This is a genomic window from Streptomyces sp. NPDC047061 (genome assembly GCF_040643955.1).
In the GTDB taxonomy this organism is placed as follows: Bacteria; Actinomycetota; Actinomycetes; order Streptomycetales; family Streptomycetaceae; genus Streptomyces.
The window spans coordinates 170,776-228,213 of the sequence record NZ_JBEYVI010000001.1 but is presented as its reverse complement, the minus strand read 5'-3'; the positions used below and the strand labels follow the sequence as shown (position 1 = coordinate 228,213).

Sequence of the window (57,438 nt, the reverse complement as noted above, 5' to 3'; positions counted from 1 at the left end):
ACGACGAAGGCGTCGAAGAGCACGGCCGTCGCCAGACCGAAGCCGATCATCTTGATCATGGAGTCGCTCTCGCCGATGAAGCCGGCGAAGACAGCGACCATGATCAGTGCGGCAGCGACCACCACGCGGGCACTGTGCCGGAAACCTGAGACCACGGCTTCGCGCGCCGACTCCCCATGCACGTAGGACTCCCGCATCCGGGAGACAAGGAAGACCTCGTAGTCCATCGCGAGTCCGAAGACGATGCCCACCAGGAAGATCGGCATCATGCTCATGATCGGCCCGGTCTGCTCCACGCCGAGCAGGCTCGCCCCATGCCCCTCCTGGAAGACCGCCACCACGGCACCGAGGGCTGCCAGGACGGAGAGGAGGAAGCCGAAGGCCGCCTTAAGCGGGACGAGCAGGGAGCGGAAGACGACCAGCAGGAGGACGACCGCCAGGCCGACGATGGTGATCAGATACGGGATGAGCGCACCCTGCACCTTCGTCGCGATGTCGATGTTCAAGGCCGTGGTGCCGGTGACCTCGAAGGTCGCACCGTCCACAGCGGCTTCGGTCGCGGAGCGTTCGGCACGGATAGTCTTGACCAGCGTCATGGTCTTCGCGTCCGTGGGACTGGTGGACGGCGTCGCGCTGAAGACCGCGGTGTCACCTGCCTCGTTGAAGTGGGGCTGGGCGACGGAGACGACGCCCTTGGTGTCGGCGATCTTCTCGCTGATCGCGCTCACCGCGGCCTTCGCATCCGTGGCGCCCTTGGCATCCACGACGATGGTCAGCGGCCCGTTGAAGCCGGGGCCGAAGCCTTCCGCCAGCGCGTCGTAGGCTCGCCGCTCGGTGGTGGCGGTGGACTTGGCCTCGTCACCCGGCATGCCCAACTGCAGGCCCGTCGCCGGCAGCGCGAGAGCTCCGAGACCCAGGACGCCGAGGATCAGGACAGGGAGCGGGCGACGCAGTACAAAACGCGCCCAGCGGGTACCCAGGTTGTCCTTGGGTGCCTCTGCATCGGACAGGCCATTGCTGACCTTCGCACGGTGCTTGCCCGGTACCGCCTCGCCTGACAGGACTGTGCGGCCTGTCACCGTCTTCTTCCCCGCCACGACCCTCCTGACAAGCAGAGTCCGGGTACGCACCCCGGCCTTCCTGGCTCGCTTGACCCCTTTACGCGCGGTGCGAGGGAGCACTGCGTTCGGCCAGAAGCCGAGGAGTGCCGGGACGATCGTCAGAGCGATGAGCACGGCGACCATGACCGCGCCGGCGGCGGCCAGTCCCATCTTGGTCAGCATCGGAATGCCGACCACCGCAAGACCGGCCAGGGCAATGACCACAGTGAGCCCGGCGAAAACCACCGCCGAACCTGCCGTTCCGACGGCCAGCCCGGCCGCTTCCTGCGGGGAGTGGCCCTTGGCTCGCTCCTCGCGGTAGCGGGAGACGACGAACAGGGCGTAGTCGATACCGACCGCCAGCCCCAGCATCATCGCCAGGGTGCCGGTGCTCGTGGACAGACCCAGGGCACTACCCAGCAAAGTGATCGTGAACATGGTGATGGCGACACCGATGATGGCGGTCAGCAGGGGCAGTCCCGCGGCGGCCATCGAACCAAAGGTGATCAGCAGTACGACCGCTGCCACCGAGATACCGATGATCTCGGCGACCCCACCCGGACTACCACCGCTGTCCATCGCCGAGCCACCCGCCTCGACCGTCAGGCCCGCCTCACGCGCCTGATCCGCGGCCTCCTCCACCGCCGCACGACTGGCGTCGGTGACCTCCTCGGACTTCACCTTGTAGGTGACCGTCGCATACGCCGTCGAGCCGTCCTTGCTCACCGCCTGCGACTCGAACGGATCCGCCACACCGGCCACCTGCGACCCGGACGCCAGCGAATTCACCGCCTCCTCGACGGCCTCACGGTTGTCCGTCGCGGTCACCTTCTGGCCATCGGGAGCCACGAACACCACCCGAGCGGTAGCCCCGTCCGCAGCCGCCCCGGGAAAACGCTCTTCCATGAGATCGAATGCCTTCTGGGACTCGATCCCCGGCATCGAGAACTCCTGGTCAGTGGTGCCGGGGGCTTTGAGGGCACCCAACCCCACACAGGCCAGGACGCCGGCCCACACCAGGGCGACGTACCAGCGTCGTCGGAAGGCCAAGCGGCCCAGTCGGTAGAGGAAGGTAGCCACGGCAGACTCCATATCGGTCTCGGGTACCTGCTCAGGCTGCCTTTGCAGGTGCCACCGGGTCGTCGTGCCGCTGCTGGCAGTTTTGACTGCTGAAACGGCATGAGCGCCTACCGAAAACGCGGTACTTCTCCGTCCGTCCGCCTACTGCTGCGGCAGGCCCCGATGCTCCGCCGCAGATCAAGGGCCCTGCTCGTCCATCAGTGCTCGGGCCCACGTGCGCGTGGCGGGTGCAGTCGTCCTGCACCCGCCACGCCGAGGGACCCGGTCACGCCGCTGACACACTGACCTCGCGCGCGGTGGGACAGTCGCCTCCGAAACGGTCAGCTGTGGAGGACCGGGCTCCAGCCGTCCGTGCCCGCCAGGTACTTGTCGGCGGTGTAGTCGGCGGCCTCGGAGTCCGACAGCTGAGGCGCGTTCGCGCCGGTGCCCGCGCCGGCGCCCGTGTTCTTGTACTCCTTGAACCGGGCCTGCGTCCACGAATAGTCGGTGGTCATGTTGGTCCAGGGGTGCGCGGCGGTGACACCGGAGTTGATCGTGGTGTTGCGGACCACGGCCTGAGGCGAGGCGTCGACCGAGTTGTGCCAGGGGCGGCCGAGGTACATCGTGTTGGCTGGTACACCGTTGGTGTAGATCGTGCTCCCGGTGATCAGGATGCCGTACTTCTGGCTCTTGTCGGTGTTCGGCGCGAGCACCGTGCCGCCGACCCAGTTGCTCATGGCTATGTTGCACGCGTCGAAGACGGCGGTGGCGTTGCCGAAGATGAAGTCGATCGCGCCCTCGACGTAACAGCCGACGAAGTACTGCCGGTACTGCCCGGTCGCGACAGGTGCCTTGCACAGGACGGTGTCCTGCCGGGCGATGATCCGGCATTGAGTGAAGGTCTGCCGGTCCCCCTCTGCGGCCAGCGCGACGGCCTGCGTCGAGTACGCGTCGATCTCCGGGTGCTTGGCCGGGTCGAACGTGTTCTGGACGGTGACGTGCGACACCGTAACGCCGGGCGCCTTGACGGTCAGTACGGCAGTGCGCTCGGTGCCGTACGGCTGACCGGTCGCGGGATCGATCATTCCGTGGGCGCGGTCACCGGTGAGCACTACATCGGAAGCGTTGCCGGTAGCCCCCTTGATGAACAGGTTCCTCGTGCCCGACGGGACGGTGAGATGCTCGTTGTAGGTGCCGGCGGCGAGGAAGAGGGTGCGCTGGATCCCGTCCTTGGGTGCGGCGTCGAGCGCGGACTGAACAGTCGGGTAGTCGCCGAATTCGTCGGGCTGCACGTAAAGGATGTCGTCGATCTCGCCGGTGAGTTTCCTGCGCGAGAGGTCCACGTTCGAGTGGTGGGCCAGCATGATGTAGCGCGCGAGAATCGCCGTGGTCGCGAAGACGATGCCACCGACCTCTAGGGGAGCGGCGAAGACGGTGAGCCCTCCGGCCACCGCGACGAGCAGGGTACGGCTCATGATGGCCCAGTTGTTCTGCCGTTCCATGTGCCCGGTGGTGAGGGTGAAGGGCACGCCCCGCCCGAAGGCCGTCGCGGTTTCGGCGGCCTGATCCCGGGCCCGGATGCCTTCGGCGAGCGCCACGATCACCTGAAGGATCGCCGGCGCCGCGGTGGCGACCGACGCCGATTGGGCAGCTTGGAGAACCAGTACGGCGTTGTTGAGACTGGCGGGGCTGATCTGCATGCCGTTGCGACTGGCGCCCTGTCGGGCCAGGGCGTCGTATCCGGCGAGCGTGTTGAACCGGGAAACCACCTGGCTGCCCGGATCGGTCGCGCTCAGGGTTCCAGCGGGCCGGCCCTGCGGGATGCCTCCCTGGCCGTTCACCAGACCTGACTCCAGCGGGTAGAAGTCGCCGAGTTGAACGGTGCCGCCGATGTCGTTCTCGACACCCGGGAACCAGCCCATCACGTAGGCGTCCGACCGGCGCATGACCACCCGGATGAATTCGGACCTGTCCTCGGCATGCAGATCAACGGTGATGTAGGAGGTGGTGCCGGCGGAGTCGGTGACATCGACAAGTGGAGCAGGAGGAGTGGTTGCGTTGTCGTCGTCGGCCGGGCGAACCCTGCCGGCCCTGATCGCCGTCCGGACGGCGTTGAGGAGCGCGGCGTAGCGAGTCCTGGCGTCGGCCGGTTCGCTCGTGTTGCGCCAAGTGACGTTCGAGCCGGTGGCAGCGCTGGCGCTCGGGGCGGCTATGGTCACCAGTCCACCGGCGACCACGCCGGCGGCCACCATGGCGGCGATGAACGATCGTCTGGGGAGTCCGTCCCCCGTGGTGCTGTGCACGCGAGTTCCTTCGGTCATGAGTGATCCCTTGCTCACGCGCGCTGCCCGCTGCTCTTGTCGGCGCCGTTGCCTCCCCGCATGCGCGGCGGGACCGGGAAACGGCGCGCCATCGGTCGGGCGCGCTCCTGTCTCACAGTCCGGCAGTGCGTCGTACCGACAGGTTCCACGCAATGTGCGCTCCGGGACCATTGGTACTTCTACGAGGCCGACCCGTCCCGCGGCTAGGTATTTCTACGGGGTTGTCCTACGTGAGAGACGCCTGCTTCGCTGTCCACCAGGAGGCGATCCGGGCGCGGGAGCCGAAGCCGAGCTTGGCCAGGATGTTCTCGATGTGGGCGTCGATGGTCCGCGGGGACCTGCCCAGCGCCGTGGCGATCTGCCGGTTGGTCATGCCCTCGGCCACCAGCGCGGCCACCTCCCGTTCCCGCGGGGTCAGCGGATCGGTGGCGGGCGGCTCGGGTTCGAGGTGCAGGGCGTAGGCGATGGCTTCATCGGGACTGCGGTGAGCGGCGCCCTCCGCGAGGGCCTCCTCGTAGGCCGCCTTTCCCAGAGCGCGGACGACCTCTTCCTCGCACTGGACATGCTGCTCGACCGCGAGAGGACCGAACGTGAAGATGGTGGCACCGATGTCCTGCCGCAGGGCACGTGCGGTCCCGAGCAGTCGCGCGGCCTGCCGGTGGTGTCCGCCTGCGGCGCTGGCCCAGGCGAGTTGCTCCAACATCAATCCGATCGTGTCGTAGCCATTGAAACCCTGCGCGTTCTCCAGCGCGGACCGGGTCATGGCCACGGCTTCCGGGAGATCGCCGCGTCTCCAGGCGGCGTAGCCGAGCACCCATTGCGCTTGCGCACGGACCAGCCGCTCGTCGTGCTCCTCAGCTACGGCCGACAACTGCCGACAGGTCTGAGCGCCGCGCGGATCCCCCAGATGGGACTGGGCCGTCGCCAGGCGGGTCAGAGCGTAAATCGCGCTGGTCTCGTCGCCCGACTCCTCGTGAGCCGTCACCGCTTCCTCGAACAGTGGGACGGCTTCCTTCATTCGGCCCCCGAACAACGCCACCATCCCACGCAGACTCTGCACGTGCGCGCACACCGACGGATCGTCCAACTGCCCGCCCAGCTGAGCGGCCTCGTCCAACCATCGGTGCGCCGCAGCGTGATCACGCTGGAGGGTCGCGACCCAACTGGCCACCCACAGTGCCTTCGCCCGAGCCGGAGTGGGCTCGGGAGCGGCTTCCAGCGCCCGCTCCAGCCAGAGGCGGCCTTCTCCCAGGAAGCCGCCTTCGCACCAGTGCAGGCGCAGGGCGGCCGCCAGTGCCAGGGTTGCCTGAGGAGCGCGGCCGTGCTCCAACGCCATACGCAGATGGGCCCGTTCGGCACGCAGCCGGTTCAGGCTCTCTTCCTCGCCGAAACCGCACCAGGCGTTGGCGATGCGCTCGGCGAACGCAACGTAGAAAGCGTGGTGCCGATGCCTCACATCTTGCTCTTGACCGGACTCGACAAGCCGCTCCAGCCCGTACCCGCGGATGGTCTCAAGAACTCGGTAGCGGGGCTTGCCCTCGTGCACGGTCGGCACGACGACGGATTGGATCACCAGCCGGTCGAGGATATCGAGTACCTCGTCCCGCTCGATGCCGTCGCCCGAGCAGACGACCTCCGCCGCGTCCAGGCCGAAGTCGCCCGGGAAGCCCGAGAGCCGGTGCCACAGCAGCTGTTCGACCGGAGTGCACAGGTCGTGACTCCAGTCGATGAGACCGCGGAGCGTCCGCTGGTGCGGTCGGGCGACCCGGCTGCCTCCGGTCAGCAGACCGAAGCGGTCCGTCAGTCGGTCCAACACCTCGTCGACGGTGAGCGTCCGCAGCCGGGAAGCGGCCAACTCGATGGCCAACGGCAGTCCGTCCAGGTCGGTGCAGAGCCGAAGGACCTGGGCCCGGTTGCCGTCGGTGACCGCGAATTCGGAGCGGACTGCGGTGGCCCGGGCACGCAGCAGTTCGAGCGCATCGTCCGGTGCCAGTGGCGGAATCGCGAAGACGTGCTCGCCGTGGATTCCCAGCGCGTGTCGACTGGTCGTCAGCATGCGAAGTCCAGGTGCGGCCGACAGCAGCGTATGAACCAACTCGGCGCTGGCGTCGACCAGGTGCTCGCAGTTGTCCAGCACGATCAACGCGCTGCGACGAGCCAGGAAGGCAGCCAACTGCTCGGTGATCATTGCTGCGCCCAGGTCCGGCACTCGCAGCGCGGTTGCCGTGGCGTTCACCACCAACGCGGGGTCCCGCACCGACGCCAGATCTACGAGCCACACTCCGTCCTCGAAGTCCGACACCGACGCTGCGCCCACCTCCAGCGCCAGTCGCGTCTTACCCACGCCACCGGCACCCGTCAGCGTCAGCAGTCGGCTCTCTCCGAGATGGCGCCGCGCCTCTGCGAGGTCTCTCGCCCTGCCCACGAACGACGTCAGAGCCGCGGGCAGATTCCCCACCTGTGGTACATGGATGGGTTGGATCGTCACCTTGCTTCTCGTTTCTCCCACGGCCCATGCGTCCTGGGATGCCGAGAACGCCTGTCTTAGGTGGCACCACGCGGCGTTGCGGGCAGGTCAGTCCCGCCGACGTGGTCACAAAAGGATCACCGACGGGGGCTCCAGCGTCGGAGACGCGGAAATCGCCGCGGACACTGCGCTATCCACGCCGCTGGACAGTATGCGGTGAGGATTGGATCAGCAGACGGGGCTGTGACCGACTTCTCAGGAAAAAGGCCCATCGCATGGCACGCCCTATCCATGTTCGTCGCCGCTTGGGAACACCCGCCTACCAGCCCGGTCGTCGTACCGTCATCAGAAGCCTCGGAGGGAGCGCTGCCCCCTGAGTGCCGTCCCGCTGTCGTCCGCCTGTGGCCCCGGCCCGAACGGGTCTTGCGGCAGGCCCGGGCGCCTTTGGGATCACGTACGCCGGCGCACTTCACACAGAGCGGCTTCTGGCACCTGGTCGTGGTTGGCGAGGCGGCCATCGCGGTCGCGCTGTATCTGCCCTCGGGGCCGTGGAGAAGTTGCCTTTTTTCCCATTCTTCATGCAGGTATGGCCGCAAACGTCATCGATTCCCTGCCTAGGACGACCCTCCTGACGCCAAAGGCTGGTCAAGCTTAGGCCAACGGACGCTATTCGTTCGCCGCTTGACACATATCGTCCACTCATCGAATGTACGGGGATGGCAGCCGACTAAGGCTTGCCCCGGACGCGCTCACCGACCGTCATCGGCGAGTCGTCAGAATCCCCTTGGAAGGATTGCGTGTTGGCCACCGGCAGTGAGTCCCCCTTGGCAACCCCGGGCGCGCCGTCATCGAAGGGCTACGGCAGGTCGTTGGCGTCGCCGACGCCAGCCGCCTTCACGGTCACGACGCCACCCACGCTGCTTCGCGCCGTACCAACCGTGCACGTGACCAGGTTCGAGCCGGTGAAGTTCTCGCACCGGCTCGCCGTCGCTCGTCGCGCGGGGTCCGTCCGCGTCCTTCCGGAAGTCCGTCCATGCTCGATCCGCGCAGGAACTTGGAACTGTGATCTTCAACCGTAGAAGACCGAGCCCACATCTGGCCCCTGAACTCGACGACTCCGACCTCGGTAAGGCGTGCCGTCAGTTCGATGTCAGGAACAACCCGCGAGGACGTCCCCTGACAGAGCCGATCGTGAAGCGGCTGCTCCACGACGCCGGCCGGGACTGGGACCGGCGCGCTCACCGCCTCGCGGTCCTGGGCGCCACGATCAGCCCCGGCAGCCAGTACGCCCTCATCGAGCAGTCGCCCGGCACTCCCGACGTGCACAACCTGCTCGCGTGGGGTGCCATGGTCCGAGGCGCCCATTCCGCCCTGTCCTACAGCGAAGTCACGGACGCACTGCAGGCATGCAATGAAGCCGCTCGCCTGGATCCCTCCGATCCCAGCCCATGGGTGGCACGCCTCGGACTACTCAGACAGTGGCGACACCCCCGTGAGGAGGTCTTCGCCGTATGGAAAGAGATCTCCGCACGGGATCGCTGGCATCGCGAGGCCCATCTGCAGATGTACGGCTACCTCTCCCCCGACGAGTGCGGCTCCCACGCTCAGGCTCTGGAGTTCGTCGACCGGGTGCGAACGTCGACGCCGACCACAGCGCCCATCGTGGGGTTGCCTCTGTTCTCCCTGGTCGACCGATACCTGCGGACCATGGCCCACGGCGGCGTCAACGCTTTGATGGCGGACCATTTCTGGTCCGGTCAGGAGGCGGACACCGTGCTGAGGAATGCTGCTGCCCTGTGGCCGCAGACGGGCCGACTGGTCCATGCGGAGGCCCTGCGTGACCTCAACCTTCTCGCCTTCTCGCTGGTCGCGGCCAGGAGGGCGCCGCTTGCCGCACCCGTCTTCCACTCACTGGAGGGCGTGGTCACCGAGTTCCCTTGGAACCATGCCGGTCAGGATCCTGTCACTGCCTTCGACAACGCCCAGCGGAAAGCAGGTCCGGTGTGACGACACCGGCCGGGCGAAGGCACGTCGCGCTACGCCGGAGAACGCCTTGCTCCGGATGACGGTGTGACGGCGATATACGCGAGGGCCAGCGCAACGACGCTGCCCGGGTTGGCACAGGCCACTTCTACCGCAGCATCCGCAAGGAACGGCTTGCGCACCCTGTGCCTCCAGGCCACGCATGTCTCCAGCAAGGCGCTCGGTGAGCCGCTTTACGACGCCAACGAGTCGATCCGTGGCGGCGACTTCCCCTCGCAGCAGCGTCTCGAGGCGGTGGCCGAGCAGGATGGATCCTGGAGGGAAGACGCCGCCCCACAAATCAAATGACGACCGGTCAGTCGTCCGCCACGAGCCGGGAGGCATCCGAGAGTCCTCGGGTGACTAGCTTGAGTGCGCTCGCGAGCTGCTCTCGGTGGCGGTTCAGGACTTCCGGGCCGGCCCCCGATGAGGCCGCGTCGACGGCGAGGCGATCGGTCGCCACTTTGAACACGGCGCTCACGGCGGCGGCCTGCGCGCGGAGGACGCACGAGTCGGGCGCCAGACCGGTACGTTCGGCCAGCACCTCGGCGAACGTGTCCTTCGCGCTGCGCTCGGCAGAGTTTTGGTCGCCGTGTTGCCGTCACGATCGACGAGCGTGGCCTTGAGACCGACCGTGATGGGAGGGGCGGGGCTGGTGAGGGTGAGGTGCCTCTTGCCGTCCTTACCCGCGTGCACGGTGGCCAGCTTCCTGGTGCGGCCACCGTCGTACGACATCTTCACCACGAGGGACTTGACCGCGCCCCGCTTCGCCGCCGGGCCCCGCAGCCCGATCGGCACCGTGAGTTCACGACGCTGAGGGTGGTCCGGACGCTCTCGCCGTTGGCGCCCTGCGCGTTCGCTGTGATCGGTGGCGCCGTGGGCGCCGTCCTCGGCGCCGACGCGGCTGTCGGCGGTGGCCGTGCCTCCGGCCGGGAGGGTCACGCGGCTCGGCGACACGGTGAACATGCCGGCCGGTGCGTCGCCCGCCACAGACAGGTCCAGAGTGACCTGCTCGGTCCCGGTGTTGCGGTAGGTCAGGGTCTTGGTCACCGGTTGGTCGTCGTGGTGCGGCCACAGCTGCTGGCCGAAGAACATCGACGGCGCGTCGGCGATCACGGTCTGACGGGTGGCGCCCGCCGTCGACGCGGCCCGTGCCGCGCTCGTAAGGGGAGTCGGGGCCGATCAGCGCGATCGTGGAGGCCATCAACGCGGCCTTGATGCGCTGCCCCGTACAGTCCGGGTGCTCCTGGGCGAGGATCGCGGCGGCACCGGAGCTGTGCGGGAACGCCATCGACGTATGCGGACGTAGCCGGGGCAGCCTCTGTGAAGCCTGCGGGACCCCCGAAGCTCTCCCAGCGTCCTGCTTGAGGACCCCTGGGGACATCGCTGCGGCATTTCGGCAGGAGATGACGGGGGACAAGCCGCGTTCGAGCCCCCGTGCGTCCGCCCGCAGTGGGACAAACCCACCCGCGGCCTGGTTACTACTACAGGCCGATCTCGGCGCACGCCGACCTGTACTTGGCGGAGCAGATCTGGTCCAGGGTGTAGATGCGGTCGGCGATGACCGTGTCCTTGATGTTCGTGCGGGTCAGGGCGACCACGGTGACCAGGTGTGTCGGGATGTCCCTGTGGGTTGGGCTGTCGACCTTGTCGTTGGCCAGCGCGTCGAACTGGATGTTCTTGCCCTGGACTTTCATGACGGCCGCCTCGGCGGCGACCTCGGCCTCGCTCGGGTACGGCTTGTAGACCGTCATCAGCTGGTCGCCAGTGATCACGCGCTGCACGGCTGACAGCTCGGCGTCCTGGCCGGTGATGGGAGGCAACTTGGTGGCCCCTGCGGCCACGAAGCTCTTGATGATGCCGGCCACCATGGCGTCGTTGGCGGAGTAGACACCGGCGATGTTGTCCACGCCTACAGCGTTGATAGATTCGGCCGTCTCTGTCTGCGCGATGTCCGGGTTCCAGCCCTTGGTGTCGTAGGACTGCGCGATCGTCGCTCTGCCGGAGATCTCGGACAGCGCGCCGGTCTTGAACTCCTTGGCGCTCGGGTCTGTAGGCGATCCGTTCAACATGACGATCTTGTCTGAGGAGTCCGCGTCCGGGCCGAGGGCCTCGATGAGGGACCGGCCTTGTATTTGCCCGACGAGTTCGTTGTCGAAGGAGACGTACAGGTCGATCGGTCCCTCGGCCAGACGGTCGTAGGCGATGACCGAGATGCCCGCAGTTTTGGCCTTCCTCACCATGGGGGCGATGGTGTGCGCGTCGACCGCGGTGAGGATGATGACGTCGACTCTCTCGTCGATCATTTTCTGCATCTGGGACGCCTGCTCGTCCCCGTCCTGATCCGCGTTCCTGTAGACGGTTTTTCCCTGGCCGTCGGTGAGGGAGGCGACCCATTTTTTGATGCTGGGGTAGTCAAACTGGTCGTACCGTGTGTTGGTCTTCTCCGGTAGGAGCAAACCAACCGTCACGTCGTTGCCCTTGGCCGGGCTCGTGTCCGTGTTGTTTTTCGATGCGCTGGACAGTCCGCAGCCGGCAAGCGAGAGGGCCATCGTGGAAGCAGCTACGGACTGGGCGATTCGGCGCATTCGGCGACTCATTTCACGTGTGCTCCGGGCGCGGGAGCGGGCTGGGCTGGGCCAGGGGGGGACGCGAGGTTCTTGTGGTGTCAGCAGCTGCTCTTGTAGATCCAATCTGCTGATTCATCGACGCTGTCCTTGGTCAGGAGCTTCTGAGGGACTGTGGTCTTTGCGGAGGATGCGGGCACTGCACCGTCCTGGCCCTGGCGGAGATAGTTGACGACCTCTCTGACCTGCTGTTCCCCAATCTGCAGCGGAGACTGCGCAACCAGGGCTGTGATGGTTCCCGCGTTGAGTGCCAGCACCTCGGTCGGGGTCGCGTCCAGGGCTATGACTGCCACCTTTCCTGCCTTGCCGGCCTGTTTGACGGCGGCTGCGGTGGCCGTCCCGTCGGGACCGTCGGCGGCGACGATCACCTTGAGGTCCGGATGAGCGGCCAGCAGTGCGGAGACGGATGACGTCGCCCGGTCGATGTCGTAGTTGGTGTAGCGGGTCGGCAGTACGGTCAGATCGGGGTTGGCCTTCTTCACCGCGTCGACGACGGGGTCCAGTCGGGAGTCCACGGGCTGGAGTCCTGGGATGCCGTTGACGACGGCCATCGAGCCGGCGCCGCTCGGCACGAGTTGGGGCAGACGGGAGAGGTGGTCCAGGTTCTCGGTGTCGGTGCCGACGACCTTGTACTGCGTGGCGGGCTCTGCGGAGTTGATGGTCACGACCGGGATTCCGTCGTCCATCAGGGCCCTGTACTGCTTTGTGAACTGATTCGGGTTGCTCGGATTAACGATCATGCCGTTGGGCTTCGTCTGTCGGGCCAGGGCGAATTTCTGCGCGTACGAGGAGCTCTGCCCGTTGGCGGAAGTGAACTCCTGATAGGAGATGCCGAGCCTTTCGGCTTCCTTCTTGGCACCGCAGCCCAGCGTCGTCCAGAACGGGTCGCTCGTCAGCCCGTACACGGTCGCGACCGAGAGCTTTGCGTCGGCGGACTCGGCGGATGCCGCATCACTCGTCATCGCGTTGCCGCAGGCGCTGGTCATCAGCGTCAGTGAGACGACACAGGCTCCGGCGCGTGAACCGTGCCCGAGGTTCCTCATGCTCTTCTCCTCAGCGGTGGAAACAGGGCGGTGGGGCGGCGACGGCAGAGCCGTCGGATCGGCATGGCGGTCTGAGCGCTGCGGTGTCCACCTGTCTCGGCAGCGCTTGTGCCTTGCTGGGTCAGCAGTTGCTCTTGTAGACCCAGTCGGCGTTGGCCGGGTCGTCGACGGTGTCCTTGGTGAGCAGCTTCTGGGGAACACCGGTCTTGTCCGAGGACGCGGGCACGGCACCGTTCTTACCCTCACGCAGGTAGTCGACGACGGCCTTGACCTGCTGCTCACCGATCTGCACTGGCGACTGCGCCACCAGAGCCGTGATCGTCCCCTCCTTGAGTGCCGCGACCTCGGTGGGGATCGCGTCCAAGGCGATCACCGTCACCTTTCCTGCCTTGCCTGCCTGCTTGACGGCGGCCGCGGTCGCCTGCCCGTCGGGACCGTCCGCGGCGACGATCACCTTGAGGTCCGGGTGGGCGATCAGCAGCGAGGAGACCGCCGAAGTCGCCTTCGTGGTGTCGTAGTTGGTGTACTGGGTCTTCAAGGACTTCAGGCCGGGGTTCGCCTTCTTGATCGCGCTGACGACGGGGTCGAGACGCGAGTCGACCGGCACCAGCCCGGGAATGCCGTTGATGACGGCCATCGAGCCGGAGCCGCTCGGCACGAGCTTGGTCAGCTCGGAGAGGAAGTCCAGGTTCTCGGTGTCGGTGCCGACGACCTTGTACTGCGTGGGGGGCTCCGCGGAGTTGATCGTCACGACGGGGACGCCGTTGTTCATCAGGGTCTTGTACTGACTCGTGAACTGGTTCGGGTTGGCGGGGTTGACGATCATGCCGTCGGGCTTCGTCAGCTGGGCCGATGAGAAGTTCTGCGAGTACGAGGAGGTCTCCCCGTTCGCGGAGGTGTACTCCTTGTAGGTCACGCCGAGCTTGGCTGCCTCGCTCTTGGCGCCGCAGCCCAGCGTCGTCCAGAACGGATCGCTCGTCAGCCCGTACACAGCCGCGACCGAGAGCTTTGCGCTGGTGGCCTGGGTGGACGAGGTGTCAGTTGAGGCGTTGCTGCAGGCGCTTGTCACCAGAGCCAGCGAGACAACAGAGGTGCCGGCAAGCAGCCGGTGTATGGGCCTTCTCATTTCTTTGCTCCTCAGGGGTGGGAAACGGCTGGGACCTGTGGGAAGGAAGTGGGACCGCTAAAAAGGGGGCGCGGGGCTGCGGTGGGGGTGCAGTCCTCCGGGGACGGACGCGTGGCTCATAGCTCGCGTCGCTGTCGGGTGCTGGCCATCCAGGCGACCGAATGGCCGACTGCGGCTCCCGCGGCGTGAGCAGGAAGTCAGCTGCGGAGCCGGTCTCGGAGAGCCGCTGTCCAGGTCGGACGGCGAAAGGCGGTGCAGTGGTGGTTCAGTGGCCCGTCGCCGACGGGCACCGCGTGCCGGGGCCGGTCAGGCCCGTTCGCGCCGCATGTAACTGAAGCGGTCCATGCCGACGGCGAGGATGAGGACCGTGCCGACCGCGATGAGCTGGTAGTACGACGACACGCCAGCGATGACCAGGCCTGCCTGCAGGATGACCGCGAGGCCGGCGCCCCAGATGGCGCCGAGCACGGATACCTTGCCGCCCTCCAGCAGGGTTCCGCCGATGACGGCGGCGGTGACTGCGTTGAGGGCGTCGCTCGCGTGGCCGTTGAGACTGGTGCTGACGATGTGGGAGAGGTCGATGAAGCCAGCCATCCCGGCGAGCAGTCCGGCCAGGACGGCCAGCTTGAGCAGGTGCCGGGGCACCCGGATGCCGACGCGCTCGGCCGCGCGGAGTGAGGAGCCGATGGCCAGAGTGCGGGACCCGAAGCGTGTGAACTGGATGCAGACGAAAACGGCGGCGGCGACGGCGATCGCCACGAGGGCGGGGGCCGGGACCACGCCGAAGGTCAGCAGTCCGAAGTTGGACTGGATCTGTGGGGGCAGTCCTGCCAGATCTGAGCCGTCGCTGATCACATAGGCGATGCCGTTGCCGATGCCGAGCGTGCCCAGCGTCGCGATGAGGGCGTTGATCCTCAAGTACGCGACAAGGACACCGTTGACGAGTCCGAACAGCATGCCGGTGACCAGGCAGCCGGCTACTCCCACGACCACCACGGTCCCGAGGTTGCGGTAGTTGCCGTCCGGGGTCTGGTCAGCCACCGCAAGCATCAGCTTCGCGCCGACCACCGAGGACAGGACGAGGTTGGCTCCGAGCGACAGGTCGAAGATTCCGGCGCCGAGCATCATGGACAGCCCGACTGCCAGCAAGATGGCCTCGGTCGCCGACAACAGCAGCGACTGCACGTTGGCCTCGGTGGCAAACAGACCGCCGGACTGGACGGTGAACGTCACGAACAGCGCGATGTCCAGGCCCAGAATCGCGGCCGCACGAGTGCTCAGGGCGCGAAGCCACAGTGGCTTGGCGGCGACGGCCCGGGTGTCTACCGAGGATGATGCCCCATTGGGCAGGAGCTGCGCCTGGGAGCTCATGCCGCACTCTCTTCCTGGCCGTAGCCGACCATTGTTGCCACTGCATCGGGGACGGTGAGTTCACTGGCGGGAGCATCCAGTACGGTGCGTCCGCGACAGAGGATGACGACCCGGTCGGCCATGGCGAGGATCCGGGGCAGGTCGTGGGAGACGACCACGACGCCCAGCCCTCGAGCGGCGACGGTCCGCATCAGGTCGCAGACAAGTTCGGACTGGCGGGCGCCCAGTGCTGCCGTCGGCTCGTCCATCAGCACCGCTGTGCTCGACCACATGACGGCCCGGGCTACGGCGACCGCCTGTCGCTGTCCGCCCGACAGATCACGTATCGGAACGGTCAGCGAGGGGAGGTTGATCGACAGCTCCCGCAGCGCGGCATCGGTCCGCTCGGTCATCTCCCGCCGGTCCAGGAGGCCTATCCGCCCCAGTGGACCTCGCCTGAGCAGTTCGTGCCCGACGAACATGTTGTCCACCACGCTGAGGTCGGGCGCGAGCGACAGGTCCTGGTGGACGGTGTCGACACCCAGAGCCTGCGCGTCGCGGACCGACGTCATCGAGACCGGCTGGCCGTCAACGATCAGCCGCCCGCTGTCGGGCTGATGGATACCCTGGAGGATCCGCAGGAAGGTCGACTTCCCGGCTCCGTTGTCGCCGAATAGGGCCACGATCTGGCCACGGTCCGCACGGATCGACGCGTCACGCAGAGCTTCTACGTGGCCGAATCTCTTGGCGACGTGCTCTGCCGCGATGGCTACCCCGCTAACGGCGTCGGCCACAGAAGGGGCCCCCTTGGCCTGCCGGGACGCCGCCTCGCCGTGTCGGGCCTCGTCGGCACCGGAATCGGGGGCTCGTCTACGTGCTGCACTCACCGGGTGCTCCTTGGGAGGCTAAAGAGGGAGAAGGCCTGACGAAGCCGCTGGTATCCGCCTTTGCTCAATAGCGTCCGAACACAGCTTCGTGATGGCGGTCACATACTTTGGTGAGTTGCATGCAAAAGTCAATGGTTTTGCCGCCAATATTGCTGACAATCGGGTCGGCCATCTGCTCCGTGGGGGGAAGCTGTCAAGATCGACCTCAGCCCGTGCCTCTCCCGTTGGCCGGTGAATTACCTGGTCAGGCGCCCTTACACCAGACGACACATCCGGCCGGACCTGCTCCACCCGGGGCTAGAGCGCCAGCAAGCCGGACCAGGCCGAAACGCTTCCGCAGCCTCGCAGTGATCGGTTAGCGTGTTGCAACCCGCCCGACGGAGAGGTGTCGGCGTGGACAGCTCCAAGGTGCCAGCTAGTCGGCAGTTCACGGGCGCCCCCGGCAAGCGCCTCCTCGGCGCTTCCAGTTCCGCATCGCCGCTGCCGGAGCTGGGCGGACCACGTCCATGGCACCGCGAGGGGCGGCCCGAGCACCCTGACCCCTACGGTCCGGGCCTGGCACCGGGCCCTACTCCGCAGTCATCGAGCCAAGGAGACAGAGTGCCGAGCGAACAGGCTGAAAGCCTGGCCGCAGTCTTGCGGTCCATCCGCTGCAACACGGCCGTGACTCAGCCCAGCCTCGTCCGTCACCTGGGCCTGGGGCGCGGCGTCGTCGCCTCCAGGACAGCGGAGCTGGAGGCGGCCGGACTGATCACTACGGCAGGTGTCGGCCCCTCCACCGGAGGACGTCAACCACGCCGCCTCCGGCTGCGGTCCGAAGCCGGACTGATCGTCGGAGCGGACATCGGCGCGACGTGTCTCAAGATCGCACTGGCCGATCTGTCCGGCCGCATCCTCGACCGAGTGATGGAACCCACCGACGTCGCCGCCGGTCCGGACGCCGTGCTCGGCCGCGCCGAGACCCTCATCGATTCCCTGCTGGCCTCCCGGGCCTCCGGCCAGGAAGTATGGGGTGTAGGGGTGGGCGTCCCCGGTCCCGTCGAGTTCAGCACCGGGCTGCCTGTGGCGCCGCCGATCATGCCCGGCTGGGACGGATATCCGATCCGAGACTGGTTCGCGCGAAAGTGGTCCGCACCGACATGGGTGGACAACGACGTGAACTTGATGGCGCTCGGAGAGCTGCGTGCCAACCCCGCCGCCGCTAAGGTCCGCAACCTGCTCTACGTCAAGATCGGTACCGGAATCGGAGCAGGTCTGGTCTCCAGCGGACGACTGCACCGGGGCAGCGAGGGCTGCGCCGGCGACATCGGTCATGTCACCGTCTCCGACAGCGAGAACGTCACCTGCCGATGCGGCAACACGGGCTGCCTGGAGGCTGTGGCCGGCGGTGCGGCGCTGGCTGCCCAGGGACAGCATCTCGCCGAGAGCGGAGGCAGCACACAGCTCGCGCAGATCCTCACGGCACAAGGCCACATCACCGCAGCCGACATCGCGTCAGCTGCCGAACGCGGCGACACCGCCGCCAGGGCACTCCTCCTGAAAGCCGGAAAGCTCGTCGGGAGCACTCTGGCCACCCTGGTGAGCTTCTACAATCCGGGCTGGGTCATCCTGGGCGGCAACGTCATCAACACCGGTGACACGATTCATTCTCAGATCCGGCAGACCGTTCTCCACCGGTCGCTCCCCCTCGCCACCCGTCGTCTGCGCATCGAACGCTCCTCACTCGGCAGTGAGGCCGGGCTGTCCGGAGCCGTCCATCTGGTCGTCGACGAACTCTTCGAGCCGCAATGCCTCGCATCATGGGTCGCTCACTCCACTCCTGCCGGCCATCCGGAACTTGCCTCCTTCGCCGGGTTCAGCTTCGCTGCCTGAGCACAGTTCAGTTAGCAAGCCGACCGCTCCATGAGCCACACCGGCGGCGCCAGATGCTGCGCGTTGTTCCGAGTTCTGCCGACCGCCGGTATACGTCCCCGCGGGCAGACTGGATCCGCCGAACGGCGAGGGCCGGACAGAATGCACCGTCCGGCCCTCGCGGCTGGGGACCTCGTGTTCCGGATCAGCCGGGCAGTTCCGCGAACTCGACGAACGCGGGCTGGGGTACGTGCACTTCCGCCAGTGGCGACAGTGTCCCGTCGGCTGCGTGGACCCCGTACGCGCGCACGAGGTCGGCCGGCCGGTCGGCGACGAGCATGAACGACCCGGACGGGTCGAAGGCGAAGCTGCGGGCTGCGACACCGGGGTGCAGCGAGGCAGCGACGGGGACGTGGCCCATCCGGGTGAGCCTGCCGTCATCAGCGACTTGGAACCAAGCGAGCGAGTCCTCTCCTCGGTTATTGACGTAGACGAACCTGCCGCCCGGGTGGACCCTCACCTCGGCCGGTTCGTTCAGGCCCTCGTGGCCGGCCGCGACGGTGGAAACCTGGTCCAGCGGACGCAGCCGGCCCGTGGCCGGATCGAACGCGAAGGAGGCGAGGGCGGACGCGAACTCGCAGGTGACGAAGGCTCGCCCGCTCACAGGATCGAAGGCGATATGCCGTGGACCGGTTTCCGGCGGGAACGTGTACGTGTGGACGAGTTCGAGCGTATCGCCGAGCGTGTAGACGTGGATGCGGTCAGTGCCCTTGTCCCCCACCAGCACGTGGCTTCCGCTGGGATCGATCACGGCGCAGTGCGCGTGCGCGCTGGCCTGGGCGTGTCCGCCGGCCTGCGGCGAGAAGTTCGGGTCTTTGCCGTGGCCGGGCATCACCTGCACGTCGCGGAGCTGGCCGATCGTTCCGTCCGGCGCCAGGCCGTAGAGCAGCACGGTCGAGTCGTCGTAGAGGTATTCCACTGCCCAGGTGCCTTCGCCTGTGCGGACGACGTGCTCGACGTGCTCGAAGTCTCCGTGGTTGGCGGTCAGCAGGACGCCTCGCCCCTCGTCGAGCGAGAGGAACGTCGGCCGAGGGCCGGGAGCGACATGCGAGTTCAGCCACGTCAGGCTGCCGTCTTGTTGAGACACGGACAGGGCATGCACACTCGCAGGCGGTTCCACCGGTCCCCTGCCGTCGGTCTTGCGCTCGTCCACCGCGTACAGGGTGCATGTAGTGGGGGCGTAGACGAGGTAGCCGGCTTCCCGGGGCGCGCCTACCCGGCCGAGCAGGGTGAGTTTGCGCCCGTCCCGGCTGACTTCGAGTGTGGTGATGCCGCCAGCTTCGGGGTCGGACGGGCTGCCGTAGGTGCCGATGAAGGCGATGAGACGGCCGCCCCGTTTCTGCGGGGTGGCTTCGGTGTGTTCGGGCGTGTTGCTCATGCGGCTAGCAACCTCCGCAGCATCTTCTGGTGGCGGCGGACCTGCTCCACCTCGTCCATCAGGTCTTCCCGGCCGCGATCCTGGAAGTAGCGCTGGCCTTCGTACTCGGAGTTGATGTAGCCGTCGAAGCCACCCTCCTTCAGGGCACGGATCGCGGCGTCGTAGTCGATCGAGATCTCGTGGTACTCACCGGGCTGCATCGGCAGCGGGGACATGTTGTTGAACTTGCCGTGGATGTGAATGACGTGGGGGGTGAGCTGTCGGAGGGTGTCCGCGGAGGTCCGGGAGAGCATGAGCGCCTCGGCGACGACCCGGAGGTCGATGTCCTGGGGGTTCTGGACTCGGTTGTTCGTGAACTGCTTCACGCCTTCGAACGCCTCGGTGAACGGGGCCGGGCAGGTTCCCGTGGTAAGGAAGCGGTTGAACTCGGAGCGCAGGTTGCCGGCGGTGTGGCGGGCCATGTCGACCGGGTCGAAGGGGCCGTTGCCGTCACGGAGTTGCAGGGCGAGGTGGACGGACGCCTCGCATGCCGATTCCTGGGCGCCGCGTCGCTGGAACCATGCCAGCTGTACTTCCGAGGGGCGGAACTGGAAGATCCCGAGGTCCGGGACTATACCGAGGTGCTTGGTCTCGGTGCGGTCCACGATGTCCATAATCTCGGTGACTTCGCGGCCCTCCAGGGTCATGGGCTGATGGATCTCCTTGCCCAGCCTGATGTCGAGCTGCTCAGCGAGGGGCAGGGCGGAGACGAGCACCTCGATCGGGACCACGGACAGCACGCGCACGTTCGTGAACCCAAGGGACTTGGCGAGGCAGATGTCGTGGCGGAGCCGGTCGGCGCACTCCTCGATGGTCATGACGTGGTCGCGGAACTGCAGGACGTCCATGCCGACATCCATGGCGACGGGCTTGGTGCCGTAGGTCTCCATCCACGTGAACCACTGGCGGCGGAAGTCGTCGCCGGGGTCGGGATAGCGCAGGGACATCTCGTCGACGAGTTCGATGCCGTCGGCGCCGCCGAGGTTGTGGCTGACCTCGCGGATCTGGTCCTCGAGGGTGAGTTCTTTGAAGAACTGGGACTGCTGGTAGCTGTAGAGCGACACGCCGCGCTGGATGGTCATCGGATCTTCTCCGGCTCGGTCAGGGTGAGGGTGTAGGAGACGATTTCCGGGGTCTTGTCGGAGCCTGCTCCGGAGCCGGGCTTGGGCGGGTTCTTCACCCATTCCTCGTCGGTGGGCAGGTAGCCGTAGGCGGCGAGGACGGACTGCTGGAAGCGCACGGTGTGCTCGCCAGGGGCGAGGCCTCCGGGGGCGGCGACGTGCAGGATGGCTTCGTCGTCGTAGTCCCAGTGTTCGTGCACGGCGGTGCGGATCTCGTCGAAGGTCCGCGGTGGCTTGCCGTTGATCTCGAACATCTGCTGGTCGGTGGGGTATTCGGTCCCGTCGACCTCGATGTAGTAGCCGTTGTGGAGGGAGAGGTAGCAGCCGCGGTAGTTGGCGTGGCGGACAGCGAGGGTGAAGCCGACGGTCTGCCCGTCGCGCTCCTCATTGCGCAGGCTGTCGGGGCGGATCAAGAAGTTTTCGAACATTCCTTGCACCAGGTGTGGTCGTGGGGTGGTCAGAGGGGCCGGTCGGCTCGCACCGGGGCGTGCGGCGTGAGCGGCGCCGCCCGTGCCCTAGTGAGCCCGGTCGGAACGCTGGTGAAGCGATCCGTCCGCGTGCTCGCCGGCGATGTAGTCGCAGGCACGCGCGGTGAGCGCCATGATCGTCAGGGTCGGGCCCACTCCGCCGTTCGACACATAGGAACTGGCGTCCGTGACGAAGAGGTTGGGGATGTCCCATGCCTGGTTGTATTCGTTGAGGATCGACTTGGCGGGGTCGCTGCCCATCCGTGCGCCGCCGCATTCGTGGATCGCTGCGCCCATGGCCAGGCTCCGCTTGATCCCGATGCGGAAGATCGCTCGGCTGACCGGGTCGGCGTTGGGCCAGATCTTCCGCGAGTCCAGGCCGAGTGCCGAGGCCGCGAAGTTGACGCGGTAGCCGCTTGCTTCGGCCATCTCACGCAGGCCGCGGACCTGAGCACGCATCAGGGCACGCTCGTTGTCGGTGATCGCGAGGTGGATCCGCGGGATGGGAATGCCCCACGCGTCGGTGCGGCGGGGATGCACGCTGATGCGGTTGCCGTAGTAGGGCAGCATCTCGCCGAACCCCATGAGCCCGACGACGCCCCCGGCGCCTTCCGGGACAGGCATCCGGCCGATGGTTCCCTGCACCGACCAGCCGCGGGCGAAGTCGGTTGACGTGGTGCCGTCGACGTTGTCGAAGTGAGGGATGTAGACGCCGCCGATGGGCGGGTAGTACGGGTCGGCCGGCGCCTGATCCGTCACCTCGGATCCGGGGTGGTTGGGATCATCCCCGAACAGCAGGCTCGGGGTCTGGTCCATGAAGTAGTGCCCGAGGAGACCGGAAGAGTTGGCCAGCCCGTCGGGGTGCGCGTCGTTGGCGGAGTTCAGCAGGAGCCGGACCGACTCGATGGCCGACGCACACGTCACGACGACATCCGCGTACACCCGGTGCTGGCTCTTCGTGTTCTGGTCGATGAAGACCGCGCCGTCGGCGAGGCCTGTCTTCGGGTTGACGGTGATCTTCTGCACGATCGCATCGGTGCGGGTGGTCAGCCGTCCTGTCTTGCGGGCGGCGACGATCCCGAGGGGGACGCGGTGCAAGTTGGGGGCCGCATACCGCCAGGGTGTGACGTGACGGTCCGGCCACCGGCCCTCGACTGTGGCCTTGAACTCCTTCTCCGCTGCTGTCAGCAGGGACGGCCCGCGGTACTTGCCGTCCGGGAGGTTGGGCAGGCCGTCGCTGGTGCCGTACAGGCCCAGGAACTCCTCGACCCGGTCGTAGTAGGGGGCGAGGTCGGCGTAGGTGATGGGCCAGTCCTCGCCGTGTCCGTCACGCGATGCGGCTTTGAACTCGTGGTCGGAGGAACGCAGCAGCACTCGCCCGTAGGCGTGGAGCCGTCCGCCGAGCTGGCGGCCACGGATCCACAGGAATTCGCTGTCGGACGCGTAGGGGTGCTTGAAGTCGTTGACGAGGAACGGGCTGGTCTGTTCCTTGAACATGGCCCGGCGGGCCTGGACGTACTGTCCCTTGAAGCCGGCGCGGAGCCGGCCGCCGAGGCTGATGCTCATCGCCTGGGGCTGCGTTTCGGGCGGCGGAGTGAAGTCGGCCTCGCTGATGTCACGGCCGGCCTCCAGGAGCAGCACCTCGAGGCCTCGCTCCGTCAGCTCCTTCACGGCGATGCTACCCGCCGCGCCGGATCCGATGACCATGGCGTCGTAGCGCTTGTCGAGAGACGTCATGGTCAGCACCCGCCCTGCGCTCGGGCGGACACGCAGGGCCGGGCACCGGCAGGCTCCAGGGTCGCGCTGCCGGAGGCCATCTCCTTGCGGGGGGCGCGCTTTGTTTTCACGATCCTTCAACTCTTCTCTGCTGTGGGGCTAGGGTCCTCGCCCGTCGGGGCGGCTCCGGTCGTCCGGATGAATGACGGCGGTCCTACGCCGTCGGACCCCGTACCTCACGCAGACCGAGCCTCTGGCTGCGCTCCCAGGCGCCGAAGACCAGGCCCTGGAGGGTGTGCGGCGTGCCCGCTCCTGGACAGGGAGTCGTCCGCGGAGGCTTACGGCTCGAGCTCTCGGCCGAGTTCCGCATGTCTGTCACCTTGCCTTTCCGCTCAACTGTCCGACTCCCGTCCGAGACTTTCCGCCTGCCCTACGCGTCGAGCGGGACGGCTTCCTGCTTGTGGGGCTGCCTGAACAGCAGGGCCCAGATCAGGGCGGCCAGGAGGGCCGAGCCGATGGGCAGCGTCCACACCGCGCTCCAGTCAGCGGCAACGCTGTGGGCTTGGGCGCCCACGGTCGCGTCGTAGATCCGGCCGGAGGCGTAGGAGCCGATGCACTGTCCGAAGCCGGACACGACGAGGATGAGCATGCCCTGGGCCTGCGCCATCAGTTCGACGGGCGCCACCTGACCGACGTACATGGCCGCCAGGACCAGGAAGAAGTCGTTGCAGATGCCCTGGAGCACGATGGCGGCGATCGCGGCCGCGTGGCCAGCGTCCGCGGCTTGGATGAAGAAAGCCAGGCGCACGCCCCACATGCACATGCCTGCGAACAGCGCCCACTTCATGCCGACGTGCTTGAGGACGAAGGGGACAGTCACGATGAAGGCAACCTCAGCCGCCTGGCCGAGCGCGAGGGTGCCGGCGACGTTGGAGAAGCCCAGCGCGCCGAGGTAGGGGGAGGCGTAGGTGTTGTACACGCCGAGGGAGACGGAGGTGAACAGGGCGCAGACCATGAGGACGGCGTAGTTGCGGTGACGCAGCAGCCGGAACGCCTTCGCCCCGACGAGGTCTCCGACCGCGAAGCGGACTCCCCTGGCGGGCGGCGGGGTGTTGGGCAGCGTGAACGAGTACAGGCCCAGGGCGAAGCTCATGGCGGCCGTGACGTAGAAGAGGTTGACCGAGGACGACAGGCCCATCCAGCCGACAGCGAACCCGGCGACCACCCAGCCAACGGTTCCGAAGACCCGGATGTAGGGGAACCTCTTCTGGTTCGCGCCCAGGTGGCGGAAGGCGATGGCGTTGGTCAGACCGAGCGTGGGCTGGAAGAACAGCATGTAGACGAAGATCAGGCCGAGGACGAGGCCGCCCGCACGGGCGCTGACCACGGCCGGCAGGAACAGCATGACCGCGCCGCCCAACAGATGGGCGAGGCCGAGTGCCTTCTGCGAGGACAGGAAGCGGTCGCCCACCGCTCCCAGGAGCATCGGCGAGACAATCGCGGCGACGGCGGCCAGGGTGAAGGCGGTGCCGATGATGGTGGGCAGCCCGTTGGTCGCGAGGACCAGGCCGACGGTGGCGAACCAGGAGCCGAAGACGGCGAACTCGAGCAGCATCATGACGACAAGCTGCACGAACATCTTCGTGTCGCCGCTGCCCAATGCATCCGGTGCCGACGCAGAAACGTCGGCGGCATCGGCTGTCGGCTTTTCCTGGCTAACGTCCGTCAGTTGACTTCTCATCATTGAGATCCTTAGACCATTCGAGTTCTGAACATTCTGAATCTGCGCAGACTGGTACCCGGAAGGCGGCCTGGCAGATGTTGTCAGCGATCAGCGCTCGTAGGGGTGCTGTCACGCCCGGGGCCTGGTGTCCCCGCGGCTGGGGGCGCGCAGCCGACACTGCGCCTATATGCCGTTTCTATGGTGTTTCACAGAAGGGGAATATTCGGCTCGCGACGGCTCGCGTCATGCAGATGAACGTCCCGTTCGGGCGAACTGCGAGGTGCTGTGGGCACTTCGAGCCACCCTTGACTTCAGCCATCGTATAAACGGCGTTCAGCTTGTCAATGATTTCGTGCTCGACCATTCGGAACTCGAATGGTCTGATGGAGGCGGGCCCATGCGGGCAGGGCGCTGGCGCCCCGGCCGGTCTCGGTGAGCACCATGGCCAGGCCTCCGAACAGGACCGAGTCCTCCCCCAAAACGGCTGGCAGGAACCGGATCGAGGGGGAAACGGCTTTGAGGCTCTGCACTTCGACAGAGGACACAAGACTGTCGAAGAGCAAGGGGCCCGCTTCGCGCAGGACGCCCCCGATGGCGACCACGCTGGGGGCCATGAGTTTGGCCGTGTTGGCGAAGGCACGCCCCAGGTGGCGGCCCGCCTCGTACAGGACGCGGCGGCAGGCCGGGTCGCCGTGGCGCGCGTGGTCGATGACCTCACGCAGGGAGGTGAGGGCGTGTCCCGACTCCTTGAGAGCGAGCAGGATTGAGTGTTCGGAGACAAAGGCGGTCAGGCATCCGCGGCTGCCGCAAAAGCAGACGGGTCCGTCGGGCTGCAGGACCAGGTGCCCGATCTCGCCTGCCAGGCCGTCGCCGCCGCGGTAGATCCGTCCGTCGATGACGAGGCCGCCGCCGATGCCTTCGGAGCACATCACGTACAGAAAGTCCGCTGCGCCCTGTCCCGCTCCCCAGGTCCATTCAGCCAGCGCGGCGAGATTGGCGTCGTTCTCGGCGTGCACGGGCACGCCGAGTGCTTCTTGCAAGGTCTCGGCGACGACGACGTCGCGCCACGCGGGCAGTTGGCGGCGCGCCCAGGAGGTCACCGCTCCGGTGGCCCGGGCAAGGGGAGCCTGCATGCCCACCGCCACACCGGCGAGATCCTCCGTACGCAGACCCGCCTGCGCGGCCAGTGAGCGGACGGTGTCGACGACCAGGTCAGGGTCGCCGCCTCCCCTTTCTCCCTTTTCCTTCTCAGTGTCCACCGTGAACGTGAGCGCGGTGTCGAACCGCGCTTGGGCCGTGAAGTCGAACAGTGCGACGCGCAGCGAGGCGACATTAACCTGTACCGCGGCGATGGCGCCGTGGCTCGAGACAAGAGCGACCAGCGACTCACGCCCGTTGACCGGGCGGATCTGGGCGACACCCTGCTGGCGCAGGGTTTTGACGATGCTGTTGACCGTCGCCGGTGACAGCTGTGTCGAGCGTGCCAGTGCGGCCTGGGAGGAGGGGCCGTTCAGACGCAGGGCCTCCAGGACCCGTCGCGTGTTGCCCTGCCGGACGCCCGAAGACGTCTTCGATGTGCGGCCGGGGGCCGCGTCGCTGCCGTCCGCGCTTTGATCCACCGCACGACCATACGTCGCAGCCGCTGTTCCGGCGCCAGCGTTGCGGTGCGACTGGACAGGTCCCGCAGAAGGGCTCACTGGTTGCTGAACGCCGCGTCGAAGGCGGCCTGGGGCAGCGGCCACAGCGCGGAGCGGATCCTACCGACGGCCTCGGCCGCCCCGTGCAGCCGGTCCATGCCAGCGTCCTCCCACTCCACGGAGATCGGTCCCTGGTAGCCGATGGCAGCCAGGGCGCGGAAAGCATCCTCCCAGGGGACGTCCCCGTGACCGGTGGAGACGAAGTCCCAGCCGCGCCGGGGATCACCCCAGGCGAGGTGGGAGCCGAGAACGCCGGCCCGTCCGTTGGGCGGGCGCAGGCGGGTGTCCTTGCAGTCGACGTGATAGATGCGGTCGGCGAAGTCGGTGATGAAGCCGACGGGGTCGATGTTCTGCCACATCAAGTGGGACGGGTCCCAGTTGAAACCGAACGCCGTACGGCGGCCGATCGCCTCCAGGGCGCGCACGCTGGTCCAGTAGTCGTAAGCGATCTCGGAGGGGTGCACCTCGTGCGCGAAGCGCACGCCCTCGGAGTCGAAGACGTCCAGGATCGGGTTCCAGCGGCGCGCGAAGTCCTCGTATCCGTCGTCGATGACCTGCTGGGACACGGGTGGGAACATCGCCATGTACTTCCAGATCTTCGACCCGGTGAACCCCACCACGGTGTCGGCGCCCAGCTTTCGCGCGACACGCGCGGCCCGCTTCATGTCCTCGGCCGCCCGCTGCCGCACGCCCTCCGCCTCGCCGTCCCCCCAGATCTGCGGGCGCAGGATCGCCTGGTGCCGGAAGTCGATCGGGTCATCGCACACGGCCTGCCCGCCGAGGTGATGGGAGATCGCCCAGACCTTCAGGCCGTGGCGGTCAAGGATGTCCAGGCGGCCTTTGACGTAGTCCGGGTCGGCTTCGGCCCGGACGAGGTCGAGATGGTCGCCAGAGGCGGCGATCTCCAGTCCGTCATAGCCCCACTGGCTGGCCAGCCGGGCCACCTCTTCGAAGGGCAGGTCCGCCCACTGTCCGGTGAACAGGGTCACCGGCTGGCGGGCCGGTTCGGGGTTCTGCTGGGTCATTCGGCCTCCTTGGTAATCGCCGCGACTTTAGCTTAATCTGAGCAAAAGTCCACGATCGAGCGGCCTCTCTATGCCGATATTTCGATCACTTCATGCACTAGCCCTGCAAGGGCAGAGGGTGAGACGTGCTATGGGTCATCTCCGCGTCGCCGTCGTCGGCACCGGTTTCATGGGGGCCGTCCACGCACGGTCCGCCGTCGCGGCGGGCGGCGAGGTCGTGGGCTTCGTGGGGTCGACCCCCGAGAAGGGCCGGCAGGCCGCGGCGCGGTTCGGCGCCGACCGCGGCTTCGACTCGATCGGGGACGCTCTGCGGTTCGGGGTGGACGTGGTGCATGTGTGCACGCCCAACGCTACGCACGCCGAGATCTGCCGCGCCGCGCTCACCGCCGGCGTGCCGGTCGTCTGCGAGAAGCCGCTGGCCACCGACGCGGCCACCGCGCAGGAACTGACCGCAATGGCGGCCGAGCGGAATCTCGTCACCGCCGTGCCGTTCGTGTACCGGTACTACGCCTCCGTACGCGAGGCGCGGGCCCGCATCACGGATCCGGGGCACCGGCCGCCGTGGCTCATCCACGGCAGCTATCTGCAGGACTGGCTCGCCGACGCGGACACGACCAACTGGCGGGTCGATCCGGCCGACGGGGGCGCCACCCGCGCGTTCGGGGACATCGGGGTTCACTGGTGCGACCTGGCCGAGTTCGTCACCGGCCAGCGCATCACCCGCGTGAACGCCGCCTTCGCGCGGGCGGTTGCCGCAAGGCCGGCCGCGGACGGCACGGTGCGGCCCGTCGCCACCGAGGACGGGGCGGTGGTCACGTTCGAGACCGACGCCGGCGCCATCGGCTCGGTCGTGGTCAGCCAGGCGTCCGCCGGCTACAAGAACGCGCTGTCCTTCTCCTTCGATGGCCCCGACGCCAGCTATGCCTTCCGCCAGGAGACCCCGGAGTCCCTGTGGATCGGCGGCCGCGACAGCCATCAGGTGCTGATGCGGGACCCGTCCCGGCCCGGAGCTCCCGTGGGCCGTTCGGCCGTCCTTCCCGCCGGTCATCCGCAGGGCTACTACGAGTGCTTCGCCGACTTCGTCGCCGACACCTACGCCGCGATCGGCGGGGAGCAGGTCGAAGGACTGCCGACGTTCACCGACGGGCTCCGGGCCGCGCGCCTCGCCCAGGCGGTCGTCGATTCGGCGCGCGACGGCGGCTGGGTGGACATCGATATAGACGCCGCGCGGGGCCACTAACCCATGCCGAGCGTCTGTACCGCAGAATATGTGACTGCTATACAGGACGGGCTGTGCCGGATCACTCATGGAGGAGTGCCCTATGGCGTCCCGTCCCGGTCCCGGTCGCATCGCGCTAGCCAGCTACATCGGCAGCGTGATCGAGTGGTACGACTTCAACATCTACGGCCTGGCGGCCGCCCTGGTGTTCAGCAGGCAGTTCTTCCCGGAGCTGTCCGATACGGGTGGCACGCTCGCCTCGCTCGCCGCATTCGCGGTCGGGTTCGTCGCACGGCCGCTCGGAGCGCTGGTGGCCGGTCACTTCGGGGACCGTCTCGGACGCAAGTCCATGCTGGTGCTCTCCCTGCTCACCATGGGGGTTGCCACGACGGCCATCGGGCTGCTGCCCACCTACGCGGTGATCGGGGTGTGGGCGCCGGTCCTGTTGGTCGCGCTCCGGCTGGTGCAGGGCATCGGAGTGGGCGGGGAGTGGGGCGGCGCCGCACTCATGGCTGTCGAGCACGCACCACCGAACCGGCGCGCGCTGTACGGTGCGTTCCCCCAGATCGGCATCCCCACCGGCATCCTCGTCTCTCAACTGGCGTTCCTGCTCATGACGCAGGTCTTCTCCAACGCGGCGATGCGGGCCTGGGCCTGGCGTCTGCCGTTCCTCTTCAGTGCGGTGCTCATCGCGGTCGGCCTGTTGGTGCGGCTGTCGATCGCGGAGACGGAGGAGTTCCAGGACGCCCGCCGGAACCAGGACATCGCACGAATTCCCCTCGTCGAGGTCTTCCGCCGCTCGCCCTTGCAGGTGCTGTCGGGAAGCCTGCTTTCCTTGGCCGGCCCGACGCTGGGCACGTTCCTGTCCGTCTACATGGTCAGTTACGGCACCCGGCAGCTGGACTTGGACTCCGGCACCATGCTCTGGATCAGCGTGACGCTCAGTGTGCCGTGGATGGCGATGATGCTCGGTGCCGGGCGGGCCAGTGACCGCCTGGGCAGGAAGCGGATGTTCATGGCCGGGACCGGTCTCGCCGTCATCGCCGTAGGACCGATGTTCCTGCTGGTGAACACCGCGACCGTGCCGTTGGTCTTCGCGGGCTTGCTGCTGATCGCGCTCGCTAACTCCCTCATCAACGGCGCCCAGCCGGCCATGCTCACCTTGATGTTCCCGGCGGCCGTCCGCTACAGCGGGGCGTCGCTGTGCTATCAGATCGGCTCCATCGTTGGCGGCGGCATCGTGCCGCTCCTGGCGGAGTCCCTCTACACCCGCTCCGGCACCTCGACTGCGGTCGCCGCGCTGATCGGCGGTGTGTGCGCGGTCAGTCTGCTGGCCGTGGTTCCCGTCCGGCGTGCACTGCTCGATGTGGGCATCACCTCGGCCGACTCGGACAGTCCGGTGCGGGACGCATCGGACACCGAGGCGCTTCCACAGCGCCCGTAGGCCACACAGCGTCCTGCCTCTCACCCTGGACAACCACTCTCATCCGCAGTCAGAGAGCGAGACGGCATGTGCACGACCTGCGAAACGATTGGACCTGGCATCATGCGCCTCGAACCAATCAACGTCCGGCAGTGGACGAAATGGGCCCACCAAGGGCACGAGAGCGAAGCGGTTGTCGGTCGGGACCTGCTCCGCATCCCGTTGGCGGGTTGATCTTCCGTGTATGCCCTCTAGGTGACTCTGGCGAAGTCCTCGTCGCGCGCACGACTGCCACGAGGACTGCCGTGAGGAAGCCACCGCCCCAGCATGTCGGATTGCAGCAGTTCGTCAATGGCCAGGGTAGCCGCGCCGATGACGCCTTCCCGACGGTCGAGGCTGACCTCGGCAATGACAAGCTCGTCCGTGGCCAGCGGCAGGGACCGTCTGACGACGGCATCGGCCAGAGGCTCGCGGAACACCCGGCCCGCCTGCGCCAGCAGGCCGGCCAGATAGACCGTGGAGGGGTTGAAGACGCTGACGAGGATCGCCAGTTGGGCACCGATAAGCTCACCGGCCCTGGCCACGAGTTCGGTGCACACCGGGTCCTCTAGCCGGCAGCCGTCGAGTACGTCGGTGACGACCAGGGGCGCCGCGGACCGCTCCAGCCGTTCGGCCAGGAACCGGCTGCGTCCCGTCAGGCCCGCAGCACGCGCGTCCCGGGCCAGGGCCCAGCCTCCCGCGAAGGCTTCCAGGCATCCGAACTTGCCGCAACGGCACTTGGTGCGGGACTCATCGGCCACGATGGTGTGACCGAGGTCGCCAGCGGCGCCCCGGGCACCCCGGTGCAGCCGGCCCCTGGAGACCAGCCCCAGCCCGATACCGGTGCTCGCCTTGACGAGCAGGACATTGTCGCCGACAGAGGCGCGTGTCCGGCTCCAGGCTCCAAGCGCCATCAGGTTGGCGTCGTTGTCGACCCATGCCGGCACCTGGTAGTGCGCCTCCAGCCGGTCCCGCAGGGGGAAACCGTGCCAGCCCGACATGATCGGAGGCTGCACGACCGTCCCCTGCGCGAAGTCGACCGGCCCCGGCACGCCCACGCACACCCCCCACAGCCGGTCTTGGCCTTCCCGGGTGAGCAGGTGCGCGGACACCGTGTGCAAGGTGGCCAGGGAAGTCTCGGGGCCTGCGTCGATGTCCGAGTCCACACGACGGTCGGCGAGGATGGTGCCGTCGAGATCGGTGACGGCCACGTGCAGGTGGGTTGCGCCGAAAACCGCGCCGATGACGACGGCCCGGCCCGGCGTGATCCGCAGGACGCGGGATGGCCGGCCGCCTGTGGAGGGAGCGGGCTCGCCCTCGGCCACGAGTCCCTCCTGGATCGCCTGGTCCACCCGCTGGGTAATGATCGTGCGGCCCAGTCCGGTGCGACGGCTCAGGTCCGGCCGGGTCACGGCCGAACCGCTCCTGATCATGCTCAGGATCAGCGAGAGCGTCTGGGTGTGATCAGTCATTCAGCGTTGTCTCCATCGGCCGGGCCGAGACGCCCCGCCGACCATCATGTGCGCACGCGATGGTCGGGCCCTGGCGCTTCCTCGGAGGAGGACTCGGCAGGACGAGCTTATGGTTCTGCCCTCACACGCTTCGAGCTGCCAGAGACCGAACGAGACAGGCGCGGTGCAAGTACCCGGCATGCGAAGCTGACCGCATGGAAACCCCACCCGACCGCCTCGGCGAGATGCCGCCGCTGGGCGACCGCGCGACGCCCGCCTATCCGATCGCCTCGGTGGACAACACACTGCGCATCCTGCTGCTGCTCAGCGAGCGCAACCGGCTGAACCTGGCAGACGTGGCCGCAGAGCTGGGCATCGCCCGATCGAGCGCGCACCGGCTCATGGCGATGCTCACCTACTACGACTTCGTGCGCCAGGACTCCGCTTCCCGGGCGTTTCGGCCGGGGCCCGCTCTCGTCGATGTCGGGCTGTCAGCTGTGCGCGCCCTGGACATCCGGGTCCTGGCCAGGCCGATCCTGACCGAGCTTGCCGCCTCGACGGAGATGACCGCTCATCTCGCTCTGCCCCGCGGCCGGGACGTCCTCTACGTCGACGGGGTGGAAAGCCGCCGCACCATCCGGGCTGCGCTGCGGACCGGTGACACGCTGCCGGCCCACGTCACCGGCGTGGGCAAGGCACTTCTGGCAACGCTGAGCGATGACCAGCTGCGCCAGCTCTACCGCGACGCGCCTCCGCAGGCCCTGACGGAGAAGTCCATTGCGAGTGTCGAGGCGCTGCTTGAGCAGATGCACATCGCGCGCGGTGCCGGCTATGCCGTCAACCGCGGGGAGAGCGAGCCTGGTGTCCTCTCCCTGGGTGTCGCGGTCAGCCTGCCGGAGCCGGGCATGTTCGCCGGCCTCGGCCTGGTCTGTCCGGAGGCAGCGGCCGATGCCGAGTGGGAGTCGCGTATCGCCGCACAGCTGAAGGCGGCGGCCGCGGACTTGGCGAAGGAGATGAACGCCTACCGGCCCTGAGCCAGGTGTTCCTTCGCGGCGCCTGGCCAGCCGGCTCCGGTTCGGCCGGCGCGCCAGGCGGCCGCGACCCGTACAGCGTCCCGGTTGGCCGGCACGTTGTGCACCCTGATCCCCCAGGCGCCCGCTGCGGCGGCGAGCGCAGAGACCGCAGTGGTGGCAGCGTCCCGTTCGGTCGCGGGAGCTGGGGAGGGGGTGTCGTGCAGGGTGGTGAGAAAGGATTTCCTGGACGCTCCGACCAGGACGGGCAAGCCGAGCGCGGTGAGGGCCGAAAGGTGTGCCAAAAGTGCCCAGTCGTGTTCGGGGCGCTTGGCGAATCCCAGACCGGGATCAAGCACGATCTGCTCCTCGCGCACGCCCCGGCCGCTCAGTTCCTGGATGCGTCGGCATAGTTCCCCGGGCACGTCCTGCACGACGTCCTGATAGTCGGCGTGGCGTTGCATGAGGTGGCTGGGCGCACGCCAGTGCATGACGACGTAGGGCATTCCGGTATCCGCGACGATGTCCGCCATACGCGGATCGGCGAGTCCCCCGCTGACGTCGTTGACCATGGAAGCGCCGGCGTTCACAGCGGCCTGGGCGACCGAGGCGTGCATGGTGTCGATGCTGACGCGGACGCCGCCGGCAGCGAGTTCGCGTACGACGGGTAGAACGCGGGCGAGTTCCTCCCTTTCCGGCACGGGGCGGGCTCCGGGACGGGTCGATTCCCCGCCGACGTCGACGATGTCGGCGCCATCCGCGGCCAGCGCAAAGCCGTGCTCGACCGCGTGCGCGGTGTCGGCGTGGAGGCCGCCGTCTGAGAACGAGTCCGGGGTCACGTTGAGGATGCCCATGACGACGCACGCGGCGCCTCGAGGCAGCCCTTGTCCTGTCGCGGGCGGCGTGGGCACGGTGTCGGTGGCGGCTGGTATCAGCGGCACAGCTGCTCCTGCTCGAACGCCAGCATGGTGTTGGCCAGCAGCGTGGCGATGGTCATCGGGCCGACTCCGCCGGGCACGGGGGTGAGCAGTCCGGCGATCCCCTGCAGCTCCCGGGTGCGGACGTCACCTTGCAGGCCGTTGTCGGTGCGGTGGATGCCGATGTCCACGACCCGGCGCCCGGTTTGACGTGCTCGGCGCCGATGAGGCCGCACACGCCCGTCGCCACGATGAGGATGCCGGCCAGCCGGGTCAGGGCGGGCAGGTCTGCCGTGTGCTTGTGGGCGACGGTGACGGTGGCGTCCCGTTGCAGGAGCATCCGGGCCATGGGGCGTCCGACCAGTTCGGAGTGGCCCACCACGACGGCGTGCGCGCCTCGCAGTTCGATCTGGGCGGCGTCCAGCAGGCGCAGCACCCCGGCCGGCGTGCACGGGCGAAGGCCGTCCGCTCCCCTGGCCAGCAGCCCGGCGCTGGTGGTGGTCAGTCCGTCGACGTCCTTGCCGACCGGAATGCGGTCGATCAGTGCTGCGGCATCCAGGCCCTTGGGGAGCGGGAGCTGGAGCAGGATTCCGGACACGTCGGGATCGTCGGCGAGTTCGTCGATGACGGCTGCCACCTCGGCGTGGTCAGCGTGCTGCGGCAGGGCGCGGTGCACGTCGCGCATGCCCGCCTCGCGGATCGCGCGCCGCTTGGCGGCCACGTACACGGCGCTGGCCGGGTCGTCGCCGACCAGGATGGTGGCCAGGCCCGGCACCCGTCGGCAGGTGCGTGCCATGCGGGCGACGTCCTGGGTCACCCGTGCCCGGATGGAGCGGGCCGCCGCTTTCCCGTCGAGGAAAGTGGTCATGACGGCCGCCTCCGCGCGCCATGCCGTGGGGCCTTTCATGCGAAGACAATCGTGTGATTGCCGTGGCGGACGACCCGGTCCTCGGCGTGCCAGAGCACGGCCCGGGAGAGCACCGCGCGCTCGACGTCGGCGCCGCGGCGCCGGAGGTCGGCGGTGGTGTCGGCGTGGGTGACCCTGACGACGTCCTGTTCGATGATCGGGCCCTCGTCGAGGTCCTCGGTGACGTAGTGGGCGGTGGCACCAATGAGCTTCACCCCGCGCTCCTTGGCCTTGTTGTAGGGGCCAGCACCGATGAAGGCAGGCAGAAAGGAGTGGTGGATGTTGATGATGGGCACGCCGACCTGCTGGATGAAGTCGCCGGAGAGGATCTGCATGTAGCGGGCCAGGACGACGAAGTCGACGTTGTCCTTCAGCAGCCGCAGGTGTTCGGCCTCGGCCGCCGACTTGTCCGGGCCCATGGAGGGCACGTGGAAGAAGGGAATCCCGAAGGTACGGACCTCTTCCGCGGTGTCGGGATGGTTGGAGACCACCATGGAAACGCTGACCGGCAGTTCGCCGCGCCGGTGCCGCCACAGCAGGTCGAGCAGGCAGTGATCGGACTTGGACGCGAAGATCGCAACCCGCTTGGGCACCGACATGTCGCGCAGGGTGAAGTCGAGTTCGAAGTCCTTCGCCAGTTCGTCCTGAAGCTCCTGGCGTATGTCCGGCAGGGCTGCCTGGAGGCCGTCGAGCGCGAACAGGGTGCGTTGGAAGAACGCGCCGGTGTCCGGGACGGAATACTGGTCGAGCGAGAGGATGTTGGCGCCGCGGCGGCTGAGCAGGGTGCCGACGGCGCCGACGATGCCTACTCGGTCGGTGCCCTGCACGATCAGCGAAGCGTGATGGGGGGAGGCGGTGTGCTGCGGCGCGCGGGCCGGTGCCTGCTGAGCCACGGTCACTTCAGGCCCTCCTTGGTGCGAAAGTCGTCGATCCAGGTAGAGGTGGCGCCCAGTCCACCGAAGGTATAGAAGTGCAGCTTGACCTCGCCGTGGGTGGCGGCGTCGTACCGGTGGGCCAAGTCGTGGAGGAACCGGTCTGGGCCGGCCGTTCCCATGAGGTTGGTCAGGGACAGGCCGTATTTGCGGGCTATGGACGTACTGGTGCCGACACCGAAGCGTGCGGCGTAGGACAGCAGTCGCCTGACCCCGGCGGGGCCGGGCACGCCGACCCGTACCGGTAGGTCGATACCGCGCTCGCGCAGCTGCTCGATCCAGGTCAGCACGGGCTCGGCATCGAATCCGAACTGGGTGATGATGTCGCCCGCGAGGCCCTCTGCGGCCAGGAGCGCCGCCTTCCGCTCCAGCGCCGCCCACAGCTCCGCCTGCCGGATCTGCGGATGTCCCTCCGGATATCCGCTCATGCCGACCTGCTGGATGCCGTACTTCTGCAGCAGCCCGGAGCGGATGACGTCGAAGGAGTCCGTATAAGGGCCGTACGGCTGGGCTGGGTCGCCACCGACGACGAAGACGCTCTTCTGCGTGCCGGAGTCCCGCAGGGCGGCGAGGAACTCTTCGAGCTGTTCCTGGGAGCCCAGTCGACGGGCAGAGACATGGGGTACGGGTACGAAGCCGAGTTCCTGGACCGACTGTGCTGCGGTAAGCCGCAGTGGCAGGTCCTCGTTGCCCAAATAGGTCACGTTAATGCGGGTGCCCGCGGGGATCGACTCGGCGGCAGTGTGCAGTCTCGGGGTGTCCTTACCTGTCATCTCCAGCGAGAAGTCCCGCAGCAGCAGGGCCGCTCCGGCGACTTGGGGAGTGGAAACGGTGGTCATCGTGCTCCTTGCTCGCTCAGGCAGCGGCGCGGTGGACGGCATGAACGGTTGAGGGCATGCGGTGTAAGGCCTGCACCCAGCGCGATAGCGGGCGCGTTGGGTATCGGCGGTTTCGGCAGACCCGGGTGGCCGGGGCGGTCTGGCCCGGCCGACCGGTGTGCGGAGCGGACTGTAGGCACCGGCCGGCCGGAACATGGGAGGGGCTACCGGTCTCGGTAGGCGCCCCGGGCGAACTGCACGTAGGGGGCGGGGGCCACGGTGGCGCGGATCTCCACCTGGCGGTGCCGCTCGACGCCCGGCTTCGCCGAGTTGGGGCTCTCACCCCACACCACGGTGACTTCGGTGCCCGGCTCGCTGTGGGCGACATCGACGGTGGCCAGCGAGACCATGGCCCGCTCGTTTGCGATGTAACCGACGTCCATGGAGATGCCAACGAGCTGTCCGTCGACGAGTACCTTGTCGCTCTGGTGCAGGGCGTAGCGGGCCTTGGGGAACTCGATGAACTTGGCCGGCGGTTCGTCGGACTGGTACAGCGACCCGATCGCAGCCGCGACGTCCTGAGGATTCCACACCAGGGTGACCTTGGTGCGGCACGGGTTCTTCGCGATCTCCTCCAGGGCCTCGCGGCCGACGAAATCGTGGTCGAAGGCGACGATGCTGCCGTAGCCGATGTCGTAGGGGGTCACGTAGTAGTCGGTGACGTCTTCGGAGTCCATGGAGCCGCCCAGCGAGCCCATCGCGGTGGTGGGCAGCCACTCGCGGTAACCCTTGAGCTTGTCGCCGGAGAAGACGGCCGGGAACGGAGCCGGCACCCAGGCCGACTCCAGATTGGCGGTGGAGTACGCCTTGGCGCCGGCGCGGACCAGGTCGAACTCCTCCCCGACGGCCAGGATGGCGTCCCGGACCGCCTCGCCCTCCTGCCAGGGACCGAACAGCTCGAAGCCGGGCTGGCCGGCCATGCCGTGCCGCAGGGCGCGGACCTGGTGGCCAGCGATGGTGAAGGTGGTCATGTGGAAGAACTTCACCGCCGGAACGGGGGCGCCGGTCACCTTCTCCAGCAGGGCGACAGCATTGGGGCCTTGGACCTCGTAGCGGTAGACCTTGGGCGGGCCGGCCACGCGGTCGTAAGAGTTGTCGTCGCGCTCGCTCGTGGCGTCGTAGTCACCCGCCTCCAGGTGGTACTGCACCCAGTCCAGCACCATCGGGTGGCCGACCAGGTCGAAGTGGTCCTGCTCCAGGTGGAACAGCACGGCGTCACCGATGAGGTGGCCGTCGTGGTTGACCGCGACGTACTGCTTGGCACGGCCCGGGCCGAAGTTCTTGAAGCTGTTGACGCCGAGGTCCGACAGCAGGCGCAGCGCGTCCGGGCCCTGGAGGTACAGGTCCGTCATGTGGTGCGACTGGTCCAGCAGCGCGACGCTGTCGCGCCAGGCCCGCTGCTCGCTGCGCCAGTTGGTGAACTCCGCCGCGACCGGGAACGTGTGCGGCCTAATCGGGGAGTTGCGCAGCAGCGCCACCGCCCCTCCCGCCCGCTGGATCGCCTGCTCGACGCTCTCCTGGCTCATGCCGCACTCCATCTGTCTACTATGTAGAATGTTCGTCTGCTCCACAGGACGATAGGTCGTGCGTAACGCCGACGCAATAACAGGAGTCGAAATTGTCAACAACCGGGGACCGCGAGTCGCCGCCCGCAACGCAGCCGCCGCCCCGGCAAGCTCCACCACGCTCGCCCCTGACCTGGCTCTTTCCGCTCCTCCGCCAGTCGGGCGCGGGGATCCTGCCGGGCCAGGCGCGAACCCGGCGCGGGCGGACCTCCACCGTCAGCAAGGCCGCGGTCGTCCGTGCGGCGATCGCTACGGCCCTGGCCCTGGCCCTCGGGCTGGCCACCGGCGGCCCCGCCTACGGCGCTCTGGCCGCCATGGGAGCCCTCAATGGCATCACCAGCGACACCGAGACCGGCTACCGCCGACGGATGACCGGCATCGTCGTGCCGCAGGGCGCCTGCGTCGTCGGTCTCACCGTGGGGTCTCTGGTCTACGGCGGTGGATGGCTGACCATCGCCGTCGTCACGTTCATCGCGTTGCTGTCGGGGGCCATCTCCTCGCTCGGCCGCATCGCCTCCGCCTGCGGGCTGCTCCTGCTTCTGAACACCGTGGTCGGCGCGGGCCTGCCCCTGCCCGAGCCCTGGTGGTTGCCTCCGCTGCTGATGACAGGGGGCACGCTCCTGTTCCTGGCCCTTGCCCTGATCGCGTGGCCCCTGCGGCCATGGGCGCCGGAGCGCAGGGCGGTCGCGAACGCCTACCGGGCCGTCGCAACGTTGCTGGCCTCGTGCGCGCAGGGCACGTCGACGCCTTACGAGCAGGCTCGCCGTGCCCTGACGCACGCTCTAAACCAGGCCTATGACCTGCTGCTGGCGCACGGGGAAACACCGCACGGCCGCATCGACGAACAAGGCCGCCTCACGGCACAGTTGAACGCTCTGGCGCCGCTGATCGAGGCCGCTCCCCTGACCCGTCTTAACGACCGCTTCAGGCCCGGCGGCGTTCCCGCGGCGCTGCGCGCTCTAGCCGACATGGTGGAAGCGGGCAGCCCGGCCACCGGCAGGCTGCTGCGAGCCGGTCCGCTCGGCGGTGCGGACCAGAGCGTGCTCGCGGGGCTGCACCATGCAGCCGGTGTCATCGTCGCCACGCAGAACACCGCGCGCACCACAGAGGATGGCATCGCCACTGCCCCGGCGTCCGCGTCCGGCAGCGCCACTCGTCGAGTTCTGGCTGTACCAGGCGCGGCCTGGCGCTACGGCGTGCGGCTGGCCCTGTGCATCGGCCTGGCCCAGGCCGTCATCTCGCTGGTCTCCGTGCCGCGTTCGTACTGGGTGCCGTTGACCGTCACCTTCGTGCTGAAGCCCGACTTCGGTTCGGTCTTCTCCCGGGCGGTCTTGCGCATCGTGGGCACCGTACCGGGGCTGGCGGTGGCAGCTGCGGTCTTTTCAGGAGTTCCGAGGGGCTGGTGGGACGTGCCGGTTGTTCTGGTCCTGGGTGCGCTGGTGCCCGCCCTCACGCCGCTCGGGTACGGCCACCAGACGGCCGCCATCACTCCGTTGATCCTGCTGCTGTCGGACATGCTCAGCCATCAAGGGTCAGCGGCGCTGTGGCCCCGTCTGCTCGACTCCGCGATCGGCTGCGCAATCACCCTGATCGCGGGATACCTGTTGTGGCCGGAGAGCTGGCACACCCGGGTGGGAGCGAAACTGGCGGACACCGTCGAGGACTGCGCCCGCTACCTGGAGCGCTCTTTCACCGGCGCGGCCGGATCTGCCGCGCCGGGGCACCTGCGAAGGAGCCTTTACCGTGATCTTTCGGCTGTGCGGATGGAGTTGGAGCAGGCATTGATCGAGCCTCCACCGACGGGCAGAACAGCCGCGGCGTGGTGGCCGATCCTGGTCTTTGCCGAGCGCGTCGTGGACGTGACGACCGCGATGCGCACCCAGGTCGCACACGGGTGCGCTTCCCCGTGTGCGGACGGCGTGGCCGAGATGGGCCTGCGGATCCGCCGGCTGGCAGTCCAGCTCAGGCAGGCCGCCGTGCCGTCACTGCCACCGGACCTGCCGGGCTTCGATGTGCTGTCGTGCGGGGCGTCGGTAATGGAGCCGCTGCAGAGGGAAGTCGCCGCCATGGAGGGCGTGGTGGCGCGGCACCTGGCCCTGCCGACTGCCGGCTCTGGTGGAACACAGCAGCACTAGAGGCCCGCTCAGTCGTGTCGTCGTGCGTCAGAACTGCACGGGCGGGGTGCCGTGGGTGTGGAACGACTCGATGGTCTTCAGGCCCCAGGCCTGTCCCTTCTTGCGCTCCTGTTCGGTCCAGGTCACCAGCGGCCAGTCAGGCGCCAGCACGAGACGGGTGAGCGGGTTGCACAGTTCGATGCGGTTGCCGCCCGGCTCGTAGACGTAGAGGAAGAACGTCTGCTGGATGGCGTGCTTGTGGGGGCCGGTCTCGATGAACACGCCGGTGTCGATGGCGAGATCAGCCGCGCGCAGGATGTCCTCGCGGGTGTCAGTGGCGAAGGCGATGTGGTGCAGCCGGCCGGCGGAGCCGGTCCAGTCCTCGGTGTAGACGACGTCGTAGGACTTCTGGGTGAAGGTCAGCCACTGCCCCGCGATCCGGCCCGAGTCCAGGCGGATCTGCTCCGTGGCCCGGGCGCCAAGCACCTGGCTCTGGAAGTCGCCGTTGATGGAGACGTCGGAGGCCAGGAAGTTGACGTGGTCCAACCGCCGTACACCCACTCCCTTGTTGGGCTTGGCCTGCGGCTGGTTCTTGAGCGCCGGCCGCAGCTCCTCAGGGGCCTGGTAGTGCACGCTCTCCCAGTACAGGGCGTGCTCGTGACCGTCGGGGTCGGTGGTGACGTAGAGCTTGCCGAGGCCGGGTTCGTCCTCGACCCATTTCCCGGTGCCGCCCGCCTCCTCGTTCGCCTTGACGCGGCGGTGGAGGGCTTCCTCGCTGGAGGTACGCAGGGCGAGTCGACCGAGGCCGGACTGCTCGCGGGCAGTGAGGACCAGACTGTGGTGCTCGTAGTCGTCGAACGTCCGCAGATAGACCGTGTCACCGTCCTGGCCGTTGACTGTGAGGCCCAGATAGTCAGTGAAGAAGGCGACGCTGGCGTCCAGGTCGGGGGTGAACAGCTGCGTGTGGCCGATGTGGGCGATGTCGCCGAGCGGCGGGGTCATGTCGGGTGTCTCCTTAGACAGGGATAGGGTGAATAACCGCAGGTGTCGGGGATGTCGCCTGGCTGCGGAGCGTTTGGATGACGCTGCATAGGTGGGCACGTGCAGCGGCTTCGGCGGCCTGCGGATCCCGGGCCCGAACCGCTTCGATGATGGCCATGTGCTCACGAAGAGACTGGTGTGGACGTCCCGGCAGCAGTGCCAACCGGTACTGGTGCCGCACGAGTTGGGCGTTCAGCCGCTCCAGCACTCGGCCTGCCGACCGCTGCTGGGAGTACGCGACGAGCTGCGCGTGCAGGTTGCGGTTGAGGGCGGAGTAGCTGGTCAGGGCCCCCTCGGTGACTGCGGTGGCCATTTCGTCACTCAGGCCGTTGAGCTCGTCGATCTGGGCATCGGTGGCCAGGAGGGCTGCCTTGGATGCGCACAGTCCCTCCAGTGCCATCCGGCATTCGGCGATGGCGACGGCCTCGTCCAGCGAGATCACCCGCACTCGTGCGCCGCGATGGTGCACGCGCTCGACCAGTCCCTCGGCCGTGAGATCGATCATGGCAGCGCGCACGCTTCCGCGTGTCACACGGAAACGCTCGGCGAACTCCGGCTCGTGCATCCGCTGTCCCGGCACAAGATCGCCTCGCAGAATGGCTTGCCGCAGTTGGTCAAAGGCGTACTTTCTGGCGGACTCTCCGGAGCCCGCAGGGGGTTTCCTCGGCATCGACCCTCGCTCAGTAGATGTGTTCAACCGCGGTCAGGTGCGTGTCCAGCGTGCGGTGAGGGGTCCTGTCGTCGCCGAGTCAGCTGTTCTCGCACGGCGGGTCGGATGTGCCGTCCGGCGCTGCCACGCCTCGGCTGCCACGTCCGGGCCCACTGCTGGATGCGATGGACAGCAGGTGGCGGGCTCTAGCCGGGTTTCCCCACCTCACACTGTGGTCGGATGCCCATGTGATGCCAGCGCCCGTTTCCCAGCGCGCCATGGCGTCGCGGTTGTGCACCGGAAGTCCTCCTGTTCTGCTCGCAGCCACGAAGTGGGCCGGGCCAGCCTGAGCCCCGCGCTGAGGCGCGAGCAGGGCCTCGAAAGGGCTACGGCGCCTGCGGCACGGCGCATTCCTTCCGGGTGGGTGCCAGTGCGGGATGGTGCAGTCGTACGGCTCAGCACTCCAGGCAATCTACTGAGCAGAACAGCGTTCTGTCTAGAAGACATGACGGGTGTGGCAGGAGGGGTGAGTGAGTGCCCTCCGCGGCTGTCACTCGCTACCGGTCGCGGGCTGGACGCCCTGCGCCTTGGCAGACGCGAGCACTCCCTGTCACACAGCTCACCTCTTTTCCCGGGAATGCGAAGAACCTGTCTGAACAGTGGCCATGACGCACATCGGTTCCTCTTTAGAACGGCATCTCGCTCAGAGGACCCGCGCAGCGGTGACCTGAAGAGAGGAGCGGCGGTGTCGCAGGGGTCGTCCTCGGCGCCCGCGCCGAGGCCCGGCTAAGGCGACTGACTCGCTCCACCGAGGCGGCTCCAACAGCGCCGCCCTAGCGATGCCCCGTAAATGATCTCTGGTGCGCTGGGGGACCTGCGTGCTTCTCAGCCACCCGGCGAGGATCAGGTTGTGTAGGCGAGCGATTCCGAGCATCGCGTGGTGGACACCGTCGCCCTCGAAGCGGCAGTGGCGCAGGATTTGCCAGGTCTCCGCTTCGGCCCGGCACCAATACCCGAGTCGCCGTGTACGCCCTCGCCCCGGAGGCGGCGGAGCAGCTCTGGCACACTTCCGAGCGACTCCTGGCCTGACCTCCTCGGTGCTCCGGCCGACGGCGCGCGACGACAGGCGCGGGTGGAGCAGGCGCTACGAACCGCGCGTCCCGCAGCAGGGTCACTGCAGCTGCGGGGCGCGTCCGCGACCGCTACGACCGAAGCACCGCCGTGAGCACCTCTGAGCCGAACTGCTCAATGGTGCGGGGTGGCTTGCCGAGCACCTCTCCGATGGTGTGAGTGCGGGGCGAGAACCCTCGCGCGCGGAAGCTCGCGAACAGTTTGCGCATGCCCGCCACGTAGTAGTCGGGCCACTCCGGCGCCGGCTCGTCGCGGAAGGAGAGCGGTATGTCCGCGGCGCGGCTCAGACGTTCGGCGATCTCTGTGAGAGTGACGCTGTCAGGGCCTGTGATGGTCAGAGTTCCGCCGACGGGCGAGTCGGCCAGGAGTTCGGCGATGGCCACGTCTGCCAGATCACGGGCGTCCACCGCGCTGATGGTCGCGTCACCCGCCGGAAAGAAGATCTCCCCGTTGCGCACATGGTCGATCTGCGCCAGGACGTTGTCGAGCCACCAGTCCGGGCGCAGCAGCGACCACTCCAACGGTGACCGCCGCAGCCGAGCTTCGATCTCGACGTGCGTGGCGGCCGAGGGAACCAGGGGACGTACACCCGCCGCATAGGACGACACCTTGACGACACGTGTCAGTCCGGCGGACTCGGCCGCTTCCACCGCGGCGATCTCGCGGGCCACCTGGTCGGGGTGAAAGGGCGTGGCGATGAAGAGGGCGTCGGTGCCGCGAAGCGCTGGTTCCAGAGTCTCCGGCGCATCGAGGTCCGCTTGAACGATCTCCGCGTCGGAGCAGCTCCTGAGCTGGTCGGCCGACATCGGGGTGCGGGCGATCGCCCGCACCCCGTGGCCGCGCATGCCGGCAAGGACCAGCCGCCCCACCTTTCCGGTGCCGCCTATGACTGCAATCCGCATCGCCGCTCCTAGACTTACGATCGTTTGTTTCTTTCGCTTGAAACGTTGGCACAGATCAGGCGAGTCATGATGGTAACGAGCAAACGCATGTTTGTACTAGCCTTGGTAGGTGCCCGTCAGTCGGTCGCCGCGTCCGCCCTGTACTGCGCCGGATTGACCCCGAACCGCCGCCGGAAGGCGCGCGTGAACGTCGTGGCGTCAGCGAATCCGGCCTGTCCGGCGATGACGGCCACACCCACTCCCCGGCGGCGCGGATCGGTCAGCGCTCGGCGGGCGCTCTCCAGCCGCTGATCGCGGATGTAGGCCGCGGGCGTGGTGCCCGAGTCGTGGAACAGGGCGGTGGTGAAGCGCACCGAGACACCGAACCGCGCGGCGAGCGTCGCCGGTGCGAGTCCTGGTTCGGCGAGGTTGTCCCGGACACACTGCTGCATGCTCCGGAGCATGGCGCGGCGCCCGGCGACCGCCCGTTCCGGCGCACCGTCGGCACTGCGCAGCGCCGTCGTCAGCAGATCGCCTGCCGTGTGGCCCAACTCGGCCAGCAGCAAGGGGTCCTCGGTCTGGCCGGCCACTGCCGCGACCTCTTTGAGGAACACCGACAACACTCGCAGCGCGGGCAGTGCCGAGGGCAGCGCGCGGATGAACATCCCGGACGGGTCGTGTCCACGGTTGCCGAGCATGTCGTGGGAGACCTTCAGCACCACCTGGTCGATGGCTGCGGGAAACCACCAGCGGTACGGGCGGGACATGTCCACCAGTACCGCGTCCCCGGGGTGGATCCGCGCCATCTCGTCCGACTGCTCGACGACGCCCGCCCCTCCCCCGCCGTGCACCACGAGCATGTAGTAGTCGTCCCGGACGCTGTTGGCGACGTGCCGGGACGAGCGAACGACGTCCATGGGCTGGGAGTTCACCCGGATCACCGCCGAATCGGCGGTCAATGCCGACTCGTCCAGCCGCCCCTTGAAGTCCAGTGCCACGTGGTCGATTCCGCAGGGGACGAAGCTTTCGCTGCAGAGCTGCGCCCATTCCTCTGCGCTGGCGGCGGTGAGGGTGCTCATCCCGTCAGGATGAGCACCCTTCGTTTCCTTCGGATGTACTGCGTTTTCCACCGCTGTTTCACCAGGCGGGAAACCGTCACGCCGGATCCGCCAGCACCGCGCCGGAAACGGGCGCGGCTCCGGAGAGGTTCAGCAGCCGGCCCGGGTCCAGCGCGATCGCGTCGCGCTCCGCAGCGAGGTCGGCCCTGCGCATCAGCAGCCAGTAGCACAGGGACGAGACCGGGAGGCCGATCAGCGGGGAGATGTCGGCGCCGTCGAGGGCGTGCGCGACCGGCCCCGTGAACAACGTGGTGGAGAAGAACGGCACCATGGCCGCGAGGCCGACGGCGTAGGAGAGAAGGCCCCGGCCTCCCCAGCGGCCGTAAACGCCTCCGTCGGGCGCGAGGATCTCGGCGATCGCGTACGAACTGTGCCGGACCACGTAGAAGTCGATCAGGTTCACCGCGGTCCACGGGATGAGCAGATACGACAGCAGGGCAAGGAAACCGGAGAAGCTGCCGAGGTAGTGGTCCGGGATGGAGGCGGTGGCGAGGTAGGTCAGTACCGCCAGAATCGCGAGCATGACCACGCGGGAGCGGGCCGAGGCTCGGATGGGCCGGAACGCGTCCACCGCGCTCAGTGCGTTGATCGCGGCACTGTAGAAGGTCGCCGGCAGGACGCCGAGCATCGACACCACGGTGACGGCGAGGGTGATCCAGCCCAGCCCGCTGATGAAGGCGTCGCCGTAGTGCCTGATCGCGCCCACCGTGTCGAGGTTCGGCAGCGCCGTCGTCACCGTGGCGCCCAGCATCTCAAGCCAGGTGGCAGAGGTGAGCGAGCCCAGGAACACCATTCCGATGATCTTTTTCGTCCCCGTCTTGCGCGGCAGATAGCGGGTGAAGTCGGAGACCATCGGGGCAATGGCGATCTGGTACGCCGCCGAGGCGCCGAACTGCGCCAGGAACGCTGTCCACTGGAACCCTCCGGCGCCCAGCAGGCTCGACATGTCGGCCTGGGTGAGCACGGCCACCGTCACCAGCACGAAGCAGACGAGGACCACAATCGACAGCCACCGTTGGATGCGGTGCACCAGGTCGTGGCCGACGATGGCGACGATCGCGGCGGCGGCGCAGATCAGCGGTTCGTAGAGGCCGTTGTGGGGGCTGGTGATCCCGGACAGGGAGTCTGCGCCGAGGATGATGTAGAAGACCCCGAAGCCGCACTGGATGAAGACAACCACCGCCAGCGGGATCACCAGGCCGCGGCTGCCGAACTGAACCCGCGACTGGATCATCTGGGGCAGCCCCAGCTGGGGCCCTTGGGCCGCGTGGAACGCGGTGAAGAACGTACCGAAGAGGCCACCGACGAGGATCGCGATCAGGCACCAGCCGAGGCTCAGCCCCAGGGCGGCTCCGACCACACCGGTGAGGGCCGTGGTGACATTGGCGTTGATCATGAACCAGAAGGGCGCCTGCTGCCAGACGGTGCCGTGGCGTTCGGATTCCGGGATGTAGTCCGTGGAGTGGGCTTCGACGCGTACGCGGCCGGCATCCGGCCCGCTGTGGTGCTGTTCGTGCATGGCGCGGTCTCCGAGGGGAGCTGGGAACGGGGACGTCGGCCGAGGGGGAGGCCGGAGAGTGCAGCCGCCGGCGGGTCCGGCGGCGTGGGTCAGGGGAGGTGCACGTCTGTGGTGGTGCCGGGGTACGCGATGACGGTGTCCCAGTCGATGAAGAGGCCGGTGTCCTCGTTGACGGCGAGGCCCTCGGGGGACGCCCACGCAGCCTCCGCGGCTTCGTCGCTGGTGAAGACGTACACCGAGATGGCGTCGTAGTCGCAGGGCTGGCCCTGCCACTGGTAGTCCTGGCGCAGCAGGGTCTGCCGGTATTCAACGAGACCCGGGAGCTTGCGAGCCAGTGGAGCGTGGATGTTCCGGTAGTGCTCGGCGAACTGCTCGCGGGTCAGGCCCGGCTTGCGCTTGGTCGCGAAGACGATGGTGTGCATGGTCGGGGCTCCTCGATCCGCTCAGTCCGGCAGGATGGCTGTGACACGGATCTCGACCCGCATCTTCGGGTCGCCGAGAGCCGGGACACCGATGCAGGTCCAGATGGGCGCCTGGTCGGGCATGTAGTGCCGGAACCGCTCGGTCACCGCCTGGACCGCGTCCCCGTCGATGTCCACGTGGTACGAGTTCACGTGGATCACGTGCTCCCAGCGCGCGCCGGCCAGCGCCAGGGTCCGCTCGACGTTGACGAATGCCTGCGCGATCTCTTCGACGAGGGCCTCGGGGAACTCCCAGTCGTCGCTCCAGCCGCCCTGACCGGAGATCTCCACCCGGTTGCCGACCTTGACGGCCTGCGAATAGTGGAACAGCTCCAGATTGCGGTCGCCGTAGCCGGGAGTGACGAAGAATTCGGGCTTGCTCATGACGTGCTCCTGATCGCGGATACCAAGGGGGACGGGAGACGTGACCTGCGGCCACCCGCACCGTAGGGGCGGAGGCCTTGGTGCGGTCGGCGTTCCCGGCACGCTTCGGTCGGCGTTCTCGGCATGACTTCAATGCCAGACAAACGAACGTACGTAAGTTTTGCTAGTCGGAAGCTATGCGCGCATCGCGGGCCCGTCAACCCTTCGCGCAGCACCCGCGGACCCGAGTCCACTCCCCTGACCAGCACAGGAGGCGAATTGGAGGAATCACGCAGACATACCCATTGACGACGGCCTTCACCACCCCCACACTGCTCTCCACGCGAGACGAACAATCGCTCGCACGTTTCGCTGATCCGCCGGCTCACGCAGTCGAGGCGGTGACGACCTGGAGGGGCCATGTCTCCCCGACCTCCCGCGCCGATGCGCCACGAACCCCCGCCCGACGTGGCCGGTCCCCCTACGGGACTGGTCATCGAGTGCCTGTCCAAGACCTTCACCGGAGTTCGCGCACTCGACGACGTGTCCGTGGAATTCCCCCGTGGGCAGATCACCGCCTTGCTGGGCCAGAACGGCTCTGGAAAATCCACCTTGATCAAGATCCTCGCGGGCTTCTACGCTCCCGATCCCGGCGGTCGGATCACCGTCGGCGGCGCCGAACTCAGGCTTCCTGTGCATCCGCACGCGGCGCACGCGGCAGGGCTGCGGTTCCTTCACCAGGACCTTGGGCTCGTCGAGGACCTTTCCGTCGCCGACAACTTCGCCTTCACCGCGGGCTTCCGCTCCTCCTTGCTCGGCCGGATTCCGCAACGCCGTCTCGACCGCAAGGTGGCCGAGATGCTGGACCAGTTCGAGATCGACGTCTCACCGCGTACGAACGTCGGACGGCTCACCCCGACCGAGCGCACGATGATCGCCATCGCCCGCGCCTTCGCCGACGAGGACGAGACGGGGCGGGTACGCACCAACGTCCTGATCCTCGACGAGCCGACGGCCGCGCTTCCCGCCTCCGAGGTGGACCGCGTCTTCCGGGCACTGGACCGGGTCCGGGCGGCCGACGGCACGGTGATCTTCGTGAGCCACCGCATCGACGAGGTACAGCGGATCGCCGACCGGCTGGTGGTGCTGCGAGACGGCCGACTGGTGGAGAGCACCGACGCCGAGGGCCTGACCGCCGAAAGCATCGTCACCATGATCGTGGGAAAGGGAGTCGAGCGCTCCTACCCCGCCCGGCTGCGCGCACCCGGCGACGTGGTCGTCGCCGGACGGCAGGTATCCGGTCCCCGGCTGCAGGGGGTCGACTTCGAGCTGCGGGCGGGCGAGGTCCTGGGTGTCACCGGGCTGCTCGGATGCGGTCGCAGCGAGCTTCTGCGCATGGTGGCCGGCGCACAGACCCCGCACTCCGGCCAGTTGCTCCTGGACGGTCGGGAAGTCCACCACCGCACACCGCGTGACGCGGTCGGCGCCGGGGTGGCCCTGGTCCCGCAGGAACGCCGGGCCCATGGCTGCGTCCCCGCGATGAGCGTGCAGGAGAACATCACGCTGCCCGGCCTGCGGTCCTTCTGGCGTGGCGGGCGACTGCACCGCGAACAGGAACAGGCAGTGGCCTGGGAGGCCATCGAGGATCTGGACATCCGCCCCCGGGACCCTGCCCGACCGATCGCCCTGCTGTCGGGCGGCAATCAGCAGAAGGCCGTGCTGGCCAAGTGGATCCGGCTACGTCCTCGGGTCCTTGTCCTCGACGAGCCGACCCAGGGCGTCGACATCGGCGCCAAGCACGAGATCGGGCAGATCATCCGCCGTCTGGCCGACGAGGGCGTCGCGGTGCTCGTCGGCTCCAGTGACTTCGAGGAGCTGGTTCCGCTGTGCGACCGCGCCCTGGTCCTCAGCAGGGGCCGGCTGATCGCGGACGTGCCCCGCGAGCAACTAGGCGAAGAGCGTCTCACTCTTCTGTCCACGGGCTCGAAAGGGGCCGCAGCATGACCACACAGAAATCCCGGTCCGCGACGACCGACGTGGAGCGAGTGCTCGAGAGCGTCGGCGTCAAAGCGTCCCACAAGGCCAAGGTGTCGCCGGAAGCGGGCGGCCGAGCCAGCCGGCTCGGCAACTACGGCGTCGTGTTCTTCCTCGTGGTGCTGGTGGTCGGGTTCAGCATCGCGCAACCTGCGCGTTTCCCGACCCTGACCAACGCCCAGACCATGCTCAGCGACATGGCGATCCCCGCGATGCTCGCCCTCGCCGTCACTCTTCCCCTCAGCGTCGGGGAGTTCGACCTGTCCGTCGGGGCGACCCTGGGGTTCAACTCCATCCTGGTCGCCTACCTCACCTCGCATGGCACCCCGGTGCTGATCGCTGTGCTCGCCGCGCTGGTGACGGGTTGTCTGATCGGCGCGGTCAACGCGCTGCTCGTCGTGGGCATCGGCGTCAACGCCTTCATCGCCACCCTGGGCACGGCGACCGTGCTCGCCGGACTGAACCTCCTGGTCTCGGGTGGGGCGACGATATTCGAAGGCATTCCGGGCTCGCTCAAGTCCATTGCCCAGACCGAGGTCGCCGGGCTCACGCTCCCGGTCTTCTACTGCGCGGCGATCGCCGTACTGCTGTGGTATCTGCTGGAACACACGCCGTACGGCCGTTTCCTGCGCGCCACCGGACTCGGCCGGGAGGCCGCCCGACTGTCCGGCGTGTCCACCCGGCGCATGCTCGCCTCCTCGTTCGTCGTCGCCGGAGCGCTCGCCGGGTTGTGCGGAATGCTCCAGACCGCGCGGATCGGCTCCGCGACCGCCTCCACCGGGCCCGAATTCCTGCTGCCCGCCTACGCCGCCGCCTTCCTGGGCTCCACAACCATCAAGCGCGGCAAGTTCAACGTCTGGGGAACCGTCGTCGGAGTGCTGCTGCTGTCCGTCGGCATCACCGGCCTGACCTTCGCCGGCGCTCCCTTCTGGATCCCCAACGTCTTCAACGGCACCGCCCTGATCCTGGCGGTCTCGATCACCGTCCTCGTCACACGGCGCACGGCAGACCGTCGCTAGAACCGCCCGGAACGGAGAATTTGCATGTTCAGGAACCACAGAGGCCGCGCCCGTGCCCGGCTGACCCTGGCCGCGACCGCCCTCGCCCTGGCGCTCGGCGCGACAGCCTGCTCCAACACCACGGACGACGCATCCGTCGCAGCGGGCGGCTCGGTGGACACCGCCAAGCTCCAGAAGATCGTCGACGCTGCCATGAAGGCACCGACCTGGCAGGGACCGACCTCCTCCCCCAAGCCCGCCAAGGGCAAGTTCGTCATCGACATCCCCTGTGCCCAGGCGGCGGTCGGTTGCTCCCGCCCCGGCGACTCCTTCCTGGCCGCGGCCAAGGAACTCGGCTGGCGCACCCAGATGATCGACCCAGCCGGCGATCCGCAGAAGCTCCAGGCCGCGTTCCAGCAGGCCGTACAGCTCGGCGCCGACGGGATCTTCGCGCCAGGGGCGTCGAAGACGCAGGTCGGCAGCCTGCTGCCGAAACTGCGCAAGGCCGGCATCAAGCTGATCACCATGGCCGGCGAGCTGGACAAGCCGAGTGCCACCACGTGGGACGCCACGATGCAGAACGACTACGCGCCGTTCGCGAAGGTGCTGGCGGCCTACGTCGCGCTGAAGGATCCCAAGGCCAAGGTCCTGGTGGTCAACGACTCGGAGTATCCGCAGGTCAACAGCGGATTCCAGGCGTTCAAGAAGGCCCTCGCCGCGTACTGCCCGACCTGCTCGGTGGGCGCGACGCTGGACTTCTCCATCGTGGACCTTCAGACGACGTTCCCCCAGAAGGTGAAGGCCTCGCTCCAGTCACATCCGGATGTGACCTGGGTCTACGCCCCCTATGACTTCGCCGGCGTCCAGATCAACCAGGCGATCCTTCAAGCCGGGCTGGTCGGGAAGGTGAAGACGGTAGGCACCGACGGAAACCCGCAGAACCTCCAGGCGCTCGCCGAGGGACAGGGCCAGACGGCGAGCTACGCCCGTTCCAATGAGTGGGTCGGGTATGCCGCGGCCGACCAGATGAACCGGCTGTTCAACGGGGAGAAGATCTGGGGCACGGACGGGTTCGGCGGCGAGAATTACGGCATCCAGCTGTTCGACAAGTCCAACCTTCCGTCCGACACGAAGACCGTCTGGTCCGGTGGCTACGACTTCCGCAACCGCTATCGCGAGCTGTGGGGTCTCCCGAAGAGCTGACGTCCCCACGGACTCCGCGCCGGATCTTGCCTCCCGCCGATGAGTACTGCCCGGCCGAGTCCACTTCGGCCGGGCAGTACCCGTCTCAGGGTTCATGGTGATGTCGCCCAGCGAGTGCCGGTGAACTACCTGCGACAGCAGGTGACTTGCCCGATCCACTGCATGAACTCGGGCGCGTCCTGGTTGTCCCCGCGGCCGCCGTCCCAGTACATGAGGGTGCCCACATCGTGCCCCAACTTCTAGGCGAGGACTGCTCAGGAGCCGTGGTGCGTGGTGAACTGTCGGGTCTCTGCGGCCGCTCGTTCTCTCTGCCGCCAGGTTCCGGGTGGTTCTCCGTGGTGGCGGCGGAAGGCGGCAGCGAAGGCGAAAGGGGAGCCGTAGCCGACGGCGTCGGCGATCTGGGGCAGGGTGAGATCGTCGGCGCGCAGATGGTCGCGGGCGATCGTCATGCGCCATTCGGTCAGGTACTGCACGGGCGCCTGGCCGAGCGCCTCTCTGAACACCCGCGCGAACGCGGCCCGCGACAGGCCGCTGATCGCGGCGAGTTCGGGGACCGTCCACGGGTGGGCGGCGTTCTCGTGGATGGCTTGCAGTGCGGGGCGCAGCCGCGGGTCCGCGGCGGCCCGGTACCACCGGGGTGCGGTCGTGCTGCGGCGGAAGTCGCTGCGGATGGCCAGGACGAGGAGCAGGTCCAGGAGGCGGTCCAGGACGATCTGCTGGGCGAGTTCGTTGCGGACCAGTTCGCGGGAGAGCAGCGTGATCACGTCCCGCAGCGGGTCGTCGTCGGCCGCCGAGAGCGTCATGACCGGGGGCAGGGCGTCGAGCAGTCCGCCACCGACGTCACCGGAGAACTGGTAGGCGCCGCACAGGAACACGGTGGCCTGCGGGTTGTCCCCGGGGCGCGTCTGGGCGTGCCGTGCGCGGAACTCCTCCGGCTCCAGGCATTCGGCGCCAGGTTCATGCCCGATGTAGTGGTCCGGTCCGCCGCGCACCAGGGTGACGGTTCCCGGTATGAGTTCCACGGTGCTGTCGGGAATGTCCAGCCAGAGGTAGCCGCGCCCGCGAACGACCGTGTGCACCGACAGCTGGATCGAACCGCCCAGCCGCAGTCCCCACGGCGGTTCGGCGACCGTCCGCGCGAACACCGCGCCGGTGGCGCGCGCCCGCACCAGGTGGTCAGTCAGCAGGTCCATGGGATCACCATGACCAGAACGACCATGCAGGGTCAATGCTTGAGAGCATCACGTAAAAGATCGAGCGAATCACGCATGGATTATCTCATTCGGTGCTTCCAGCATGGAGTTATGAACAACGACGCACCTATCGCACTCATCCTGGGCGGCACCGGCCGGTCCGGCTCGCTGCTGGCCGACGCGCTCGCCCAGCGGGGAATCACCCCCCGCGCCGCGGCCCGCAGCGGAGCGGACGTCCCCTTCGACTGGGACGACCCGGCCACCCACCCGGCCGCCTTGGACGGCGTTGACCGCCTCTATCTGGTGACCCCCACCGCGCGTATCAGCTACGCGAGCCAGGTCGCAGCCTTCCTGGACCTCGCCGAGGCGGCCGGCGTGCGCCACGTCACCTACCTGAGCGTCTACAACGCCGACCAGGCGCCGACGGAGGTCGACATCGCGGCCGTCGAGGCCGATCTGGCGTCCCGGCAGGGCATCACACACTCCATCCTGCGCACGTCGTGGGTGATGCAGAACTTCGCCGACTTCCACCTCCCAATCATCGACGGAGTGCTCATGGTCCCGAGCGGCGGAGGCAGGGAGGCGTTCGTCGACGCTGCCGACATCGCGGCGGTCGCGGCCCACACGCTGGTGGACCCCGAGACTCACGCCGGCGCCGTCTACTCGCTCACCGGCCCGCAGGCCCTCACCTTCCAGGAGGTCGCGGACATCATCGCCGCCGTGAGCGGCCGCCCCGTCGCCTACCACGACCTCGACCAGGAGATGTGGATCAACGGCGCGCTCGCCGCGGGCGTCCCCGCCGACTACGCGGTGATGATGCGCTGGCTCACCGGCGCCATCATCGTCGGCAGGGGTGCCACGCCTACCGGTGACGTCGAGAAGGTCACCGGTAGGCCGGCCACCACCTTCCGCGAGTTCGCTGAGCGCAACGCCCACGCCTGGACTCCGGAGGCGAAGTGACGAAGACCGTTGACGACGACGCTGCCTTCGGCGCGAACAGCCCTTTCGTCCGCATCATCAAGGAAGGGCTGGACGGCCTGGTCGACGGTGAGGACTACTACGACCTGCTCGCCGAGAACGTGGTCTTCGAGTACGTGATCACCGTGCCGGGCTACCCTCGGCGGGTCGAGGGACGCCAGGGGATCATCGACCTGTACAGCGACTACGGCGACTACATCGCGCTGCACAGCGCGGACGACCTCCGCGTCCACCACGACCCCAAGACCTCGACGGTCGTCCTGGAGTACGAAGTCCACGGCACGTCGGTGGTGACAGGACGGCCCTACGACAACCGCTTCGTCTCCATCGTGACCGTCGAGGACCGCAAGGTGTCGCACTGGCGCGACTACCTGGACCCCATCGCCATATTCGACGCACAGGGATGGCCGCAAGACCGTCGTTCGTAACCAGTCGGCGGCCTTCGCGCGCCCGCGTCAGCTGTGAGGAGACGCGGGGCGTGCAGCTATCTCGGGACACCGAGCCACCCAACCGCGCACATCACCGCTGAACGGACCAGCGATCTTCAGCGATGTGAGGCTGCCGGCCAAGCTGGGGCCCGGCTGGGGCGCCATGTCACCAGCCGGCGATCCGCCGCAGTTGCGCCTTGACGATCTTGCCGCTGGGATTGACCGGCATCCGGCTCGGTTCCACGAACAGGAACTGCTTGGGCACCTTGTAGCCCGCCAGTTGCGTGCGCAGGAAGTCCTGGAGTTCCTGCTGCGTCACTGCCATGCCAGGACGGATGGCGACAACAGCACGGACTTCCTCGTCCCATTCCTCACTGGGGACGCCCAGCACACCGGCCTCCATGACGGCGGGGTGGGTGTAGAGGAGCTGCTCGATCTCGGCGGCGTAGACGTTCTCCCCGCCACTCTTGATCATGTCCTTGGCGCGGTCCTTGAAGAAGAGGTACCCCTGCTCGTCCCGGATGGCCAGGTCTCCGGTGTGCAGCCAACCGTTGCGCAGGGAGTCGGCGGTCTCCTTGGGACGGTTGTAGTAGCCGAGCATCACGGCCGGGCCACGCACGCAGATCTCGCCGATCTGCCCGGGAGCCGCTTCCGTGCCGTCGAAGTCCTCGATCCGTACCTCGGTGAAGGTGTATTCCTGGCCGATCGTGCCGTCGAGCTCCGGACGCATCACGTCCTCGGGGAGGGCCCGGGAGACCATCGCGCCCGCTTCCGTGAGGCCGAAGCGGAAGAACTGGCGGATGTGCGGCGCCGCTTCATGGACAGCCAGTTTGTCCGGCATCCGGAGCAGGCCGCCGCCGCTGTGCATTTGGCGGAAGTGGTGCTGGAAACCCGGGGTCTCCAGGGCACCCGCCTTGGTCAGCCGTCGGATCATGTTCGGGATGATGAAACTGGTGGTGACCCGTTCCCGTTCGACCATGTCCGCGACCAGGCCCTCGTCGAACTTGCGGACGATCACGTTGGTGCCGCCGGTGACATAGTGCGGCATGAACACGCACAGCAGGGCGGCGGAGTGGAAGAGCGGCGTCAGGTTGAGCCCGACGTTCTCCGGCTCTCGGGCCATGCCGCAGTCGATGATCTCGTTGGCCGAGTTGTAGATCGCCGAGCGGTGCGGGATCACCACCCCCTTGGAGAAGCCGGTGGTGCCGCCCGTGAACAGGATGCACAAGGGGTCGGCGGCGGTGACTCCGGCATCGACCGGGCCGCTGGGGCGTAGCAGGGATTCGTACGTCGAACCCTGCCGGTAAACCTGGATCTCCTTGTCGAGGGTGCCGGTGGCGGCGGCCTCCTCGTAGGCGTCGCCGAACTCCTTCTCGACCAGCACCGCTTTGGCGTCGGTGGAAGCTATGCCGTGCACCAGCTCGGCCGTGGACCAGCGCCAGTTGTACATCACCGCGACACCACCAGCGGCGGCGACGCCGAGGAACGCCTCGACGATGAAGATGCCGTTGCCGGCCAGGATCCCGACGTGATCACCCTTGCGCACGCCGGCCTCGCGCAGTCCCCGGGCCAAGGCCCAGACCCGGTCGGCCAGCTGGGCGTGAGTGAGCCGGCCTCGCTCGTCGACGACCGCGTCGCGGGACGGGTGACGGCGCGCGTTGAGCCGCACCAGGTCGACCACGGTGATATCGGTCAGCATGGGGTGATCATCCTCCATTGGCGTGCCGCGAGCGCGTTTCGGGGCGGTCGCGCCGCCGTGGCGTCCCGAGCTGGGCGACCGCTTCGCCTAGACTGACGAGCGTTCGTTCATAACTATTAGCGCGTTCCCGCACCCAGTCGTCAAGAGAAGCAAATCAACAGGTTACGACCCGTTGACAGCCCATCGCGCGACTTCCAATACTGACGAACGAACGATCGCACGTTTAAGAAATCACCAACAGGAGAAGCCATGGACGAGCAAAGCGGCGGGGCCGCGCCCGCCTGGGCCCGGCTGCAGGGGCACGTCAGCCTCGGGCAGGGGAAGCGAGGCGAGGTCTCCGCCCAGGAAGCGGCCGACCGCTTCGCCATCCTGGACACCATTGGCCGCTATGCCTGGTCCTACGACGAGCGGGACCTCGATGCCCTCGCCGGGGTCTTCACCGAGGACGCCGTATGGGTCGGCGATGTGATGGGCTCTGTGCCCATCGGCCCGATCTCCGGCCGCGATGACATCGTGGAGTGGCTCCACGGCCACATGAAGAGCCAGACCACCCAACGCCGACACTGCACGATGAACCCGGTCGTCACCTCCTGGGACGGAGCGACGGCCCAGGTGCAGACGTATCTGCTGCTCTTCTCCGCTCCGAGCGGCACGACGGAGCTCGTGACCACCGGCTTCTACCGCTTCGACCTCGTGAAGCAGCCCACCGGCGAGTGGCTGATCAGCCACCTCTTCGGCGGCTTCGACGCCCCGTTCTAGCGGAAGGCCACGCCATGGAAATCGGCATACTGATCACTCCCGGCGAGGAGAACGGCCTCCAGGTGGGCGACCGCCGCAAGGGAGGCCTCGCCGACCTGCCGGAGACGCACAAGGATCTGCTGGCGGGCCCCGTCACCGCCGTCATGTCCACCGTCAACCGCGACGGCTCCGTTCAGCTCAGCCCGGTCTGGGTGCTCGACGACGGCGAGCACCTGCTCGTGAACTCCGTGCGGGGGCGTCAGAAGGACCGCAACGTACGGGCCAGGTCACAGGTCAGCCTGTGCTTCCTGAATCCGGCGAACGCCTACCACTGGCTCAGCGTCCGGGGCGAGGTCGTCGACATCATCGACGAGGACGATCCCGAGCGGGGCCGACTGGCGACCGAGACGATCGACCGTGGCGCCAAGCTCTACATGGGCGTCGACGAGTACCCCGTCCGCGATCCGCGCGGCGAGGTGCGCAGCCTGTACTACGTGCGGCCCGACAAGGTGATCGCCATGGGGCAGCCCTGAGCCGTCGCGGCGCGGCAGGAAAGGACTCCCGTATGTCAGTGAAGATCGTGGCGCTGATCAAGGCGCTGCCGGATCTGTCACGAGAGGAGTTCCTCCGCCACTGGCAGGAGGAACATCCCGCCGTGGTCTGGCAGTTGCCGGGACTGCGTGCCTACCGACAGAGCCCGGCCGTCGAGCACCGCAGGGCCTGGCCCTTCGACGGCATGGCCGAGCTCTGGTTCGACTCGCTCGACGACCTGAGGGCGGCCTTCGACTCTCCGCAGGCGCAGCCCGTCCACGAGCACGAGAAGCACTTCCTCAGCAGCGTCGACTGGTTCGTCGCGACGGAAGCAGACAAGCAGAAACCCCAGGGCTAGGAACTCATCCGCGCATGGAACGCTTCAAGGACAAGGTCGTCTTCATCACCGGCGTGGCCCGAGGCCAGGGCCGGCAGCATGCCGTTCGTTTCGCACGCGAGGGCGCGCACGTCATCGGCCTGGACATCGCCGACACCATCCCGACCGTGCACTATCCCTCCGCCGCCAAGTCCGACCTCGACGAGACGGTTCGGCTCATCAAGGAGGCCGGCGGGCAGAGCGTCATCCACCAGGGCGACGTCCGCAACCAGGACGCGGTCACGGCGGTCGTCCAGGCCGGCATGGAGCGGTTCGGACGGATCGACGTCGTCCTGCCGACCGCGGGCATCACCTCGCTGGGCCGGCTGTGGGAACTCGACGACGCGCAGTGGGACGAGCTGATCGGCATCAATCTCACGGGGGTGTGGCGCACGCTGCGGGCCACGATCCCGCACATGATCGAGGGCGGCAACGGCGGTTCGATCGTGCTGACCGGGTCCATCGCCGGACTCATCGGCATGCCGGGTCTGGCCCACTACGCGGCGTCCAAGCACGGCGTCAACGGACTCATGCGTTCACTGGCCAACGAGCTCGCGCCGCAC

General features: G+C 67.8%; 46 protein-coding genes and 2 pseudogenes (2 of these 48 cut by a window edge). 16 read left to right on the top strand and 32 right to left on the bottom strand.

Annotation, left to right across the window (positions count from 1 at the left end; translation table 11 throughout):
- The 3 genes from ABZ887_RS00985 to ABZ887_RS00975 form a co-directional block, all read right to left on the bottom strand.
- Window positions 1–2,180, bottom strand: partial view of an MMPL family transporter gene (locus ABZ887_RS00985; protein WP_361281459.1) — the 5' portion only. 181 nt of this gene lie to the left of the window's left edge; the window shows 2,180 of its 2,361 coding nt (coding positions 1–2,180); it begins with the start codon at window positions 2,178–2,180; its stop codon lies off the left edge, out of view.
- A gap of 320 nt (window positions 2,181–2,500) precedes the next feature.
- Window positions 2,501–4,462 (bottom strand): pectinesterase family protein, encoded by a 1,962-nt coding sequence (locus ABZ887_RS00980; protein ID WP_361281457.1) that lies wholly within the window; start codon window positions 4,460–4,462, stop codon window positions 2,501–2,503.
- A gap of 244 nt (window positions 4,463–4,706) precedes the next feature.
- The gene (locus tag ABZ887_RS00975) at window positions 4,707–6,968 is read right to left on the bottom strand and encodes a LuxR C-terminal-related transcriptional regulator (RefSeq protein WP_361281455.1); all 2,262 of its coding nucleotides are present in this window, start codon (window positions 6,966–6,968) and stop codon (window positions 4,707–4,709) included.
- A 1,041-nt stretch (window positions 6,969–8,009) separates the two neighbouring features.
- Here ABZ887_RS00975 and ABZ887_RS00970 point away from each other — a divergent pair.
- Window positions 8,010–8,954 (top strand): hypothetical protein, encoded by a 945-nt coding sequence (locus ABZ887_RS00970; protein ID WP_361281453.1) that lies wholly within the window; start codon window positions 8,010–8,012, stop codon window positions 8,952–8,954.
- A gap of 150 nt (window positions 8,955–9,104) precedes the next feature.
- Window positions 9,105–9,278, top strand: coding sequence for a hypothetical protein (locus ABZ887_RS00965; RefSeq protein ID WP_361281451.1), 174 nt, complete (start codon window positions 9,105–9,107; stop codon window positions 9,276–9,278).
- A 168-nt stretch (window positions 9,279–9,446) separates the two neighbouring features.
- On the opposite strand, the gene ABZ887_RS00960 is transcribed toward ABZ887_RS00965, so the two are convergent.
- The 6 genes from ABZ887_RS00960 to ABZ887_RS00935 form a co-directional block, all read right to left on the bottom strand.
- Window positions 9,447–10,085, bottom strand: a complete 639-nt coding sequence (locus tag ABZ887_RS00960) for a hypothetical protein (protein WP_361281449.1) — start codon at window positions 10,083–10,085, stop codon at window positions 9,447–9,449.
- Window positions 10,086–10,453: 368 nt separating this feature from the next.
- Window positions 10,454–11,557, bottom strand: a complete 1,104-nt coding sequence (locus ABZ887_RS00955; RefSeq protein ID WP_361281447.1) for a substrate-binding domain-containing protein — start codon at window positions 11,555–11,557, stop codon at window positions 10,454–10,456.
- Between the two features lie 80 nt (window positions 11,558–11,637).
- On the bottom strand, window positions 11,638–12,639 hold the full coding sequence (locus tag ABZ887_RS00950; protein ID WP_361281445.1) for a substrate-binding domain-containing protein: 1,002 nt from the start codon (window positions 12,637–12,639) through the stop codon (window positions 11,638–11,640).
- 121 nt (window positions 12,640–12,760) lie between these two features.
- The gene (locus tag ABZ887_RS00945; protein ID WP_361281443.1) at window positions 12,761–13,765 is read right to left on the bottom strand and encodes a substrate-binding domain-containing protein; all 1,005 of its coding nucleotides are present in this window, start codon (window positions 13,763–13,765) and stop codon (window positions 12,761–12,763) included.
- A gap of 306 nt (window positions 13,766–14,071) precedes the next feature.
- Window positions 14,072–15,136 carry an ABC transporter permease gene (locus tag ABZ887_RS00940; RefSeq protein ID WP_361281441.1) on the bottom strand — a complete coding sequence of 355 codons (1,065 nt, stop codon included), beginning with the start codon at window positions 15,134–15,136 and terminating at the stop codon, window positions 14,072–14,074.
- Entirely contained in the window at window positions 15,133–15,909 is a 777-nt protein-coding gene (locus ABZ887_RS00935) for an ATP-binding cassette domain-containing protein (RefSeq protein ID WP_361281439.1), read from the bottom strand. The genes ABZ887_RS00940 and ABZ887_RS00935 overlap by 4 nt, the downstream gene beginning before the upstream one ends.
- 693 nt (window positions 15,910–16,602) lie before the next feature.
- On the opposite strand from ABZ887_RS00935, the gene ABZ887_RS00930 reads away from it, so the two are divergent.
- The gene (locus ABZ887_RS00930) at window positions 16,603–17,874 is read left to right on the top strand and encodes an ROK family protein (protein WP_361281437.1); all 1,272 of its coding nucleotides are present in this window, start codon (window positions 16,603–16,605) and stop codon (window positions 17,872–17,874) included.
- A 184-nt stretch (window positions 17,875–18,058) separates the two neighbouring features.
- Here ABZ887_RS00930 and ABZ887_RS00925 read toward each other — a convergent pair whose 3' ends face one another.
- The 7 genes from ABZ887_RS00925 to ABZ887_RS00895 all read right to left on the bottom strand — a co-directional run bounded on the left by ABZ887_RS00925 (window position 18,059) and on the right by ABZ887_RS00895 (window position 27,079).
- Window positions 18,059–19,291 (bottom strand): lactonase family protein, encoded by a 1,233-nt coding sequence (locus ABZ887_RS00925; RefSeq protein WP_361281434.1) that lies wholly within the window; start codon window positions 19,289–19,291, stop codon window positions 18,059–18,061.
- Entirely contained in the window at window positions 19,288–20,412 is a 1,125-nt protein-coding gene (locus ABZ887_RS00920) for a hypothetical protein (RefSeq protein ID WP_361281431.1), read from the bottom strand. The genes ABZ887_RS00925 and ABZ887_RS00920 overlap by 4 nt, the downstream gene beginning before the upstream one ends.
- Window positions 20,409–20,879: a DUF6379 domain-containing protein gene (locus tag ABZ887_RS00915; protein WP_361281429.1), complete on the bottom strand. Its 471-nt coding sequence runs from the start codon at window positions 20,877–20,879 to the stop codon at window positions 20,409–20,411. The genes ABZ887_RS00920 and ABZ887_RS00915 overlap by 4 nt, the downstream gene beginning before the upstream one ends.
- An 87-nt stretch (window positions 20,880–20,966) precedes the next feature.
- Window positions 20,967–22,655: a GMC family oxidoreductase gene (locus ABZ887_RS00910; protein ID WP_361281427.1), complete on the bottom strand. Its 1,689-nt coding sequence runs from the start codon at window positions 22,653–22,655 to the stop codon at window positions 20,967–20,969.
- A gap of 409 nt (window positions 22,656–23,064) precedes the next feature.
- On the bottom strand, window positions 23,065–24,273 hold the full coding sequence (locus tag ABZ887_RS00905) for an MFS transporter (protein ID WP_361281425.1): 1,209 nt from the start codon (window positions 24,271–24,273) through the stop codon (window positions 23,065–23,067).
- 425 nt (window positions 24,274–24,698) lie between these two features.
- The gene (locus tag ABZ887_RS00900; RefSeq protein ID WP_361281423.1) at window positions 24,699–25,976 is read right to left on the bottom strand and encodes an ROK family transcriptional regulator; all 1,278 of its coding nucleotides are present in this window, start codon (window positions 25,974–25,976) and stop codon (window positions 24,699–24,701) included.
- A gap of 74 nt (window positions 25,977–26,050) precedes the next feature.
- Window positions 26,051–27,079: a sugar phosphate isomerase/epimerase gene (locus tag ABZ887_RS00895; RefSeq protein WP_361281421.1), complete on the bottom strand. Its 1,029-nt coding sequence runs from the start codon at window positions 27,077–27,079 to the stop codon at window positions 26,051–26,053.
- 130 nt (window positions 27,080–27,209) lie between these two features.
- Between ABZ887_RS00895 and ABZ887_RS00890 the strand changes: the two genes are divergently transcribed.
- The gene (locus ABZ887_RS00890; protein WP_361281419.1) at window positions 27,210–28,319 is read left to right on the top strand and encodes a Gfo/Idh/MocA family oxidoreductase; all 1,110 of its coding nucleotides are present in this window, start codon (window positions 27,210–27,212) and stop codon (window positions 28,317–28,319) included.
- A gap of 82 nt (window positions 28,320–28,401) precedes the next feature.
- Window positions 28,402–29,742 carry an MFS transporter gene (locus ABZ887_RS00885; protein WP_361281416.1) on the top strand — a complete coding sequence of 447 codons (1,341 nt, stop codon included), beginning with the start codon at window positions 28,402–28,404 and terminating at the stop codon, window positions 29,740–29,742.
- Window positions 29,743–29,972: 230 nt separating this feature from the next.
- Here ABZ887_RS00885 and ABZ887_RS00880 read toward each other — a convergent pair whose 3' ends face one another.
- The gene (locus tag ABZ887_RS00880) at window positions 29,973–31,232 is read right to left on the bottom strand and encodes an ROK family protein (protein WP_361281413.1); all 1,260 of its coding nucleotides are present in this window, start codon (window positions 31,230–31,232) and stop codon (window positions 29,973–29,975) included.
- A 194-nt stretch (window positions 31,233–31,426) separates the two neighbouring features.
- Between ABZ887_RS00880 and ABZ887_RS00875 the strand changes: the two genes are divergently transcribed.
- Window positions 31,427–32,245 (top strand): IclR family transcriptional regulator, encoded by an 819-nt coding sequence (locus tag ABZ887_RS00875; RefSeq protein ID WP_361281411.1) that lies wholly within the window; start codon window positions 31,427–31,429, stop codon window positions 32,243–32,245.
- Here ABZ887_RS00875 and folP read toward each other — a convergent pair.
- The 5 genes and pseudogenes from folP to ABZ887_RS00850 all read right to left on the bottom strand — a co-directional run bounded on the left by folP (window position 32,233) and on the right by ABZ887_RS00850 (window position 37,381).
- Window positions 32,233–33,075, bottom strand: coding sequence for a dihydropteroate synthase (gene folP / locus ABZ887_RS00870; RefSeq protein WP_361281408.1), 843 nt, complete (start codon window positions 33,073–33,075; stop codon window positions 32,233–32,235). The two genes, ABZ887_RS00875 and folP, sit on opposite strands and share 13 nt — an antisense overlap.
- A 77-nt stretch (window positions 33,076–33,152) precedes the next feature.
- A pseudogene (locus tag ABZ887_RS00865) lies at window positions 33,153–33,934 on the bottom strand (bifunctional 5,10-methylenetetrahydrofolate dehydrogenase/5,10-methenyltetrahydrofolate cyclohydrolase).
- A 107-nt stretch (window positions 33,935–34,041) separates the two neighbouring features.
- Window positions 34,042–34,944 carry a formyltetrahydrofolate deformylase gene (gene purU, locus ABZ887_RS00860; protein WP_361281406.1) on the bottom strand — a complete coding sequence of 301 codons (903 nt, stop codon included), beginning with the start codon at window positions 34,942–34,944 and terminating at the stop codon, window positions 34,042–34,044.
- Window positions 34,941–35,816, bottom strand: a complete 876-nt coding sequence (locus ABZ887_RS00855; RefSeq protein ID WP_361281404.1) for a methylenetetrahydrofolate reductase — start codon at window positions 35,814–35,816, stop codon at window positions 34,941–34,943. The genes purU and ABZ887_RS00855 overlap by 4 nt, the downstream gene beginning before the upstream one ends.
- A 203-nt stretch (window positions 35,817–36,019) precedes the next feature.
- Window positions 36,020–37,381 (bottom strand): aminomethyl transferase family protein, encoded by a 1,362-nt coding sequence (locus ABZ887_RS00850; RefSeq protein ID WP_361281401.1) that lies wholly within the window; start codon window positions 37,379–37,381, stop codon window positions 36,020–36,022.
- Between the two features lie 92 nt (window positions 37,382–37,473).
- Here ABZ887_RS00850 and ABZ887_RS00845 point away from each other — a divergent pair, with 92 nt between their 5' ends.
- A complete protein-coding gene (locus tag ABZ887_RS00845) occupies window positions 37,474–39,555 on the top strand; it encodes an FUSC family protein (RefSeq protein WP_361281398.1) in 2,082 nt (693 codons plus the stop codon).
- Window positions 39,556–39,582: 27 nt separating this feature from the next.
- Here the strand turns inward: ABZ887_RS00845 and ABZ887_RS00840 are convergent, their stop codons facing one another.
- From ABZ887_RS00840 to ABZ887_RS00805, 8 genes and pseudogenes are all read right to left on the bottom strand, one after another.
- A complete protein-coding gene (locus ABZ887_RS00840; RefSeq protein WP_361281396.1) occupies window positions 39,583–40,536 on the bottom strand; it encodes a VOC family protein in 954 nt (317 codons plus the stop codon).
- Window positions 40,537–40,549: 13 nt separating this feature from the next.
- On the bottom strand, window positions 40,550–41,245 hold the full coding sequence (locus ABZ887_RS00835) for a GntR family transcriptional regulator (protein ID WP_361281393.1): 696 nt from the start codon (window positions 41,243–41,245) through the stop codon (window positions 40,550–40,552).
- Between the two features lie 871 nt (window positions 41,246–42,116).
- Window positions 42,117–42,212: pseudogene (locus ABZ887_RS00830) on the bottom strand (IS5/IS1182 family transposase); the annotation flags it as partial.
- Window positions 42,213–42,426: 214 nt separating this feature from the next.
- Window positions 42,427–43,257, bottom strand: a complete 831-nt coding sequence (locus ABZ887_RS00825) for an NAD(P)H-binding protein (RefSeq protein ID WP_361281391.1) — start codon at window positions 43,255–43,257, stop codon at window positions 42,427–42,429.
- A gap of 116 nt (window positions 43,258–43,373) precedes the next feature.
- Window positions 43,374–44,315, bottom strand: a complete 942-nt coding sequence (locus tag ABZ887_RS00820) for a helix-turn-helix domain-containing protein (protein ID WP_361281389.1) — start codon at window positions 44,313–44,315, stop codon at window positions 43,374–43,376.
- Window positions 44,316–44,391: 76 nt separating this feature from the next.
- Window positions 44,392–45,873 (bottom strand): cytosine permease, encoded by a 1,482-nt coding sequence (locus ABZ887_RS00815; protein WP_361281387.1) that lies wholly within the window; start codon window positions 45,871–45,873, stop codon window positions 44,392–44,394.
- Between the two features lie 89 nt (window positions 45,874–45,962).
- On the bottom strand, window positions 45,963–46,295 hold the full coding sequence (locus tag ABZ887_RS00810) for an EthD domain-containing protein (RefSeq protein ID WP_361281385.1): 333 nt from the start codon (window positions 46,293–46,295) through the stop codon (window positions 45,963–45,965).
- Window positions 46,296–46,316: 21 nt separating this feature from the next.
- The gene (locus ABZ887_RS00805) at window positions 46,317–46,718 is read right to left on the bottom strand and encodes a RidA family protein (protein WP_361281383.1); all 402 of its coding nucleotides are present in this window, start codon (window positions 46,716–46,718) and stop codon (window positions 46,317–46,319) included.
- Window positions 46,719–47,117: 399 nt separating this feature from the next.
- Here ABZ887_RS00805 and ABZ887_RS00800 point away from each other — a divergent pair, with 399 nt between their 5' ends.
- From ABZ887_RS00800 to ABZ887_RS00790, 3 genes are read left to right on the top strand one after another with little or no spacing between them, the layout of a single operon-like run.
- On the top strand, window positions 47,118–48,701 hold the full coding sequence (locus tag ABZ887_RS00800) for a sugar ABC transporter ATP-binding protein (RefSeq protein ID WP_361281380.1): 1,584 nt from the start codon (window positions 47,118–47,120) through the stop codon (window positions 48,699–48,701).
- Window positions 48,698–49,750, top strand: a complete 1,053-nt coding sequence (locus ABZ887_RS00795) for an ABC transporter permease (RefSeq protein WP_361281378.1) — start codon at window positions 48,698–48,700, stop codon at window positions 49,748–49,750. Before ABZ887_RS00800 ends, ABZ887_RS00795 begins: the two co-directional genes overlap by 4 nt.
- Before the next feature lie 24 nt (window positions 49,751–49,774).
- A complete protein-coding gene (locus ABZ887_RS00790) occupies window positions 49,775–50,932 on the top strand; it encodes a sugar ABC transporter substrate-binding protein (protein WP_361281375.1) in 1,158 nt (385 codons plus the stop codon).
- Between the two features lie 254 nt (window positions 50,933–51,186).
- Here the strand turns inward: ABZ887_RS00790 and ABZ887_RS00785 are convergent, their stop codons facing one another.
- Window positions 51,187–52,125, bottom strand: coding sequence for an AraC family transcriptional regulator (locus tag ABZ887_RS00785; protein WP_361281373.1), 939 nt, complete (start codon window positions 52,123–52,125; stop codon window positions 51,187–51,189).
- Between the two features lie 111 nt (window positions 52,126–52,236).
- Between ABZ887_RS00785 and ABZ887_RS00780 the strand changes: the two genes are divergently transcribed.
- The gene (locus tag ABZ887_RS00780; protein WP_361281371.1) at window positions 52,237–53,085 is read left to right on the top strand and encodes an NmrA family NAD(P)-binding protein; all 849 of its coding nucleotides are present in this window, start codon (window positions 52,237–52,239) and stop codon (window positions 53,083–53,085) included.
- On the top strand, window positions 53,082–53,531 hold the full coding sequence (locus tag ABZ887_RS00775) for a nuclear transport factor 2 family protein (protein ID WP_361281369.1): 450 nt from the start codon (window positions 53,082–53,084) through the stop codon (window positions 53,529–53,531). Before ABZ887_RS00780 ends, ABZ887_RS00775 begins: the two co-directional genes overlap by 4 nt.
- A gap of 166 nt (window positions 53,532–53,697) precedes the next feature.
- Here ABZ887_RS00775 and ABZ887_RS00770 read toward each other — a convergent pair whose 3' ends face one another.
- Entirely contained in the window at window positions 53,698–55,230 is a 1,533-nt protein-coding gene (locus ABZ887_RS00770) for an AMP-binding protein (protein ID WP_361281367.1), read from the bottom strand.
- Between the two features lie 249 nt (window positions 55,231–55,479).
- Between ABZ887_RS00770 and ABZ887_RS00765 the strand changes: the two genes are divergently transcribed.
- The 4 genes in view from ABZ887_RS00765 to ABZ887_RS00750 are tightly spaced (at most 32 nt apart) and all read left to right on the top strand, a layout consistent with a single transcriptional unit that may run on beyond the window.
- Window positions 55,480–55,989, top strand: coding sequence for a nuclear transport factor 2 family protein (locus ABZ887_RS00765; RefSeq protein WP_361281364.1), 510 nt, complete (start codon window positions 55,480–55,482; stop codon window positions 55,987–55,989).
- Window positions 55,990–56,003: 14 nt separating this feature from the next.
- Entirely contained in the window at window positions 56,004–56,501 is a 498-nt protein-coding gene (locus ABZ887_RS00760) for a PPOX class F420-dependent oxidoreductase (RefSeq protein ID WP_361281362.1), read from the top strand.
- A gap of 32 nt (window positions 56,502–56,533) precedes the next feature.
- Complete coding sequence (locus ABZ887_RS00755) at window positions 56,534–56,857, top strand: EthD family reductase (protein WP_361281360.1); 324 nt, start codon at window positions 56,534–56,536, stop codon at window positions 56,855–56,857.
- 14 nt (window positions 56,858–56,871) lie between these two features.
- A protein-coding gene (locus tag ABZ887_RS00750) for a mycofactocin-coupled SDR family oxidoreductase (RefSeq protein WP_361281358.1) crosses the window boundary here: on the top strand, window positions 56,872–57,438 show its 5' portion. 276 nt of this gene lie beyond the right edge of the window; the window shows 567 of its 843 coding nt (coding positions 1–567); its start codon is at window positions 56,872–56,874; its stop codon lies beyond the right edge, outside the window.

Excerpts from the sequence above, each read along its gene's own strand:
- ABZ887_RS00820 (WP_361281389.1), bottom strand. The coding sequence starts at position 44,315 with ATGAGCACCCTCACCGCCGCCAGCGCAGAGGAATGGGCGCAGCTCTGC.
- ABZ887_RS00780 (WP_361281371.1), top strand. The coding sequence starts at position 52,237 with ATGAACAACGACGCACCTATCGCACTCATCCTGGGCGGCACCGGCCGG.
- ABZ887_RS00765 (WP_361281364.1), top strand. The coding sequence starts at position 55,480 with ATGGACGAGCAAAGCGGCGGGGCCGCGCCCGCCTGGGCCCGGCTGCAG.
- ABZ887_RS00945 (WP_361281443.1), bottom strand. The coding sequence starts at position 13,765 with ATGAGAAGGCCCATACACCGGCTGCTTGCCGGCACCTCTGTTGTCTCG.
- ABZ887_RS00755 (WP_361281360.1), top strand. The coding sequence starts at position 56,534 with ATGTCAGTGAAGATCGTGGCGCTGATCAAGGCGCTGCCGGATCTGTCA.
- ABZ887_RS00835 (WP_361281393.1), bottom strand. The coding sequence starts at position 41,245 with ATGCCGAGGAAACCCCCTGCGGGCTCCGGAGAGTCCGCCAGAAAGTAC.
- ABZ887_RS00770 (WP_361281367.1), bottom strand. The coding sequence starts at position 55,230 with ATGCTGACCGATATCACCGTGGTCGACCTGGTGCGGCTCAACGCGCGC.
- ABZ887_RS00790 (WP_361281375.1), top strand. The coding sequence starts at position 49,775 with ATGTTCAGGAACCACAGAGGCCGCGCCCGTGCCCGGCTGACCCTGGCC.
- ABZ887_RS00910 (WP_361281427.1), bottom strand. The coding sequence starts at position 22,655 with ATGACGTCTCTCGACAAGCGCTACGACGCCATGGTCATCGGATCCGGC.
- ABZ887_RS00840 (WP_361281396.1), bottom strand. The coding sequence starts at position 40,536 with ATGACCCCGCCGCTCGGCGACATCGCCCACATCGGCCACACGCAGCTG.
- ABZ887_RS00890 (WP_361281419.1), top strand. The coding sequence starts at position 27,210 with ATGGGTCATCTCCGCGTCGCCGTCGTCGGCACCGGTTTCATGGGGGCC.
- ABZ887_RS00920 (WP_361281431.1), bottom strand. The coding sequence starts at position 20,412 with ATGACCATCCAGCGCGGCGTGTCGCTCTACAGCTACCAGCAGTCCCAG.
- folP (WP_361281408.1), bottom strand. The coding sequence starts at position 33,075 with ATGGGCATCCTCAACGTGACCCCGGACTCGTTCTCAGACGGCGGCCTC.
- ABZ887_RS00760 (WP_361281362.1), top strand. The coding sequence starts at position 56,004 with ATGGAAATCGGCATACTGATCACTCCCGGCGAGGAGAACGGCCTCCAG.
- ABZ887_RS00895 (WP_361281421.1), bottom strand. The coding sequence starts at position 27,079 with ATGACCCAGCAGAACCCCGAACCGGCCCGCCAGCCGGTGACCCTGTTC.
- ABZ887_RS00950 (WP_361281445.1), bottom strand. The coding sequence starts at position 12,639 with ATGAGGAACCTCGGGCACGGTTCACGCGCCGGAGCCTGTGTCGTCTCA.
- ABZ887_RS00810 (WP_361281385.1), bottom strand. The coding sequence starts at position 46,295 with ATGCACACCATCGTCTTCGCGACCAAGCGCAAGCCGGGCCTGACCCGC.
- ABZ887_RS00850 (WP_361281401.1), bottom strand. The coding sequence starts at position 37,381 with ATGAGCCAGGAGAGCGTCGAGCAGGCGATCCAGCGGGCGGGAGGGGCG.
- ABZ887_RS00805 (WP_361281383.1), bottom strand. The coding sequence starts at position 46,718 with ATGAGCAAGCCCGAATTCTTCGTCACTCCCGGCTACGGCGACCGCAAT.
- ABZ887_RS00885 (WP_361281416.1), top strand. The coding sequence starts at position 28,402 with ATGGCGTCCCGTCCCGGTCCCGGTCGCATCGCGCTAGCCAGCTACATC.
- ABZ887_RS00795 (WP_361281378.1), top strand. The coding sequence starts at position 48,698 with ATGACCACACAGAAATCCCGGTCCGCGACGACCGACGTGGAGCGAGTG.
- ABZ887_RS00800 (WP_361281380.1), top strand. The coding sequence starts at position 47,118 with ATGTCTCCCCGACCTCCCGCGCCGATGCGCCACGAACCCCCGCCCGAC.
- ABZ887_RS00825 (WP_361281391.1), bottom strand. The coding sequence starts at position 43,257 with ATGCGGATTGCAGTCATAGGCGGCACCGGAAAGGTGGGGCGGCTGGTC.
- ABZ887_RS00880 (WP_361281413.1), bottom strand. The coding sequence starts at position 31,232 with ATGACTGATCACACCCAGACGCTCTCGCTGATCCTGAGCATGATCAGG.
- ABZ887_RS00925 (WP_361281434.1), bottom strand. The coding sequence starts at position 19,291 with ATGAGCAACACGCCCGAACACACCGAAGCCACCCCGCAGAAACGGGGC.
- ABZ887_RS00815 (WP_361281387.1), bottom strand. The coding sequence starts at position 45,873 with ATGCACGAACAGCACCACAGCGGGCCGGATGCCGGCCGCGTACGCGTC.
- ABZ887_RS00905 (WP_361281425.1), bottom strand. The coding sequence starts at position 24,273 with ATGTTCGTGCAGCTTGTCGTCATGATGCTGCTCGAGTTCGCCGTCTTC.
- ABZ887_RS00855 (WP_361281404.1), bottom strand. The coding sequence starts at position 35,816 with ATGACCACCGTTTCCACTCCCCAAGTCGCCGGAGCGGCCCTGCTGCTG.
- ABZ887_RS00915 (WP_361281429.1), bottom strand. The coding sequence starts at position 20,879 with ATGTTCGAAAACTTCTTGATCCGCCCCGACAGCCTGCGCAATGAGGAG.
- ABZ887_RS00785 (WP_361281373.1), bottom strand. The coding sequence starts at position 52,125 with ATGGACCTGCTGACTGACCACCTGGTGCGGGCGCGCGCCACCGGCGCG.
- ABZ887_RS00875 (WP_361281411.1), top strand. The coding sequence starts at position 31,427 with ATGGAAACCCCACCCGACCGCCTCGGCGAGATGCCGCCGCTGGGCGAC.
- ABZ887_RS00940 (WP_361281441.1), bottom strand. The coding sequence starts at position 15,136 with ATGAGCTCCCAGGCGCAGCTCCTGCCCAATGGGGCATCATCCTCGGTA.
- ABZ887_RS00955 (WP_361281447.1), bottom strand. The coding sequence starts at position 11,557 with ATGCGCCGAATCGCCCAGTCCGTAGCTGCTTCCACGATGGCCCTCTCG.